This window comes from Vibrio sp. V09_P4A23P171, assembly GCF_963875615.1.
In the GTDB taxonomy this organism is placed as follows: Bacteria; Pseudomonadota; Gammaproteobacteria; order Enterobacterales; family Vibrionaceae; genus Vibrio; species Vibrio anguillarum.
Map to the genome: position 1 here is coordinate 230,687 of NZ_CAWNMR010000022.1, position 57,671 is coordinate 288,357.

Below are 57,671 nucleotides of genomic sequence, written 5' to 3' on the forward strand. Positions count from 1 at the left end.
CGATAGGATACAAACCGGCAAGGCAGGTCAAAATGAACATCCCATCGCTGATTTGAGCGAAATAAGGCTGCACAATAGCGGCGAGTACCATGGCGCCAGCAATGGAGAGGATCTGAGCGTTCTGTTTTATGACCGACTTCCAGTCACTATGAATGGGGGCAGAAACTGGATTAGTTGCATCAATGCGGTGAGCCGTAAAACCTGCGTTACGAACCGCTTGCTCTATTTCAAGAGCTGCCTCTTCGGTATTAAACTTGACCACCAATTTTTCAGTGGCAAACAGCACTTTGGCGTCGATCACATTACCCACTTTTTTAAGCGCCGTTTCAACCTTACGTGCGCAAGATGGGCAATCCATCCCTTCAATTTTCCAGCTTTGGTTAAACTGTGTTTCAACTGGCGTGAGCTGCGCGGGTTCATCATCAGGATCATTGCTGGCACACTCTCGTGACCCGCAACACCCCTCTTCATTTGAATCAACGCCCGCAGCCCTAATCGCGGTAATTTTCAGGCTAGAGCATGACACCGCCTGCGGGTTTGCCATGCTATTTTTTGTAGTACTGCAAGCTTCATGTTTTGTGCACATAGGATTCTCCTTCTCTGATGCACAAAGCTTAAACCTTAGAGTCAACTCCAAGGTCAAGCGCATTTTTATCAAACCTGCACTTAACGCACATTCACCTTGATTAGATGGAAAAGAGGTGCACTGCACCTCTAGAATTTTATTTATTACTGCTGATATACCCAAACAACTTGGAGTTGCAGGTAGGCGGCAAGTGAGTGAGTCCCCATGAGCATAGGCAAACTATGTGATTGGGGTGAACGAACGTAGCCAACACCGCTGCAGCTTCAAGTAGGAAGGGTATAGTTTGCTATGTTGGTTTTTTAAAACAATGCGTTAAGTTTTTCCCTAATGCTCTCAGTACATCTCTGCGCGTAATAATGCCAACCAATTTACCTTGATCGATCACGGGATAAACTTTCGGTTTTCCTACTTTCATCATGTCAGCAAGCTCAATAATAGAAGTGTCTGATGAAACGGACAGCACTTCAGGGTGCATGCAGTCACGGACTAAATGGGTGTCTTCACAGAAATAACTCACCTTCACCAATTTATCGAGCAAATCCTGCTCTGATAGAAAGCCAATCACTTGTTCTTGGTCGTTAATAACAGGACCACCAAGATGCTCCGAACGCATCACTTTTTCTAAAGCCGCAGTCATTGGCATGTCCGGTTTGAAGGTGATGGCTTGTAATGTCATATAGTCTTTAACTATTAGCGATTGCATATCTGTCTCCTTGGTTGCAACGGTATGCTGCCTTAAGTTAAGTGTTGACTAATTTCACCGTTTTGCTAAATGGAAAAAATCGATTTTGCTCATCGGCACAAACTATCGATATTACAAATAGTTAATTTTTATCAAGGGTAAATGGCAAAATCTTTTATCAAAACGTCTCATTTTTGAATCAAACAACACGTTAAGAACACGATGTCTCGCAAGATTTTACAGTTAATATCATTTATATCTTAAACATTGACCGTTGTATTAATAAGGACTGGGCATGGTGAATTCGCCACTGTTTTCCGAGATTATAGAAAACCCAGCACTGATGCGCAGCTTGTTGGAGTCATTACCCGAACCCACTTTTCTGATTAACCGCGATGGCGTATATGTGGAGGCCTTAGGAGGCACGGATCGCAGCCGACACCACGACCCAAGGGTTCTCATTGGTCTCAATCTATACCAGGTATTACCCGAAAAAAAAGCCGCTTGGTTTCATCAAATTATCCAAGAAGTCATTGATAACGGACAAATGCGAGAGTTTGAATACGATCTCGACCTAAGGGTAATTGCTCAATTTAAAGGCAGCTCTGGCCCTATCGATATTCAGTTTTTTAACGCATTGGTCATCCCGCTGAAAAATACTGAGTACGTGCTATGGATTGTGAGAAATATTACCGCTTATAAGCGCACGTTAGAGCGGCTTTCTATACACCAACTTGAGTTAGAAAAACTGACCAATGTGGATCATTTAACTCAGGTCTATAACCGTTATGCGATGGACTCATTGCTGCCCAAAGCGTTAGATAAGATCAAACGTGAGCAAAGTAGTGCTGCAATTTTCATGATCGACTTAGATTGCTTCAAAGAATATAACGACCACTATGGCCATGTGAATGGCGATACTGTGCTGCGCAAGATAGCGAGCACTCTGCAGCATTGGAAACGTAAAGATGACCTCTGCTTTCGCTATGGAGGAGATGAATTTCTACTATTTATTGCGGATATTGATATTAAACAGTGCGAGCAAAAAGCATTACAACTACTTAGTGAAGTGAGAGAGCTGCAAATCCCTCACCGCTATTCTCGTGTCTCATTGTATGTATCGATTACTATCGGCATCCAATATTGCGAACACATACCGACTGGCATGACGCCAGAACAGTTTGTATCAACGGCCGATAAAGCGCTGTTTCACGCGAAGAATCAACAGCGCGGAACTATTCATATACTACACAAGGCTTAGTCGATGGTGTGATGACTAGCCCAACGTTGCGCGGCTTGGGCATCTGAATCTCGAGACTCCACCCAGCGTGTTTGTTCGGTGGTGCGCTCTTTCTTCCAAAACGGTGCTTTGGCTTTAAGGTAATCCATAACGAATTCGCACGCCTCAAAAGCCGCACCACGATGTGAGCTCGAAACACCTACAAACACGATTTGATCGCCAATATCTAAATCACCGATTCGGTGGATCACACGGATTTTTTGCACCGGCCAACGTGCCTGCGCCTGATCACAAATATCACTCAAAGCTTTTTCTGTCATTCCCGGATAGTGCTCAAGCGTTAAGCCAATAACATTATCACCTAAATTCATATCACGAACTTTGCCAATAAAGGTAACCACAGCGCCAGCGGAAGTACCTTGCGACAAATCACGGTATTCTGCGTCTACCGAGAAATCTGATATTTGAACGGAAATACGGCTATCCATCACTAGCCTCCGGTTACTGGAGGAAAAAAAGCCACTTCATCACCATCACTTAACGGGTAATCAAAGGCAACGATGGTTTGATTGACTGCCACCAGCAGTTTTCCCGGTTGCAAGGCTAAATCCCATTTCCCAGGCTGCGAGGCTAAGTGGCTACGCAGAGCTTCAACCGTAGCAAACTGTGCCTTGAGTTGAATGCTGTCTTGGCCGATCAACTCACGAGTTTGAGCAAAAAAGAGGACATTAATCATGCGTGACCTTTTGTTGTGGCTGAGCGCTAAAGTAACCCGATTTCCCGCCGCTTTTTTCAAGTAAGCGCACTTGTTCAATCACGATATCTTTTTGTACTGCTTTACACATATCGTAAATGGTTAACGCCGCCACCGATGCCGCGGTTAAGGCTTCCATTTCAACCCCTGTTTTACCGGTTAATTTACACAATGATTCAATTCGAACTTTGCTTTGTGCTTCGATGGCTTCAAGCTGCACTTCTACTTTAGTAAGCAGCAATGGGTGGCACAGTGGGATTAAATCCCACGTTTTCTTCGCCGCTTGAATGCCCGCAATTCTTGCGGTGGCAAACACATCACCTTTGTGGTGTTGCCCAGAAAGGATCAGTTGCAGCGTTTGTGGTGACATCTTCACAAAGGCTTCCGCACGTGCTTCACGTACGGTTTCAGCCTTGGCAGAGACATCGACCATATTGGCTTCGCCTGAGGCATTAATATGAGTAAATTCGCTCATTGAAACCCCGTTAAACCGAAAGATGTGGCATAAAGTTGCATGGGCGATGGCTGGCATCTAACTGCTGTTTGATGATTTTCGTCCAACCGGTTTTGCACGCTCCTGTTGAACCTGGCATGGCAAAAATAACCGTATGGTTGGCAAAACCTGCAATGGCGCGAGACTGAATGGTTGAAGTGCCAATTTCATCGTAAGAGACCAATCGGAACAGCTCGCCAAAACCTTCAACTTCTTTATCAAACAAGGGCTTTAATGCCTCTGGTGTGCTGTCGCGTGAGGTAAAACCCGTTCCACCCGTGATCAGCACGGCTTGCACGTTTTCATCCGCGATCCACTGAGAAACAATCGCGCGAATTTTATACTGATCATCAATAACAATCTGCTTATCGGCCAGAATGTGTCCCGCTTGTTGAAGTTGCTCAGCTAAGTAACCGCCTGAAGTATCGTTTTCTTCAGTACGAGTATCGGAAACCGTCAGTACGGCAATATGTGCTGGTTGAAATGCGCTTTCTGCGTGACCCATGTGTTCACCTACTGTTCAAATGTGTACCAACATCACCCGCTAAACAATAGCCAGTGACAAAAAGAATTTAGCCGCCAATGGAGGCGAGATTAGGCGTCATACCCGTATTGCCATCTTGTAAAAAATGGCTGACCGACTTGGTCTGTAATTGCGCTTGAATGCGCTCAATTAAGGCTTGCTGTTGATTATCTTGGGCGAGCAGATCGCGTAATTCAACGCCTTGCTCACCGAAAAGGCACAGGTGTAACTTCCCCTTTGCCGAAACACGTAAGCGGTTGCAGCTATGGCAAAAGTTTTTCTCATACGGCATGATAAGACCGATTTCACCTTGGTAATCGGCATGAACAAATACTTGCGCTGGCCCATCATTGTGAGCTCGGGTTTTCAGCACCCAACCATTGGCAATCAGTTGATTACGAATGGCAACACCTGAAATATGGTGACGCTCAAACAGCGAGTCCATTTCACCAGTTTGCATTAGTTCAATAAAACGAAGTTGAATAGGGCGATGTTTAATCCAATCTAAAAAAGCAGGTAACTGCTGATGATTAAGGTCTTTTAGCAGCACAACGTTGACTTTAACTTGCTGGTAACCGACTTCAAAAGCGCGATCAATCCCCGCCATCACTTGCGTAAATTTGTTTTCACCCGTGATTTGGTGGAACATTCTTGGATCAAGACTATCGACACTGACATTGATATGCGTTAACCCGGCCGATTGCCAACCTTCTACTTGTTTGGCCATACGGTAACCGTTGGTGGTGGTCGCCACTTTCTCTATACCAGCGGTATTCGCCACACAAGCAATAATGTCGTTAAAGTCTTTACGCAAAGTCGGCTCCCCCCCTGTGATGCGTACTTTCGACGTACCACAGTCGGCAAAGGCTCGCACGACGCGTTGTATTTCAGGAAGGGTTAAAAAAGACGAGTTTTTCTGCCCCGAAGGTTGATAACCATCAGGCAGGCAATATGTGCATTTAAAGTTACAGACATCTGTAACAGATAAACGTAAATAATAAAATTTACGTTGGAATCTATCTTCGAACTGTTGCGCCACGGAACACCTTTCCAAATACGGGAGGCATAATCATTTCCAATTATGCCCTTGTGGTATTAGACCACTGGCTTAACCACCCTATCTCACAAAAATGAGACTTAGCCAGTTAAGCTCGGAGCTATGGCAGCCGTTGAGGTAGTATAATTAACTATCTCTACAGCAGCTGATAAGTAAAATACTTAATATTAGTAAGTGATTCTACCCTTATCGTAAAAAAAAAGAGTCCATTACCCAATTTACCTCCTAATGAGTATGGGTTGTGAACAAGCTGATTTAAATTGTAGTTAATTATTAAAAAATAAGAAGAACAGATGACTCTATACACTTCAAAGAAAGTCGTCGCCATTGGCGGAGGACATGGGCTTGGACGCATGCTAGCGGCGTTAAAAGATTTTGGCTCCAATGCGACAGGGATTGTAACCACCACAGATAACGGCGGTTCCACTGGGCGCATTCGCCACTGCCAAGGTGGCATTGCATGGGGCGATACACGTAACTGTATCAACCAGTTGATCACTGAGCCTTCCATCAGTTCGATGATGTTTGAATATCGCTTTAAAGGTGCGGGAGAACTCAATGGTCATAACCTCGGTAATTTGATGCTGACTGCATTAGATAACCTATCTGTGCGCCCTTTAGACGCGATCAACTTGATCCGCAACATGCTCAAAGTCGATGTTAATATTTTACCTATGTCAGAGCATCCTTCTGATCTTAGTGCACTTTCTATGGATGGTCACTGGGTCACGGGTGAAACGAACGTGGACGAGATGACGGAAGATTTAAGGCGCTTAGATTTATCACCTGAAGTGCCAGCAACCAAAGAAGCCATACTCGCCATCAGTGCAGCAGACTGCATCATCCTTGGCCCGGGAAGCTTTCTCACCAGTGTGATGCCACCACTACTGCTGCCCGAAATTGGCAATGCCATTGAGCAAAACGTAAAAGCAAAGCTGATTTTTGTTGAGAACTTGTCTCCCGAGCAAGGACCTGCTGGTCGCATGTCGCTACGGCAGAAATTGGAATGGTGTGAGCGCGCCTGCCACGCGCGAAAAATCGATGTGGTGATCGGCGATACACCACATCCGGAGCTGGCTGAACACTGGCATTGTGTCACTACAGAGCTAGCATCATCCAATCGTGACTGGCGGCACGACCGAATTAAACTTCAAAAAGCAATTGAGAATCAACTCACAAGCTAATCCATCAAGTGGCAGTTAATCCACCAAGTGGCAGTAGCAACGATGCGTCTCTTCGATAAGAGCGCGCATCGCCGCCACTTCTTCAGCCTCATCAAAAATGCAGTTTGCCTTTCCTTTGCTATCGATATCCACCGCTTTAGCGCACAGTTTATCCGCACCAAAGCTGGCGGCACTGCTTTTTAGAGCATGGCTGATGTCTTTTAAATATTCGATTTTATCCGGCAGATTTTGATCAGCTAGCTTCTGTGTATAGGCGCTCAGCTCGCTGAGAAAAATATCGAGCAATATTGGTACATTCTCTTCTCCAATTTCTTGGGCCAAATGCGCAATTTTGTTTTTATTGATCAGTTCCATATCTCTATGAGTTCTCTCTACTGTTCCACGCTTGAAGCTTGCGGTAGATCGTTGAAGGGCTAACGTCTAAATAACTGGCTGCTTTAGGAATATTACCATCACACGCTTCTATCGCTTGTTCGATGGCTTGTTTTTCCGTCATCCATAAAGGAAAAATATCGTGCACGGTTATATTTTCCTTGCGCGTATCCGTCGTTAGGTTTGCTAATCGGATCTTGTTATCCACGACTTGATTTAGCGGTGGGGGTAACATGCTCAGTTCGATCTCGTTGCCGTGGTTCAATACCACCACATTCCGCAACACGTTTTGCAGTTGACGCACATTACCCGGCCATTCATAGCGCGTAAAACGCTCCACAACCTCTGGCGCTAAGCGGACAAAACCTTTGCCTTCTTCTTTAGACATAAAGCCGAGCAAAGAGTAAGCAATTTCAATAACGTCATCGCCTCGCTCGCGTAGCGGTGGTAAATGCAATGGGATCACATAAAGACGATAGTACAAATCTTCACGAAAACGACCCTCTTGTACCTCTTTCCATGGATCGCGGTTGGTAGCGCAGACAAAACGAACATCAACACTTTTCATCTTCGATGAGCCCACTTTCTGGAATGTGCCCGTTTGGATAAAGCGCAACAGCTTGGTCTGCAAATCCAAATCCATTTCACACAGTTCATCCAAAAACAGTGTGCCGCCATCAGCCAACTCGGCTGCGCCTTGGCGATCGGTCGCTGCGCCAGTAAATGCGCCTTTCACGTGGCCAAAGAGTTCACTCTCGATTAAGTCTTTAGGAATGGCGGCGCAGTTAATCGCAATGAAGGGTTTATCGCCACGTTTACTGGCCGCATGAATCGCTTCTGCGCACACCTCTTTACCCGTACCACTTTCGCCAGTAATAAAAATACTGGCTTTACTGGAGGCCGCTGAGTCAATGGTTCGATAGACTGATTGCATGGTTTGACTGCTGCCGATAAAACCTTGGTAGTTCTGATTACCCGGGTTACCAGCCTCATTTTTTAGTTTACTAGCTTTACGTATGGCGTTGTTAACCGTGACGCGCAAGCGGTCTGCTTCACAAGGTTTGATCAAGAAATCTTGGGCACCGTGACGCATCGCTTCCACTGCGGTATCGATCGAACCATGAGCGGTCATGAATATCACTGGCACATTGGGGTAGTGACTTTTCACAGCATGTAAAACGTCCATGCCCGTCATATCGGGTAATCGAAGATCCAGCAATATGAGGTCCGGCTCTCGGTGAGCTAAACTCTCTATCGCATCACGACCTGTACCAACAATATTGATATCGATTTCAAGGGGGGTGAGGTATGAACGATACAGCGCCGCAACGGAAGCCGTATCTTCCACCATCAAAAGATATTTAGCCTTTTGTAGAGAAAAGTCAGGTTGCATATTCTAGCCATTATTATTTTGCACTTTGCCTTAACTATTGCATTAAGGTTCGCATTTTGCAAAATAAAATGACAAAAAGGCACTAATTCGTTAGTTAATAGCCCTTTTTGCATAAAATTAATTGGCACGATATGTGCTCTATTCAATATGACCCTTAGGGGTCACCTAGCCAACTGACGTTGTTAGTGAATAAAGTGTTCACAAATAACAGCCAATAGACCTTTTTCTATTGGCTATTTTTTTAACTGTTGGTAATGAACTGCTGACGCAGTTTTTCAATTTGGTCACGCTTTTCGGCAGCCAATTCAAATTCTAGGTTTTGTGCGTGTTTGTACATTAACCCTTCTAGTTTGGCGATCTCTTTTTCCAGTTGTAGCGGCGTGAATATTTCATAAGTTTGCGAGCTTTCTGCCACCTTCGACAAAGGTACTTGTTTGCTCATCCTCTGCTGCTTGGACTTAGTAATATCACCTAACTCCATAATGTCTTTGACATTACGTTTCAGCGCCTGAGGTGTTATCCCTTGTTCTTCATTGTGTGCTTGCTGCTTTTCACGGCGACGATCGGTCTCATCCATCGCTTTTTTCATTGAGTTAGTAATGCGGTCAGCATAGAGAATCGCTTTGCCTTCAATGTTACGTGCCGCACGGCCAATGGTCTGAATTAATGAACGTTCTGAACGTAGAAAGCCTTCTTTATCCGCATCAAGAATTGCGACGAGAGAGACTTCAGGCATATCCAAACCTTCACGCAGTAAGTTAATACCCACTAACACATCAAATTCGCCTAGGCGAAGGTCGCGAATAATCTCAACCCTCTCAACAGTATCAATATCTGAGTGCAGATATCTGACCTTAACCCCATGTTCATGAAGATACTCAGTTAAGTCTTCAGCCATGCGTTTAGTCAATGTCGTGATCAGCACACGTTCATCTTTCGCTGAGCGAATGCGGATCTCTGACAACACATCATCCACTTGTGTTGCGACTGGTCGTACTTCCAGCACGGGGTCCAGTAATCCGGTTGGGCGCACCACTTGATCCACAATTTGTCCGGCTGATTTTTCTAGCTCATAGTTGCCCGGGGTAGCAGAAACAAAGATCGTCTGCGGCGCAAGTGATTCGAACTCTTCAAACTTTAATGGACGGTTATCTAAAGCGGAAGGCAACCGAAAACCAAACTCCACTAACGTTTCTTTGCGTGAACGATCGCCTTTGAACATCGCGCCAATTTGCGGCACGGTTACGTGTGATTCGTCGATAATCAATAAACCGTCATGCGGTAGATAGTCAAACAGTGTCGGAGGCGGCTCTCCCTCTTTTCGTCCACTAAGATAACGTGAATAGTTTTCAATACCTGAACAAAAACCGAGCTCATTCATCATTTCAATATCAAATTGAGTACGCTGCGATATGCGCTGCTCTTCGAGTAGTTTATTGTTTTCCAACAGGTAGGCTTGCCGGGTTCGCAGCTCCTCTTTGATGTGCTCTATCGCATCGACAATGCGCTCTCTTGGCGTAACGTAGTGCGTTTTAGGATAGATGGTATAGCGAGGAAGATCTCGCTGAATCATTGCGCCCGTCAATGGGTCAAACAAACTGATACAATCTACCTCATCATCAAACATTTCAACACGCACGGCCGCATAATCCGATTCCGCGGGAAAGATATCGATCACCTCTCCACGAACTCTAAATTGACCACGTTCAAACGCCATATCGTTACGTGTGTATTGGAGTTCGGCTAAACGGCGGATAATGTCGCGCTGATCCATCACATCACCACGGCGAACATGCAACATCATTTTCAGATAAGAATCAGGATCACCCAAACCGTAGATCGCCGATACAGAAGCCACAATAATCGCATCTTTACGCTCAAGCAGCGCTTTAGTCGCGGAGAGTCGCATTTGTTCTATGTGTGAGTTAATCGAGGAATCTTTTTCTATAAATGTGTCCGTGGTCGGCACATACGCCTCTGGCTGATAGTAGTCGTAATAAGAGACGAAATACTCAACCGCATTATTGGGGAAAAATGACTTCATCTCACCATACAGCTGGGCTGCGAGCGTTTTATTCGGTGCCAACAAGATAACCGGACGCTGCGCCTTGGCGATCACATTAGCCAAGGTGAATGTTTTCCCTGAACCCGTCACACCCAATAAGGTTTGATGAGCAAGACCTGCATCTAGCCCATCAAACAATTGCTTGATCGCCGTAGGTTGATCGCCTGACGGTTGATAACCCGATACCAATTCAAACGTTTTGCTCATAATGCCGTTGTCCTCTATAACTGAATAGGCATTCTCGCTGTTAGCCATGTTTTGTTGCAAGTAATTGTTCAAAATAGTTGCGTCGTAAATCACCCCTGTTTTGAAAAAATGCTAGTTTCTTCTCCATACGTTTGCTACCATCTTCGGCCTGATTCGTAAAAAACTACTCCTAACTTTCAAAAATAATCCACTTGTTTTCCCCAAAATTTCAAAATGACTCCCTTTTTCTCATCGCCATTCATTTTCATTTCTTATTGATAATTTCAGTTGATAAATCAAAAAATAAAATAAAAAACATAGTGTTATATAAAAAATAAACTCAACAAATGAGTAGAGTAATAACTCAACATTCATTGATGAAACGAATTGCTCAGGATTCGTCAACACACTTATCCACAATTTTGGTGGATAACTAAACCTAGCCTAATGCCGATAAGGGGTACAGAAAAGTAAAGTATTTTCAGGGAAATATTTTTACTTTTTCTTCGGCTGGAAAGGTTGACACTGCCCCCCCCCACTCGCTACCATTCGCACCGCTCAAAGCAATTCCCCCTTAGTTCAGTCGGTAGAACGGCGGACTGTTAATCCGTATGTCGCAAGTTCAAGTCTTGCAGGGGGAGCCAAACTCCAGAAGAAAGACGTCCTAGGACGTCTTTTTTTGTATCTAAACCTAGCTATTTCAAGGGATTGCATTCTCTTAACGTCTTTTCCTGACTCGTACTAGCTTAGAAGTTTAGGTACACAAATAGGTACATTGTCCGTATGTTCCAATTTACGGTGTACCAATCATGGCAAGAACAACTAAATCTTTAACAGATAAACAAATCTCAAACGCTAAACCACAAGATAAAGAGTATACGCTCTTTGATGGTAACGGCCTTCGTCTACGTGTAAAACCAAACGGTACAAAGACATGGCTATTCAACTATACACGTCCACACAACGATAAACGCGCTAACATGACGTTTGGCAGTTACCCTAACCTTTCCCTAACAAATGCACGAAAGAAGGCTCTAGGCGCTATAGAAACGCTACAAGCTGGTATTGATCCTCAAGTCAAACTCAAGAACCAACAAACGATAGAGCAACAGCGCTTACTATCCACATTAGCTGAAGTCACAAACAGTTGGTTAACAGTAAAGAGCGCCACCATCAGTGAAAAGACTCTTATGAATCTTAAAAGAGCTTTAAATCTTCATCTGCTACCGAAGCTTGGCAACACTCCTATCACTGAGCTTACGGCACCTTTAGTGATAAATACCCTTCAGCCACTTCAGGCTAAAGGACACTTAGAAACACTGAAAAGGATCTGCCAACGTGTGAACGAAATTATGAGTTTTGCTCAGAATAAGGGACTTATTGAGTACAACCCTTTAGCCAAAATCAGTTCTGCGTTCTTGAAACCTACCGTCACCAATATGAAATCAATCAGTGCCGACGAACTTCCTGAGTTAATGAGAACCCTAGGACGGGCCAGTATCATGTATACCACTCGATGTATGATTGAATGGCAACTGCATACCATGACTCGACCTATTGAGACAGCGCAAGCTCGTTGGGATGAAATTGATTGGGATGAAAATCTATGGGTTATTCCAGCAGATAGAATGAAAAAAAGAAGGGATCACTTAGTGCCTCTAACTCCGCAGACTTTAAATCTGTTGAATGAGATGAAAAAAATAAATGGTGGAAGCGAATACATATTCGCTTCCTATAAAGACCCTATGAGGCCGAGTAACAGCCAAACGGCTAACATTGCCCTTAAACGTATGGGCTTTAAAGATCGTTTGGTGTCTCATGGTTTACGTGCTCTAGCTAGTACAACGCTAAATGAAACCAAACTCTTCCATAATGACGTTATTGAGCTTGCTCTCGCTCACGTAGATAGAAATCAAGTTCGAGGTATTTACAATCGGGCGTTGTATCTTAATCAACGTAGAGAAATGCTACGCTGGTGGAGTAACTATATCGAGGAGGCATCGAAAGGGAACTTTTCCATTTGTGCAACTAGCTAGTCAATAACATTCATCGTGCATTAGGCTGCCAACATCGCTGACAGCCTAATTTGTATAGGTATCAGAATTATAAAAATATTAACTATTTATGAATTAACTATTTGTGAATGTACTTCTCTTTCTCTGTCATACTCCAAACTCAAAAAAGTAGGCAGAGATACCTATTTCTTAGGTCAGATTGGCGTGTTTCGCTAGCTCCATCCGTCTCATATTTGATCACTAGCTTTCTAAGCTGCCTATACGGCAGTGAACGCTTTAAGTCGATTTAAAAACAAGCACCTTATTTTCTAAGCTGCCTATACGGCAGTGAACGAAAGAGTCAGGCCAATGGTGGTCAATCAAGTTTTCTAAGCTGCCTATACGGCAGTGAACTGCTGAGCATGGGTGTTGATTTCGTGATGAACGTTTCTAAGCTGCCTATACGGCAGTGAACAGAAATCGCATTCGCGTATGGCCGTAACGACATTTCTAAGCTGCCTATACGGCAGTGAACGTGGACACGCCACAACGTCAAGTGTTCATTGATTTCTAAGCTGCCTATACGGCAGTGAACCATCCTCGGTATTATCTTTAATATCTTCGCCTTTTCTAAGCTGCCTATACGGCAGTGAACAACCGCGTTCTCTATCCATGATGAGCATGTTTTTTCTAAGCTGCCTATACGGCAGTGAACGTTGTTCATCAATGTGCTCCACTCCCAGTGATTTTCTAAGCTGCCTATACGGCAGTGAACCAATTATTTGCGCTTGATGGACTAGAAATCGATTTCTAAGCTGCCTATACGGCAGTGAACAAGATTTTGATATTAAGAAGAACTCGCGTGAATTTCTAAGCTGCCTATACGGCAGTGAACAACTCGTACTACTGTCTCTGATGCTGCATCTATTTCTAAGCTGCCTATACGGCAGTGAACCGCTTGTGGCTTCGATGTCTAAAGCGGCTGGCTTTCTAAGCTGCCTATACGGCAGTGAACCGATGAAGCGTAAGACCAGGATTAATCAGACTTTTCTAAGCTGCCTATACGGCAGTGAACCGTACTAAACGAGCCGGTACTTACTACTTGTGTTTCTAAGCTGCCTATACGGCAGTGAACAGTCCGGTCGTTGCTGGAGCGGGTACGGTGTCTTTCTAAGCTGCCTATACGGCAGTGAACGTAGGGTTGTAGGGAGCAATGATCGTGTTTGCTTTCTAAGCTGCCTATACGGCAGTGAACTACTCGAAGTACTCCTGTTTGTTTTGTTCATGTTTCTAAGCTGCCTATACGGCAGTGAACGGTTTTTCAAAATCACAAGGTTTCACTCGATATTTCTAAGCTGCCTATACGGCAGTGAACGCGTCAGCAGACTAAAAGCGCAGTCGGGTACTTTTCTAAGCTGCCTATACGGCAGTGAACAAGCGGCTTGGTAGGATGAGGATGTTTTTTATTTTCTAAGCTGCCTATACGGCAGTGAACCCAAGCGCCGCAGCAACTCGCGGTGCGGGTATTTTCTAAGCTGCCTATACGGCAGTGAACGAAGAGGGGGGAGATACCGAAGACGACATGATTTTCTAAGCTGCCTATACGGCAGTGAACCCGTGGCGGACGGTAACTATGATTTTAATGTATTTCTAAGCTGCCTATACGGCAGTGAACTGTCCACGACTCAGTTAACATTGAACGTAACCTTTCTAAGCTGCCTATACGGCAGTGAACACATATCGATCGACCCCTCTGGTGCGGTAACCTTTCTAAGCTGCCTATACGGCAGTGAACTTCGACTGTCCCGCTATTGAATGCGTAATTATTTTCTAAGCTGCCTATACGGCAGTGAACAATTGCTGCCCCGTCACGTTCCTATTCGCCTCTTTCTAAGCTGCCTATACGGCAGTGAACGACGCGAACACCCGGCGTGAATACGTGATGCTTTTCTAAGCTGCCTATACGGCAGTGAACTATTTCGGTGGGGTAAACTCTTCCATGTTGTTTTTCTAAGCTGCCTATACGGCGGTGAACGATGCGCTCAACGGGGCCGCCATGGGCGTTAATTTCTAAGCTGCCTATACGGCAGTGAACATGACTTCATCCGCGCCCATTGCGGCATTCATTTTCTAAGCTGCCTATACGGCAGTGAACAGCGCGACACAATACCACCTCTCTTTTGTGGCTTTCTAAGCTGCCTATACGGCAGTGAACTGATTGAGAGTAGTCAGCTATTGACGAGTGAATTTCTAAGCTGCCTATACGGCAGTGAACATCAAATCGACTATAATCACGCTAATTCTGTATTTCTAAGCTGCCTATACGGCAGTGAACAAACCCTGCAAGAACGCCGCGCAAGTCGGATTTTTCTAAGCTGCCTATACGGCAGTGAACTGTTTATATCGCTGAACTAGAGGCGATGTAATTTTCTAAGCTGCCTATACGGCAGTGAACACCAAGGAGTAAGCCCCTCAATGGTCGCGCTGTTTCTAAGCTGCCTATACGGCAGTGAACACGTCAGCGTAAACCTTGGTGTATTTCGGTGGTTTCTAAGCTGCCTATACGGCAGTGAACGTGCTTCGCACTAATGCGGCTACGGCTATTCCTTTCTAAGCTGCCTATACGGCAGTGAACACGGCCAAGCCAAGCCCATTGAACGTGCATTTTTTCTAAGCTGCCTATACGGCAGTGAACGCGAACTTCATTGGTAGCTTTCCGGGTGCAGCTTTCTAAGCTGCCTATACGGCAGTGAACCATCATCCCAATGATGGGAATAAACCTGCACTTTTCTAAGCTGCCTATACGGCAGTGAACAATAGAATAAACCAATAAAAATAAGCTGCAACAGGCTGTTAGGATAAAAATCATCTTTTTACCTTGTTAAAACCCACCTATTGCAACTATTTGTATTTAAAGCACATTTTTAAAGAGCAAAAATAAAGGGTAAAAACTACCCTTTTTCGTTCATTTTAAAAATGCGGTACGGTAGCCAACATTGACTGCCCATTCGCTTTGCTACTCAAACCATAGCAATCAAAGCTCCCATCTTGTGATGTGCTTTGCTGCTGCATCTCAATAAACAGCGGGAACTTGCTGTTTTTATCTGGTGAGCGCTGCTTGGTTTGCTGGCTATGCAAGTAAATAAACGGTAAAGAGCACAATGCTGTCGGCTTGCTTTGTTGCAAATCCGCTAGACATTCCACCAGCGGTTTACCAGATTTTGCGGCCCATAGTTCGGCTTTTTGCTGCATATCCCGCTCTATTCGTTCGGGCGATTTCACCTGCTTGCGTGCAAAGCTGACGTAAGTTACATCACTTGGTACAGGTTTGATCCCTTTGATGTGCACATAGTCTTCTAGCCGAGTTAGCCAGCGGTGGATAGCCAACTTTTCCAATGTCGCCTGCTCTTTTGCAAAGAGACGCAACTTACTGCCAAGCGGAAACTTCGCTTGGCGATAATCAGGAAAACCGACCGCAACCAGAGATTGGTTGCTCGCCACTTTGTGCTCCACCAAAGCAATGTGCACTTGTTGAAAGACGTTTTGCCAAAGAAAACCCAAGGCAATGTCGGCATCTGGCAATAGAGTGATCTCTTGGTAGTAGTTCATCACTGCCACCTATTTGTCACTTTCGCCAAATACACCACCACGCACCAATACTGCCATAACGTAATGCTCATCTTCTTCACGGGGCAAGCTTTCACCACGCGCCCATTTATCAAAGAAAGTGTAAAAATCTTGCTTGTCTTTTGGAGTACGGAATGCTTTACCTAAGTTTGTGACTGCACCATAGGGTTCAATCGCAATGGCTCCTGCACTTTGCTCCTCAGATGCGTAATCTGGGTACCAAGTATCAATGGAACGCAGTGCGTTACCAATTTTTTGTGAGTGCATCGCAGCATGCTCATTAACTGCATACAGGATTTTACTTTTCTTGGTTTTGCTGTTGCCTTTATCGAGCACTAACTCTTCACTAGGGTAAACTTCTTGGGCTTTACCCACCTTAGCGTAGCAGTCAATTTGCAGCATCAAATGATCCGTTTCGCTGGCCAGTGCCTGAGCAATTCTGTCGGCCAAACTATTGATCTGTGAATCGCTATGATCAAAGTGTCGAGTACTGAATTGTTTAGCATTAAAAGACCACGCCTGCTCTGCCCCTTTGTTCAATGCCTTGACTTGCACTTCAATCTCTTCTGCGCCAACGCGGTTGCGCCATAGAAAACGGGCATTGGCAAGGTTGGTGGCATAGCGTTTCGCCAATTCTAAACAGCCATATTTGGCAATGTACTGTGAAACCGCAGCGCTGTAGCTCTGTTTGAACAGCGCATTGTTACACGCCGACGGTTGGGCAAGCCCCCCTAATACTTTGAGTGTGAAATGTAGCTTCAAAGTATCTTGATCCTGCCCCAAAGCGCAGGCATCCACTCGTTGTAAGTTCGCCTTTTCGACTTCAGCATTCAATTTAGCGGGATCATTTTTCACCGCCGCCTTTAAACGATTAGAAATCGTGCCGCGTACCGATTTTTCTTGCAGGGCTAATGGCGTTGCTTGCGCTTTGGTTTCCCACTGGCATCCAAAGAGGTAACCATCAGATGGGACAAGTTTTTTTTCAAATGCGAGTACTGAGGCAGTGTCGTTATTTTTAGCCATGAGAAATTTCCTTATTGATGTTCGTTGATAGCGTTAACTTGCTGACAAAGGTAAAGATCGTTTTCTAAATCCGGGTGGTATTGCCAAAGGATGTCATCGAGGTGTTTGATTTTGTGCGCCATGACAAATTCACCAAGCGTGACCACACTTTCGGCAAAGCGATGCGGTACTAATGGATCGCGCTGATTTTTTGCCTCACCTAATGGTGAAATACCTTGAAACCCTGTGGCAATTGGCACAATCCAGCCACTCGTCTTGCGCTGGCTATGCCAAACAACGCTTTGGTCTTCAAGCTGTTCACAATGGTGGTGTACGGTTAGATACCCAAGCAGCGCATCTATCGCGTCATCACCTTGCTGCATGGCTTCAATCATTAAATCGCGGCGTTCAATCAGCACATAACCTGGCATTAATTGGCGTAAGACTTGAGCTGTATTTTCTTCAGTAATCACAGATTTTATTGAGGGCTTCCCAAAGGAAAGAACGTCGCCCCCTGCCACCTTCATCGTCGCGATCACGGCTTGTAACTGCTGGGTAAAGCCTAACTGCTGAAGTTCTTCGTCATTGCCACTCCACTCAATGACGAGGGATACATCTAAATGGCAGCGTGCTTCCTCGATAAATGCCGAGCGTGAACCATCCTTATCAAGTGGATTACCAGTACCGATAATTGAATGAACATAGTCACCTTCGCCTTTGTGAGTCTGTACATCACAACGGTGGCTCACCACCGCAGCACTATGCAACATGAGATCGGATAACCCTGCTTGGCTAAGCTTGCGCTCTAAGGCGTGCACAAAGCCTAACCATGCCGTCATGGCCGGAAAGCCAATAGTAAAGGGGCTTGAAAGTGCATTAGCGTTGTGAATTTTAAGATGCGGTAAAATCAATACGTTCATCGCAAGTTCTCCTTATTGCTGGCAACCACCTTTTCTATCGCCACCAGCTCTTGGTCTGCCAATGTGACGGGATTAGTGATCACTTTGCTGCGGCTGTAATGGTTGATTAAACCGCGCGCAATGTGGCGAATGATTTTATCGAGCCACTCATCTTCCTGATGACGCTGCTCAGCAAACTCTGGATAGAGCCAGATTTTTTGCTCCAACGGCAACGCACTCGATAATTCACCGGAATACGCTTCAAGAAACAGGCGTACTTGCCACATTTTTTCAATCACCAAATCAACGTATTGCTGAATGCGGTAGTCGCGCCCATCACGGAGATTGATGTTGTTGTAGTCGGTTTGAAAGAGTCGATGCAGCGCTTCAAGCACTTCTTTGGCTTGCCAAGCGCTAAAACTCTCTTTGAAAAAATCCGTTCTCGGCAGACGAATATCGCGAGGTGTTAACTCCGGTGGCATAGAGGCTAGTAAATGTGCTTTACCTGCGTTTTGGTTATTGAGCACGCTGATATTTTGCGGTTTTGTGCCGCCAAACCCAATCGTGGTGAGACCAAAGATTTCTTGGTAACCCGCAGGGTGAAAGTGATCCGTTTTTTTGCACTCTCTTGCCTCTTTTACCACATCACCAAATCGAAGTGCATCAAGACGTTTACGTAATTCAAAAAGATGACCGGAATGGGTTAATAACGACAATAAATGATATTCCCCATCAGCTATCGGGAAATAGACTTGCTTAATCTTCGAGCTAGAAACAGACGCCTGATCGCTATCGACCATTTTTAAAAAGCCATCGCGTAGCGTCTGAAATTCACAGCTTGGTATATCAAGCAACTGGCGAGCTAACTCACTTTCTTGCTCAATATGCACTAACAAAGAACGTTGGTCGCTCATCTCTAAGCTGAGAAACTTGTATACATCTAATGCCGCTGCGTTACCGAGTGCATCTGGCTCAACGCTCACATTACCAGAGCGAAGAAAACCATCTATTCTTGGTTTGTTCTTGGCAATAATGGAGGATACGTAGCCATTTTTGTTTTTCCGCGCACTCGGATGACTAAAGGTACAAGGATGCGAAGCCACTGAAATTTGCCCCGCCCTTTTGGCCGCATCAGGCAACCAATTGTCTAATAGAAAGTTTTGTTCACACTCCTGTTGTTTTTCCAAGACTTCTGTATCAGACATCGCTGCACTAATATTCTTCTTTAGCCATGCTTCTTTACGTTCCGCAAAAAAGGCGGCTATTGCTGGATCTATCACTTGACATCTCCCTTTTTGATTAAATTGCGCTCAGTTTATATCTGTCACAAAACAATATCAACCATTATATAATTATTTAAAGTTAACTTTTAAAAATCCTTTGAAAGAGTTCAACTCCTGCTGTAGCCTCTTCCTCGACTGCAAAAATGCAGCTTAGAAAATTATCTAATTGTTTAAGACGTTCACTACCATGCAGGTAGCTAAAGGCTGGATTTTTCCAGCCTTTATTTTTAGCAAGTTCTGACCAACCCCAGTTGGTCGTTGTAGCTGTATTGCTGATTACCTTCACGGTAGATAAAACTGATTTCGCCATAGCGCACTGAAGTGTCGAACTCCTGCTCAGCACTAGGGCTGTATAAACTGACTAGCTCGCTGTAATCACGCTGTAGCCAGAGCTTCTGTTGCTGCATTGGTGGAAGCGGCAGGTGTTTAATATTTAACACTTCATCGATTGAAGGCATCCCCTCTTCACGCAAACAAAACTCAATGCTGCGCTCTTTTTTAACTAAGTAGATTTGCACTGTCGGTTCACTTTTACGAAAGCGCTTGAAGTATTGTGGCAGTGCGGTAAGCCACCAATAGCCGTGAATATGACCGTGCAGATGCTCATACCAACATGACTGCGGCGAGCTACTGCGACGATTACGGTTGTATCTATCCTGACGGCTAGTATTGACTTGCTGTGGTTTGCCAATTTGATCGGTGCCAAGGGTTTTCGCGGTGGCAAAGTGCTCTAAATCTGCCAAGTTGTTGCGCGGTTCTAGCACTACTCGCTTTTGAATACGGACAATGGCATTGACCGCTTGCAGCAGCGACTTTTCATCCACCAACTCACATAAATCATGAGTGGCGAGCTGGGTGGCGTTGTCTGTTTCATAGCCAGGATGATTAAATACTTGATCTGAGCCTCCTTTAAAGCCTTTAACGTTGTATTGCAACAAGCCAATATTGGGCTCTTTAATCTCGCCATCGCGATGCCTGCGCACCCGACCTGCCATTTGAATAATCGAACGAAAAGATGAGGGTTCAATCACCGCCCAGTCAAAGTCATGATCACGCCCCACTTCTTCAACTGGAGTGGCAACCAAAATAAAAATCAGGTTTTTAGCTTGGCAAGTCGTTAGGTGATCACGAATCACAGGATGAGCAAAAGCGGCAGGGTGTTCACCCGCTTTCTCTTTGCGTTTGAGAACTTCATCCAAATGCTTTTCTTGCGTATGGCGTAGCAACATCACTTGCTGGCTGTGATAAGCCATACAGCGCACTTCAGTATCGGAGGGCCAATCACAACTGAGTAGATATTGGGTTAATTCGACGCAAGGTTGAATATTGGCAACCCGAACCACACCGAACGACACCCTGATTTGGCTTTCTGGTTCTAACGTGCTGTGGTGCTGGTGCTTGGCTAAAACTGCTTGCTTCACTGTCTCGAAGTACTGTTCCTCCAACGGTTGCTCATTATGTTTAATGCATGGAATGATATCGGCCTTTCTCTTCGCGACCTGCTGTTTTAGCTTATCCACGCGTTTAGACACAAAGCGTTGCTGGAAAGCCTCATAAGCAGCTAAATCAGCATCATCGCAGCCCACCATCTGAACATCAGCGCTAAATTCATCAACATAAACACAATTAACAGTGCTGACTCGATCACGGCTGGCAGCAAAGACTTTCCATCCTTGACGATAGGCATTGTATAAACCAAGGGCTAAATCCGGCGGTATGGTGGCAGAGGAAATCATCACTTTGCGCCCCAGCATGGCTGCCAGATGCACTAATCGGCCAATCGCAATCAGATCATCACCGATAAAGTCGTCAATTTCATCAATCACCAAGTCGGATGACATTAAACGTAAACAGGGCAGAATATAGCGTCCACCACGCTTGGTTTCGGTCGCGGCCATGATGTGATCGATGGTGCATACCAGTACTGGGGCGTAAAGTAACGCCCTGTATTTCTGACATTTTCCTTTATCAGTTGAAAGAATTGTGGTCAGTTCTTCTTCAGGCAAAACACCTTGCCAACGAACTTCGTCTGATTCATCTTGCAAACTTTCCAAAGACTCAGAACCAGTGTTAGCTTGTTCGGGTTCAATGTCGTCTTTTTCAACCGCCTTGCCCGATTGATGTAACTCTGAAATCGCTTTAGAGCCTATAAGCACTGCCAAGTCGCTCTCTTGCAGTTTGAGACGTTCTTTATATTCGTCTCCGGTTTGCAAAGTGAGTGTGCGCAAACCAAGTGCCAAAATAAATCGTAGGCTTTCACCCTCTTCAGATAACGCCTGCATAATTTTGGCGTTGGCGATGGTTTTACCACAACCGGTACTGGCCATGTTCACCACAAAATAGCCTTGGCTTTTATCTTCCGTGTGTTCACGCCATTCATTGATTTTGCGTACCGCTTTGTCTTGCCAACGGAATGCTTTAGGCGTGTTGGCCTTAGGTACAAGCTCGCTAAGCTCGGTGGCTTTGAGCGGTTCGGTTTCAAAAAACGGCAGTAACTTTACTGTGTTCACCGCAACTTTAGCGACATTCACTAAGTGCTCATCCAGCTTTTGTTTACGCGCTTTAGTAGTGGGATCGGTGTTGGCGTACAGATCTATCGACGTTTTCCATTGATGATCATTAGGCTGTGAAGAGTAATAGTGGTCACCTAGCATCAGACACAACCTTGCATGGTGTAGAATCCCTCGCCAACTCCCATCATTCATTGCTTGTTCGAGTAAAGGCAGGTGATGTAATAAATCTTTCGCTCGACGCTTTAGTTCAGGGAGCCAAATCGAAGAATTAGAGAGCAGCCCCAAGGGAAACTCAAAACATTTCGGCAGCAGCGCGTTGTACTCATCAAAGCGGTTTTCATAACCCCATGCTGGGGTAATTCTGGCGAGTAAATCCGCTAAAGACGAGTTATCAACTTCTCGTTGTTTATCACACAGATCTTTCTCTTTGGGTAAAGGAAGGCGGTGATGAGAAACGATCAACCAAGCAATTAACCCTGCAGCTGTCGGTAATTCAGCAAGCGCTTTCTCTTTTTGTAACACGTTGGTGTTAAAGCAAGTTTCATCAATACCTTCATTGATAAGAGTAGCCAACCAAGCCTCATCTTGAGATTGGTGTATTGGATTAGCGACAAATTGATGGAACAGCAGGCAAGATATCCACTCATGACGTAGCGGGTCACCTTTATGCTTAGTTTTAATTTCTGGATTTAACTTTTCCTGAAAAAGTACAGAGGCTTTACCCCAATCGTGCAGCAAAGCGGCCATTCCAGTTATCGCTTTAATCAGGGGTAAATATTTCCAATCGTTTTCAAATTCACTGTTCAACAGGTCTTTCTCTGTACTGTTTACTGGCACATATCCCTCTGCATTAAATTTCTTCTTGTTACCCACTACCCATAACAACTGGCTGCGCGAACGGGAGCGGATCCAGTGGCAACTGACGGCGGTGCTGCGGCTAGCGGTTTGGCCTAGCATTTTTTTTACGGTGAGTAACCCATCTTCGGTGATCAGGGTTTGCCAGGTGTTATCACCAATGCGGTTGGCGAAGGCGTCCAGTACGCGGCGGGTCTTCTTGAGAGCGTTTTTCTCACACTGAGAAACAAAGGTGACCATCATAAAGCGTGTTCCTCGCGCTCTTCTTCCTCTTTGCCTTGCAGTGCGATGTGTTTCACCGTGTCGAACATATAATCGAGCGCTTTGTGTTCGATGAAAGCTTGCAGAATTTGTTGGCGAAACTCTTGTTCGCTGGCGTTCTCTTTGGCGCAAACAAAAGCCCACGGCAGCACAATGGCATCTTTGATTAAGTCCGCAACATCAAATACCAAGGCACCACGGCGGGTTTTACCATGCATGACGGCAAAGCCGTGCGGAATGCCAAGCACCCACAAGCAGCTTGCCGCAAGCCCGTAGGCTAAATAGTTGCCGTGATTTAGAAAATCGTTGGCTTTGTCGGTACATTTTTTATCCGGCTGATGCTGACGCGTAAAGCCTTCTTTGCCTGTGTTATTGGCGGCGTACTTGTATAAGGCTTTGGTCAACTGCGCTTCAGTAAGCAACAGATCGGATTGTTTACTCGCGGCTTCAGTACGTTGGTGGAAAGTTTCCAGCGATTGTTTTATTACTTTATCTTGCAGATTAAATTTCTCATGGGTCAACTCTCGGTCTGATCGCCAAACGCGCTGCAAGTAATCAATCCGTGCGTTTTGAAATTGTTTGGCAGCGGCCAAGCGTTTTTCATCATCAAACCAGAATGAGAGCCAGCCTTGTAAGTATTCTGTTGGGCGATATTCGCTCTGCGGCGTGAACCATTCCACCTCGCAAGCCATGTGCAGTGGCGTACCGCCGCCGCCACAAAATCCGACCAATACGCCAGCCTGTGAGAGCATGCGCATTGCGGCTTGAGTAATGGATGTACCGTTGCCGAGCATGAGTACGGTGGTGTTGGCAATCGGAATATTGAAGTAGAGGTTTTCTTTGTCGGCTTCGGTCAAGTAGAGCACGCGGCCATCTTTTTGCATCACGCGGCAATATTCCAAGTAATACATATTGGCGCGCTTTGAGTGCAGGATGACTTTAAGATCAGAGGGTGAGAGATCGTCCATTTTTTGCTCCATGCTTAGCATTCATGCATCTACTTTATGCATCTGTTTCCTAAGCTCAATCCTGCGCATTTATTCAGGTAAAGTAACTTTACCTAAGCGTGGCTTGGCTGAGTTTTAACGTTCAAATAACCAAGGTTTGACGTCGCGTGGGTTAACCAAAATCAGTTGTTGGGCTTCTGGCGTGCCTTCGAGATAGTGGGTTTTTACTTGCATCTCTTTGAGTAGGTAATCAACCAATGCGGCACGTGTGGTTATACGCAGTTGTCCGTTTTCCATTTGGTAATCGTGGGCGATGACTTCTTTTTGCTCATCATTTAAGCGTGGATCAGGGGAGAAAATTAAACCCACCTGCGTATTCCAAACCAGATCATCTTCTTTGGTGTGCTCAGAAGCATCGAGTAACTCAACAGCACCACGGCAGCGGCTTAAGACCAAATCGCGATAGCCCTGCGATTTTTCACAGTAACCACGAACATGCCAACGCAAACCAGTTTTAACCAATGTATGGGGGTGGAAAATTCGCCCTTCCCATTCGGGATTGGACAGTGACACATAGCCAAGCTCAAGGCGTTTTTGCTGACGAATCGCTGCCGTTAGCGCTGCAATCACCTGTGGTGCAACATAACGCTGTGGAACGGAGCTGTGCTCACCCAGTGCGGCATTGAATGATGACTGAGGCGCATCAAACTGACCCGTGCTGAACCACTGCAAATAATGCTCAAGCGAGTGTTTGGGGGCTTCAAAGAGATATTGCGCGCTAAATTGATAAGGACCAGATACCATCTTCTTTAACCGTTCAGGATGTTGCTCTTGGTAGGCTCGGATATCCTGATAGGCTTGTTGGCGGGTAATCGAAAACTGATCGACCAGATCTTTGTTACGAACATAGCCTTGCCACACGGCAAGCATTTCTAAAAATCGATGCCGTTCTTGAAGAGTGTGTATGGTCACGCTGAATATGCCTATCGTCTAACAATGAGCATAACGTAGCATAATCAATAAGATGTGTTCGTGATTATTTCGACATTACACATCTAAATTCACAATAATGGAATTCAAAGTATAACTTTGAAAACGACTGCAACTTTGCTCCAAAGCCATAATGGAAAATTTTATAGTGGCACAACTTTTACTGAAGCATTCGAAACTGGATGCACCATTCGTTGAGTTGGAATTGGTCTTAAAAGGAGGTAGAAGGTAAGCTTTGTTCCTTGCCGACTGGCTAAAGCGAATCTAGCCATTATCAGTTGACAACATTTTCCGGGTTGAATCTTATGGCCGGCTGATAGGTGAGTTTGTTACATCGTGATTTGGGAAATATTCCGCCATTAGTCTTGCGATAAAGCCCTGACGTAAAAAGATAGCTAGGAGTTAAGCCTTGGCGCGACAAGACTTAATCCAAAAATATTCAGGCATATGTCATCAATGTGAATACCTATCATTGATTCCGACAGGAGCCTGAAATGAATCCCAAAACTTCCGATTACCAAAAGCAGCAACGCTATCAGGAAAATGAAATCCTAGAGCATGCCGCTGAGATACTGGCTACGCGCTACGTGCGTGGCGATGCCCTCACTAGCCCTGATGCCACCAAAGAGTATGTGCGCTGTAAGCTAGGCAGCCATGAGCGTGAAGTGTTTGCCTTATTGTTGCTGGATAACCAAAACCGACTGATTGAGTTTAAAGAGCTGTTTCAAGGAACGGTGGATGCGGCCACTGTATATCCACGTGAAGTGGTGAAAGCGGTATTAGAAGTGAATGCCGCAGCGGTGATATTTGCGCATAACCATCCATCCGGTGACTCAACACCGTCTCAAGCCGATAGACGCATCACCGAAAGACTCAAAGACGCCTTAGCGCTGGTGGATGTACGTGTATTGGACCATATCGTAACAGGAGAAACCTGTACCTCATTTGCTGAGCGAGGCTGGTTATGATTGAACAACATTATGGTGAGCTTTCTATTGATGACGCTTTACATGCGTCATTAGAAGCACTTCTTAATCGGTACACTCTCCCAGAGAACGCTGAACGGCTCGTGTTGAACTGCCGTCAGATGAGTTACTACCGACATCGACAAGGTTTGCATCCGATAGAGGTACAGTTTAAACGAGAGTCAGCCTCAAGCCCTTGGCTGGTGGTGTTCTTTGCCAGCTTCTCTTATCCCGATGACAACAGTACAACCGTTGAGCCTGAGTTGTACTTTCACCTGGCTAATCGCTGGTGCTATCAACCCGATGTGGGGAGCACGGATTTATCCCACCCAGAGGTACAAGAGCTGCTCTCGGTATGGATGAAAGCTTTTGCTCGTCACCTTTCCAGAAGCGTCTTTGATGACGTTCAACTGACGATGGTCGGCACATTCCAATAATTCTCACTCTGTTATTTCTTACTTGAATCCTGAAACAAGGAGGACTCACTATGTCCAAATTAAACTTCACAGCATCACTACTACCTGTGTCAAAGAAACTGCATAAGCTGTTAAGTGAGCAACTCACCGCTCATTTACTAAGTAATGAAGCAGTGACCACCAGCCGTTATCTGGTGTTTAACTTTCGCGATAAAAGTTACAGCGCGGAAGAAGGCGGCTTCCATCCGGTTGAGATGGCGATTTGCCAAACCTCAGCAGGTACGTGGAGCATTGAGTACATCACCGACTTTGCTTACATGGGGAACTACTATCCAGAGCTAGAACGCAACTTGGATTTTGATTTTCGGGTTGGGCAGTTCTTTGTTGCTTATCGTGGCTGGCTACCAATGCAGGGTAGCCGTGATGCTAAAGAGCTGTATCGACTATGGGAGAATAACTTTCTTGCCTATGTCGATACGGACGCTTACAACGAGATAGCCGTCACCCCGCAATAACTCATGACTTACCTTCTTCTACAAACCATCAAACTTGTCACTGCCCTCATTACGCTGTTTTCACTTTCCCCGCTCTTCGGTGCTATTGGAGCCCTATCCAGTTTAGGGTTTCTGGTGGTGCTATTAATTGGGTTATTGGCAGCGATTGCCGAGCTCAGTGATAAGCATAAGCCTCGTTAATGTTAATCGGCTCACGCTTTGGTGATGCCGATTGATGCTGTTTTCACCGTTGGACATTATGTGTCTGACCCACCTCTATTCTCCCGACATTAAATGTCCGACTCCGGTGTGGAGCTTTGATGTATTGAGAGCGTAGTCATGAGCAATAAAACCAGCATTGAAGGGTTATCCGCTTTGCTGCACACGCTGATGCTTATTCCTCAACATCGATGGATCACCGTTAGGGAGTTGCAGCAGCAGTTAGCCCTACTCGATATCCACCGCACCACGCGCAGCATTAAACGCTACCTCGATGACATCATTGTCGAAGTGTTTAATGTGGAGTGTGATTCGATGAGCATGCCCCATGTTTATCGAAAAACCTCAGAGCAATTACTGAAGCTCAACAAACAGGAAATGCTCTATTGGCAACTGACCAACAAGTACTTACTGCCGCTGGTTCCTGATGCACTGAATTATGGGCAAGGGTCCTCCTCGGAGAGAGACAAACCCTTGCCACACAAGGGTTCAGCACATTCAAAAGAGCAAGCATGGTTAGCTAAAGTACATGTGGCATTGCCCACTATTCGCGAGTGGAGTGACGAGCAACGGCAAGTATTGAATGCGGTACATACGGCATTACTGCACAACCGTATGCTCAAGTTATCTAGCCAAGTATTGCAGCAAGAGAAGGCGCTCATTGAGCCACTGGGACTCTCGGTTCAGTGTGACGCGCTCTTGCTGCTCTTTCGTTTAACCGGTCAAAACAAGATACGCACCCTAGCCTTACCTTTGATTGATGAGGCCAGTGTATCGACGTTTTCTTTTACCTATCCCACTGATTTCAATCTTGAACGGTTCATGCGTGAACACGATGGAATCAGTGCATCCTGAATTTCACTCACCGATGAGGAGAGCACCGTTATGACATTAGCCAACACCGTACTCCGATACGCCGCTATGACCATCCTGTTTATCGGACTCACCGCTTGTGGCGACCAAGAAGAGACTCAAGCAGCAACAGCAGATATTGAAGTGTCGATATCCACCAACCCTCACTGGGGAACATTGGTCTTTGACCTACAAGCCATCAACGACACCACCGTAATAAGTGATGTAGTGATTAACCGAGGCAACTGCCGATTACCCGCAGGTACAACCTCAGAGCTAGCAAGAAACGTTTCATTAAACTTCGGCCAAACCTACACCGGATACAGCAACAACTGCACCATAGACAACGTGAAAGAAATCGAAGTCACCTCCAGTGCAGGAACCTTTGTCTACACCTTCTAACTTTCAATTCCCGAATAACACACTCAACCAACTCGTAAGGATCAACTATGAACAAGTCAACTCTACTCATCGCGACAGCGTTAGTTTTATCTATCTCTTCCGCATTTGCTAGTGGAACTCTGGGCGGCAACCCATCCGCGGATTCGGGTGCAGTCAACGTCAGTGTGGGTAAATGTACTCAATACAAAATAGATGTGAAAACGGCGCAACAGGAAGGTAAGGACGTAGCGAGCATCACCGTTCCTGACGGCTGTGAAGCCATCAAAGAAAAGTAATACCACCAGCGAAGGTGAACGACGACAATGGGGAGCAATAACGCTCCCCATTCTTTTTTTGTCTCAATGCACTGGTTTGAAGGTATATGTTATATGTTAAAAAGCGACTTAACTCTACCCAAAATGATTGCGATATTAATCCTTTATACAAAAATAAAGAGGTAAAGCACAGTCATAAAAAACAACCAGTTTAAAAACATAAAAACGTCAGAAGAACACTTTTTCTCTCTTCTTCGATGTCTTACAAGAGGGTAAACTAGGCAAAAGTATGAGAATAAACCACCAGCCCCCATACTATTCATAGCAATGTAGTTTTTACTCTTAAAGCTTTCGGGCTCTTTCGCTAAGTTGTCTACTAATTGATTGATATGTTTTTTATCTCCTAAGGAATAGACGACAAGGTGATAAAAATAGACTCCCCCCCACACGAAAAATAACAACCCTAATAGTGGTTTTATGCCTAACATTTATCCCCCTAGAAACTCGATCCAACACTGAAATCATTGAAAATCTGCTTATTTATATACTCTTCGATATCATCAGGTATATCTTTCTCAATATTGCTTTCAATTTCTTTCAAAAATAGGTCTAACTCGAAAAATTCATAAGCCTTTTCCGCTATATCCTTTCCAGAGCCTGCACCATAGATTCCTGCTCCCAAAGCTCCGACTCCAACTACAAGCATAACAACGGGCGCGGAAGTTATCCCAACAAAAGCAACAAAAGCCCCAGCGGCCGCAGCACCAGCAGTACCTCCAGCCCAGCCTCCAATTACTCCGCCAGTCTCTTTAACAGTGTTACGTGCACAAGCTTCAAGACTCACACAATTCTCAGACACGTTATACACACCGCTAGCTACACTGAGCCCTATAGCAACTTTTCCAGCTTTCTCCGCATAAGTTATCCACTTAGCAGTATTTGCCACCCGCCCTCCTAACTCAGGAACAGAACCTTCCCTTAATATCTCATCGGCATTGTGAATGAGTGACTTAGTAGAATTTATCCCTAGACTCGCCTTTAAGCCTTGGTCTACTGGTATTTTCAGTGTCCGTTGCGTAAGTTTATCCAGTTGCTTATCGAGAATTTTTTTCAAACCTTGTCTCTGCCGAACAAAACTTGCCCTATCAATTTTTTTAGATAAGAGATCAAGGTATAGACGATCCATCTTTTTAAGTGATAACGATACATTTTCTAGATTCTTCTGCATTGCCGGAGCTATGGTCCCAACGACAGCCCCCATGTATGCGAATGTGTCTGACGGCTTACCCGTGTTCCAATACTCCACCAACTTGTTTTCTATCACTTCAAAGTAAGCTTGATGCAGCGCAACTTGATCAGGACTCAACTTACTCAGCTCGGCACTCGCCATACCTGAATTATCTTTTAATGCTTTTAGCTTGGCTTTTTCCTCTTCTGAAGACGGCTCCTTAGTTAGGAAGATTACCATCTCTCCAGGAATCAGAGGATCATGCAAATGTTGGTTATGCTCTTGGAGCAAGCTTTTCGTTTTTGAAGACACATCACTGAGGTCTTGCTCCCAAAAATCACGAAGGGGCTTAGATTTCTCAACAATCGAAAAGCCCAACTGAAACTCTATTTGCTCTTCAAATTCCCTTAAATTAGCAATAACAAGATCATCATGAACAACATCTTCAGAATTCACCGACTTGACTGTGGAACCTTTGATGTAAGAACTGGAATACTCATAAATTGAGTTTGTGGGCTTATTGTATTTCTTCACTTCAACACTTGGCTTCCCAAACTTTAAATCGGTCTGTTGTTCAATCTCGGTCTTGTGACTTACTACTAATTGGTCACCAACCTTCAATTTCATCGGGTCAGCATTGTACTTTGGATTCAAATCAAGTAACTGTTTCGCCGACAAACCATATTGCTCTGCAATGGCTCCCCATGATTCCCGTTGGTTGGTTTTAAAATCCGTCCCAACAGTATGCGTTTCTGGTTTACTCTCTGCTTTCTCCGTTTCCGCTGGTTGAATGTTTTGCCTTTCAGCGACAGATTGTTTGGGTGCAGCAAGCAATTCGTTGATATCGAGCTTGATACCATGTTGAGCCAACCAGTCATCATTGAGGTTGTCTAGCTCTTCTCGGGTAATTGGCTGTTCAAGATAAATCAGATGTTGGTTTTCAACGTCTTTACCTTCGAGCTTCCAGTAAACCAGAATGGCACTTTGATAGACGTTGTAGCCTTGCTCATCATTGAGCTTCTCGTGGGTTGAACGTGTCGCGTAGAATGCCCACTTGCCATTTCCAAGCAGCTTGTACTCTTGAATTAAGCGTCCATTGTAGAAGTGGTAGTAGTAACCTTCTGTTGGTAGTCCCAAACGCTCACCAAGCTGCACCGAAGGGACGACTGGAATAAAGGCTTCTCGTACGACACCAGAGCCTATCGGCTTGACCTGTACGCTCTCTGGAACGCCAATGCCCATAGAGCTAGAAGCCACTTTCACGACCAGCTTTTTAGGCTCATCAAATGCGGTATAGGCGGTGTATTTCGTACCGTGATCGGTTCGCTCAGTTTCCCAGCGACCCACTACAGGCTCTTGTTTGGTTTTTGCCAACTCGAATGCACAACCAATATTTTGCTTAAACGTTTCATCTGAACACGCTATTTCAAAACAATACTCATATTTAATCTTGGGTGTCGTTTCTCTTTGGTCGGGTTTCACAGGCTCAGGAACATACGTTTCGTCAATACTAGGCTCACTTGCACCACCTCTACTTGGCGCACCACCACCAGCCGCACCGCCAGACATTCTTGTTCTAGAAAGGTAGGCATTCTTCGCTTCTGGCGAAAGTGCCTCTTGTCCTTCAGTCGATAATTCCCAAGATTTGCTCATTCCGTCTTGGAGCATCACAGGCTTAGAAGGGGAATCCGTCAATAGTGCTAACTCACCACGTTTCAGCTTGTCCATAAAACTAGAATAGCTCATTCCCTGAGGAAGTGCTGAACCCAACGTTCTCTCATCCAGTCTTTCTATATCACCTTCGACCTGCCCAAACTCATATGTCATCAGTTCGGTTAGCCGTACCACTCGATAACCCACAATCAAACCCATCCGCTACTTTCAATGGGCGTATTCTACCTAACCAGTGGGAATTGCAGGATTTATAACCATAAGTTCGGTCTACTAATTGCAGACATTGTGATTTTCACCCACTGGAATCAAACCCATTGATAATAACTTAATCATTAACCAGCTTATCCTAAACCAAAAATAGGGCATAGCTTGAGAGGTATAATCCTCCCAAACTATGAATTCTTGTATTAGTCGGCTTCCGCTGCTTCAACCGCTAACAAATCAGCTCTTTCATTCCCTTCAATACCCGAATGTGCTTTGACCTTAAATACCTCGACATACTTCCTAGAACTCAACGCATCCACTTGTTGCCAAAGTTGGCGGTTTTTAACCGGTTTCTTATCCGCTCGACGCCAACCTCGGTCTTTCCAATCGTCCATCCAGATGTTGAAACCTTTCACACAGTAATCGCTGTCCGAATAGATAACATCCCCATCTTCTGCGTATTCCAATGCTTCAATTAAGGCCAGTAGTTCCAACTCAGCATTGTAGGTTTTCCGATTGATGGTAAAGCTTTCTTCATGAACAATCTCATTGTCTTCATCCATGACCACCAGCCCAATGCCACCTCGTGTACATCCGTGTTGGTTGTTTGGTGCAGCGCCGTCTACATAAATTGAATAACTCATTTTTTATCTCTCTCTAATTGCAAAAAGGGCGCATGACTTTGCTTAGCCAGCGCCCCGTTGATGATGTGATTTGATGTTTGTGTTACTGAAAGGATTCTGCGTTGTCTCGCATGCTCAGACGTGATTCCATCCATTCCTCTATTTCACTTTCGACCCAAGCTACCGCACGTCCACCGAGTGGCACACTCTTAGGGAAGTCGGTTTCATCTGCCATGAACTTGTAGATAGTTGAACGGCCTAGTCCTGTTAGTGACATCACTTCTTTAAGTCGTAGAAATCTCATGGGAATTGTCTCCTCTTGTATATACCCATGGGATAAGCCACCACTGTAAAAAAATGCAGTCGGTCTACTCCAAGCTAGAGCCAAAGCAGTACACCGTCTCGCTCCACGCTTCAGCAAGACTGCTCATCCGTTTATAGACGCAGTTCTTTATGTCAGTGTCTTTGCTTTTACAGCGTGTACCCAAGCTATAATTGCCTCGGTCATTGAGAAACACCAATGAACGCGCTTCGCCGCTGTAGTGCTTTTCTATCGCTTCTTGCCAAGCCGTTTTGAGGTGCTCAACCAATTCGTTGCGTTTATCCCAGCAAATAGCGGGACCAAAGTGCTGGCTATAGTCAGTAAACAGCATCACGCGATAGTTGTGGGATGGCACCTTGTCTTCCCGCTTACGCCATACATAAAACAGAGAATCCGTCCCAAGCTTTTCTTTAAGTAGCTTAAAGTAATCGTTGAGGATGCTGAGGTCGGTATCTTGATGGTCTTCTGGCAAAAACAAGTCCAAACGTGTGGCGAGAGCGATGTCAAACTGACTGAGAGCCTGCTCAAAGACATCGACCATTGAGGTCAGTGCTGATTCGTATAACCCCTTGTCGCTGTAATACAGCGGGTAATCTTCAAAAGTTCGGTCAAGGGTAATGCTTGGGAGGTAGGTTCTATTCGCCATGAGTAATGCCTTTTGTGTGTGAATGACATAGGCATTACTCGCGCTGTATTTTTTTAAGGTGAGTCGTGACTGCAACCAAAGCTCTTGTTGAGGTGATCGTTCAAGTTGGTAATGGGCTTCGCAAGACGACTTATGCGATAGAAGAACTCGTTTAACTGTAGCGGGAACATTTCAGCGTCAGACAACAGCTCAAAACCTTCATTGCTAGGGGAATAAGCTAATCCTGAGCATGATTGATTGTAATAGGCTTCAACCACCCTATACCATGTCTTCCTCACTTTTTTGTAGAGAAAACGCCCCCAACCCTCTCGACCAGTGCCTAAGTTTTGAAAGAGAGCCCTATCAAAGAGCAAGATAAGATGATGGTGCTTGCTGGTGGATTCATTCGCCTTCGCCCAGATATAACGAATGACCGTTTGCTGGTATTGATAAGTTCTGTCGGTGTATTTGTCCTTACAGAGCTCATTAGTCTCCGACTCCAAAATACGAATGAAATGGGCAAACACCGCTAGGTAATCTCCCTCAAAGTCACTCGGTAGGTTTAGGTTGATGTGAACAGCATAGATTCTTGGATATTGGTTTAGAGCTTCAGTCAGCACTCGGTCTATCTCCTCTAGGTATTCGAGGACGAGACCATCCTCAAAGTAGTAGAGTGGTGTCCCATTGAAGGTTCTGTCATGAGTGATGGTATCGACTCTTTGATGAGCTACGTTGAGTTGATGAATCATGATTGGTTCCTGTGGTTTATTGTGATTCCCACAGGAACTGTGACTACCGTTACTTTTTAAGCTACTTATGACTATGGCCGAAATTTCGTCTACCACTACCAAAGTGCTTGGTGTTCTCTTTTGCTAGATAGCTAATGTGCTTGAAGAACTCATCAAACGCATCATCAAAGTCATCAGAGTTACAATTCAAGCGGTGGATGACCACACTGTCACTATTCTTTCTCTTTGAAAAATGGACTAATCCATTAGCTTCTTCGTAGTCGACACCGGCCACCCTCGCCCATGCCTCTACGATAAAAGAGCCTACGTTCTCCTGTTGCGTTTGAGTTTTCCCCAACCAGTTAAATCTATCTTTGTTGAACATGAGTACTAGGTGATAGTGGTCGTTTATCGAGCTAGAACGTTCTCTCACCCAAGCAATCCGCACTTTGCAGGGATGCACTCTAGCACTCCCTTCTCTTTTCTTTCGTTTTCCTGAGTGATCAATCTGCGACTGTAATGAGCGTAAAAAATCGGTCATCACATTACCGCTCTTTTCATTTTCCCTTAGCTTAGGAAACCTCAAATCCACGCGAATAGCCATAAGCCGAGGATACTCGTCCAATGCGAGATCAATCGTATTGTGCATTTTCTCTAAGTAGTCGATATAGAGTGGACCATGCTCGGTCTGGACAGGTCGACCCAGAAACGTTTTCTTGGTGGTTAGTCTGAGGTTTTTGTTTTTTCTAGAACGTACATTCATTCCTATCTACTCCTGTGTTTAGGTTCATAGATAGGTCTGTGTCGTCATTTTTAATTGCGTACTGTGAGTCACTAGGGATGACTCAGTAAAGGGTAATATGCCGATGTAATGGGTGAGTAGGTATGGTAGATATGACAGTAACAATACTAACCAGACAGACATTAACGACACTTAATTCCGTTAACATTTAGCCCTTTCCAGACACACAAAAATCGAATCACAATTAACAATTACGCAAAATTTAAGAAACATTCAGCCTTGCATGGCAAAAAGCAAATTTGACTTACTATCAAATTAAAGGACAAGAAATGAGAGAAAAAAGAAGGGAGGATACCGTTGTGTTTAGAAGCAGTTTGCATCGCGGATAGTAATTTTCTTCGCGACCCAAGTAACAATGTCGTTGTACTTCCATCGAGGAATGTCTTTCGAGACACACGGAGGAAAATCTCCAGCTTTAATCATTCGATACAAGGTATCTTTGTTAAAGCCAATCATGTTCAGCAACGTTTTCCGGTCGACCAACTTCATTGAATTTTTGAGATTCGGTGACGTTGTCATACCTTCATGCCAAACACCATCGACCCAGGCTTGTACTTCTTCCACTATCCATGCAGAAGCACGTTTACCAATGTGAATTTGCCTTGGGAACTTCCCCTCTCCAATCAATAAGTATAAATGAGCTCGGCTGATGCCTGTCAGCTCCGATAGCTCTTTACGTCTGATAAGTTGCATGATGTGAATCCTTTGGTTATTTCGTTCACATCAAAGGCAAGCGCCGTTAATTTTTGCAGTTTCACCACCCATGCATAAATCAGCACATTTCCGTTCATGTATTTATGATTCCCATCTTCGAAAAACGTGATATCCTCATTTATAAAAATCACAAACCATTAATCAAACTAAATTTCATTCCTTGTATGAAAATCTATGTCTGCAAGATTTTTTCTTGCAAATTCTTGCGCTATAAATGGTAAGAAATAAGCAAAAATCCACCTTAAACCCTCCCAAAAACCAGTTAATAACCACCAAGCCAACATGAGCATAATTATGCCAAACAGACGATTTAAAAGATTCTTAAAATCATCCGAAGAACACCTTCGTTTTTATGTCCTATATCTTTCACACTTGAACGATGACAAAGTAAATAACGACTTTCGAAACATCTCTCTTTACGATGTAAAAGAGTTACAACATAACTTTATTGAGTTAGTTGCGCTCCATATTGACTGCCATGTAGATCAGTTAGAATCAGGTGAATTACTACGGTATGAAGAGGACGACCTGAATGATTTGCTAAATGAGTTAATTGAAACAGACAAAAGTTACTTGATAACTCAAGAGCATACCGACTGGTTACAAAGTGATAGGGAGGTGTACTTTTTGATTTCTATGCTCAAGATAATGCGCGTCTCAAAAACCTGTTTACCCCAGCTTCGTAACGAAAGCCAAAGTATGGGGGAACTGTTTTGGCCACAGCTAAATGATAAAGACAACCAAGAGAAAGCACAGAAAAGGAAAAGAGAGGCTGAAGAGGAGGTTCTTAATAGATTAAGAAAGAAATATGGTGGGCTCCATAGTCATGAAGCATCCGAATCTAATGGTCTTTATTCAGAATTAGAATTAATTCCGCTAAGCAAGTCGTTTTTTGATGAGGATTTTTTTAACAAAAAAGTTGAAGAAATTTTACAAAAAGACAAACAGGATAAGGAAAAAAAATTTCTGGAACGACTCGAAAGCAAGCCTTTAACTAGGACTCTAGAAGCACTTAACTCGATATGTAACTTGTGCCCTACTTCTGAAGGAAAGACTGCAATAATGGTAATTAATCATCTGCATTTAAACTGTTTCACAAAGCAAATAAGTTTAGCGACAGCACAAAACCTTCTATATACAATTAGAAACTTATTCATTAAAGCCAATACCAAGGTACCATTACTAACTTGGGATATGTTAAGGACAAACAATAAAAACCTAATCAATCTGACTTACAATCGATTAGAAGCACAATACGCAATCTCTCGGCTATTTCTTCCTTCACAAGATACCGTCATTCAGAAAAAATGTATTGTATCAACTCTAGACTTACTATCTGTGACAACAAGTAATTTTGACCATCGTGTAAAGCTTTTGAAAGATAAGTTTTCAGCAGATAAAAGAGATAGTAAAGATTACTCGTTGGAATTAAATGACAAACAATGGGAGATGCTAGTTGATCTTGCTGGTGGTGATACAAAGTCGAAAGTAAATCGGACTTTGAATCAGATACTCAAAGATGCGTACAAAAACAGATTCCACGAAAAGTAATACCAAACGGTGCTTATAATTACAGCAATTGACTTTAGGTACACAGATAGGTACATTTGTCTTAAACCTAAGCTATCCCAATATAGGCTTAGGCCAAGCAGGACATAGTATCTATCTGTTTGGGTTTTGCCCCTGCAGGGGGAGCCAAATTCCAGAAAAAAGACGTCCTAGGACGTCTTTTTTTGTATCTAAACCTAGCTATTTCAAGGAATTGTATTCTCTTAACGTCTTTTCCTGACTCGTACTGGCTTAGAAGTTTAGGTACATAAATATTTTCCCCAAAAAAGTGACCCGTTAATCAATATAATTGCCCTTCATCCAAAGCAGAAGAAACCCAAACGAGAGGAGCATTCCAATTAATCGTGATCTCATTAAACGACCATGCATTAATGTTATCTCTATAACAGGTTTGGCCAACACACTGCCCCTTCAATGTCGCAGCGACTGGATCACTGTAACTCACTGAGTTGGGTCCACCTACTAGTGCGCCAGGTGCTGGAGCTGGTGACTTTTCATCCGCAGCATGTGCCCAAAAACGGTGATGTGGACTTTTAGCCGCATTGGTGCCGTAACCTGTAATATAAGACAGGTTCATTGGGTTCGCGCCTAGTAAGTAATCCATCGCATTTGCAGCCGCTTTTACATACTTAATATCGCCGGTGAAATCATTCGCATAGATTAAGAAGATAGCTCTATTTACAAAACTCGAGTTCGATCCCCACGGATAATCTTCTACCGTGTAAGGAATATGATAACCCTCGTTATTAATCTGGCCCACAAAGTTATCAGAGGTTGCGATTAAGTTTTTCCTTGCAACTTTAATTTGATCATCACCCAATCCATTAGGCACAACGGCCAAGCTTATTGTTGCTAAAGGCGCTGTGTACCCCCAGAACATTTCGCCATCTGCTTCAATGTTACCTTTTGGTGTCTCTAGATAGTGAGGAGAAGCTTTCAGTGCTTTAAGGTACTTGCTGTCACCAGTGGTGATATAAAGTTCACTTGCAGCCCAGTAGAACTCGTCTGAAAGCTCTTTATCATCATATGGGCCCGACCCTGTGAAGTTATCATAGGCAAGAATATGAGGATTTTTGCTCGCGGCTTCCCAAGCCTCTTGCGCCGCATTCAAACAGTTTTTTGAGAGTGCAGGATCAATCTCTTTCCAAATTCGCGCACATTGAGCACCAATTGCTGACAAGTTCAACGTAGCCGCAGTGGTTGGATAACCCACATATCGCTTCTGGGTGTCCATATGAGGTGGCAGTGGCATACCTGTCCAAGCTTCATCAGCAACTTTATGGAAAGCCATCCCTTTTGCGTCAATCTTAGTCAGTTTAAGTGTTTTGTCTTCAGACTGGTCACAAACAGGAACCGCTACAGGTTTGTCACTATGGATCTGCATTGCCAATATAAATTCGATATTCCAACGAGCCTCAGACAACAAAGGGTTAACGCCATTTCCAGCTTCTGGAATTTTCACTTTCCCTTCTGCAAAAGGAATTGGTGCGTTATCTAGCCATTTACCTCTTTCAAACAGGTTCAAAAGAGTCCAAGTCGAGATACCGCTGTTAACCGTATACTTACCATGGTCGCCAGCGTCATACCAACCGCCGGTTACATCGACAGAAAAATCACAACCTGGCCATTTATTACCCCAGCTGTCCGTCTTATTAAAACAGGTAACCACATCGCTCATATGACCGCCGGGACGCGCTAGATCGTCACGCTGTACCAGAGCCTTATCAATCTCAATACCACTACGGTTTTGGTAGAAGTAAGACAATGCATCGTACTTCAACTGATTGTAGATATCTTTGCTAATGCTAAATGGCAAGCTCTCGTCTTCACCGACTTTTACTTTCAAGCCACTCATATCTGATCTGTAGTTCGATAGGTCAATACGGTGAATAAACTCGCCTGATGCCTTATTAAGACCAAAAACTTCCGTTTTACCTAAATCGACATTGATATTGCTGTTGTTTGTTAGCACCCACTTTAATGGCTCTTTAGATTCATTCGCGACAAACACAAACTTATCTGCTTGAGGAAGGTAACCGACTTGGTTAGCACGAACAGAATTTATCTTCAGCTCTTCAATGTATTTCTCACCGACGACTGAAACATTGCTAACGCATACGGTTCCCTTTTTCTGGGCGCCCATTTGAAACTGGAACTCAGTTTTAGCATCGCTTTCAACATCATGGCTGAACTTAAACTTATAGCTCTTCTTCTTCAGTGAGACTTTTGTATCATCCACAAAATAGTTGGTATAAGGAGGACCTTCATGCTGAATAAGCGTTCTCATTTGAGTATCAACGGTTGCATAAGCATCAAATGAAACTTCATAATCTGCTTTGTTTGCCAACCCAATCCCGCCCTGTCCTAAAATCACATTCCAAGGGTTCTCTCCTAGACTTCTAATCTCAAGACATGCTTCGCCATTTTTGATTTTTACATCTGCACCAGCATTCCACCAACCATCCATGTTCCCGTTAAATTTGCCGTTCTTAATTTGCTCATTTGCATAAGCAGAACACGATGAAAGAATGAGTATTGTTGCCAATGATAGTTTGAACTTATGCATATTTACTCCTAGACATATAAATTACAACACCATTGAAATTAAGCGATTTTCATGGCTAATAAGTAGATGTCTGAGCACAAAAGAACCGTTCTAAAAACGCCTATTTCTCTCTTCGTGATACTGCTAGCACTTACCTCTAGGTTAATGAATCTGTTTCAAGGAAATCTCATCGATAAATTGACTTGTTTTCTAGCGAACAATTATATCAATCGGGGGTAAACTAACTTTATAGCCTTTACAACATGCTCTTGAGCCCGGCTAACTATCTAGACCTTTGATATGAGCATAAGGGCAGCTTGTACTCTTGAACTAAACGACCATGGTAAAAATCTTCTATTGGTAACCCCAAACGCTCACCAATCACCGTGGGCATTAATGTATTGATCTGCGGCAGGAGACCAAAAAGCACAATCATCACAAACATATTAGTGATTGATCATTACTAACAGCTCATTTTAAACGCGTTCCCCCATTTTGATTTAAATCTGTTTACATATTGACAATTGTACAAATGTTTCACACTATCGAAAATAATTAATGATAATAATTATCATTACGTCGTAATGTTTATGCGGATAGTGCCCATGAAATCTCTACATAATGTGATGAACGCTTCATCAATCACTCCTTTACCTAATCTATACCTTCTAGACCAATCATCAGAAACCGATAATCAACGATCAATGGCCGTTCACCAACACCGCCAAGACATTCAAAATATCTTGTCGGGTCGTGACTCAAGGATGTTGGTGATTATTGGGCCATGTTCAATCCACGACCCTGAGGCTGCAATTGACTATGCACAACGACTCGCAAAGGCACAAAAACAGTTCAGCAGCACTCTCAAGTTGGTGATGAGAACTTATTTTGAAAAACCGAGAACGCGGACTGGCTGGAAAGGATACATGGTTGACCCTGATCTCAACGGTCAATTTAACTTACTCAAAGGGCTCAGCTCTAGCCGTGAATTACTCAAGTCAGTCCTAGCGCTGGGTGTACCAACAGCAACTGAGTTTTTAGATACGCATATCGCACCGTATATCGCGGACCTTATTTGTTGGGGTGCGGTTGGCGCAAGAACCACTGAATCACAACCGCATCGCCAACTCGCTTCGGCATTGCACTGCCCTATTGGTTTTAAAAATGGTACTGACGGCAATACGACCATTGCAATCGATGCGATTCATGCCGCTAACGATTCACATCTGTTGATTATGGCGGGTGAGAATGGACAACCGGTTGCGGTGCAAACTCAAGGTAATCCATATTGCCATATCATTTTACGTGGTGGTGTCACGCCAAACTATGCAAGTCACAGTGTTAAAAGTGCGGCTTATCAATTACACCATAGCCAGCTCAGCAGCAGGCTGGTGATTGACTGCAGCCACGGTAATAGTGGGAAAATCGCTAAGAATCAATTGGATGTAATAAACAACATAGCCCAGCAACTGCTGTCTGGAGAGCGCCACATTGCGGGAGTAATGTGCGAAAGCTTTTTGCAAGGCGGTAGCCAAGCTTTGAATAAAGGTCCGCTCTGCTACGGCCAATCCATCACTGATGAGTGCTTAAGTTGGGAGGATACAATGTGCTTTTTAAATACGCTCGATGATGCGGTCGCAACACTTCAACAGCAGCAATATTGTCACGCTCCAGTGTAAACCACCACTAAGGTGAAGCTCCCGTTTGCTTCACCTTGCCTATCGTCAGTGGCCTTCACTTAATTATCGAGTGTAGCGCCGCCATCCACTCTCAAATCATGCATGGTGATTTGACTTGCTGCATTCGACATCAAAAACATAACAACCCCAGCAATGTCTTCGGGCTCCGCCATTTTGCCAAGGGGTATCCCCAAACGGTACTGTTCAAGATTACCTTTTATCACTTCTCTTTCACCATATTCGCTGTTCCATAACTGCGTTTGCATTTCGGTGCGTGTTGAGCCTGGGCTAACGATATTGCATCGAATTCCATCGTTTGCAAGCTCAAGAGCTGCGCACTTGACCAACATATGCAAAGCCGATTTAGATGCCGCATATGCTCCAATATTGAGCCGAGGCGTATTCGCTGAATTAGAGCCAATCACAATAACATTGCCACGCTGGCGCACTTTCATTCCTATCGCAACCCCTTGCAAAGCGGCTAAGGTGCCAAACGTATTGACATCAAACATCGCTTTGATCTCTGACATCGATAATTCGGTGATTGAACCAAGGTGCAATATGCCCGCGCAGCTGATGAAATGAGCAAACTGATAGCGCTCATTCAGTTCTTGTACCCTTTTTTTTACGTCGTCATGATGCTGTAAATCAAGCTCATAGCAATGAAGCTGCTCGGTATAGCGCTCGTTCAAACTCGCTAATTGCTGAGTTAATTGGTGGTGATTTTTATCCGTCGCTACAACTCGATAACCGCTCGCCAGTAAAGATTCCAATACGGCATAACCAATCCCCTGCCCGGCTCCAGTCAATAAAACCGTTTCGTCTAATTTCATCATTTTCCTAACTTTACTCCGTTAAATCCACACTAAACCATAGCCATAACTGAATCTCAGCCTTAGTTAATAACATTAATTATCATTTGTTATTGATAATTATTATCATATATAATCTGCGTACTTTAGTGGTTTGTAAAATAATAAGCAATTAGGCGTAACACGTTATTAATGGAGTTTTGGTGATGAAACGTGAAGTTATTGGGTTTTCAAAAATGGCTAATCAGCTATTGGATGAGCACTTAAAAGAATCTCCCTTCTTTTTTGCTTCGCCTCACAACACCATGCTTGGCGTGGGAATTGCTCATCAGTTCAATCAAGCGCTCCCATTCTGTGAGCTGGCGGATCAAGCAACCAAGATGCTAGAAGCAGCAAAAACAGATGAGTACGACAATCCTATTTTATTTGCGACAATTCCTTTTAATGAAGAGACGGCGACGCGTTTCTTCATTCCAGAAAAGCTCTATGTTTCTGGTAGCCCACGGGCCAGTGAAAAAGAAGGGCAGCAGAGCCATAAAGCGACCATTGTTTCACCGCCAACAGGCAACGACTACAAACAAGGAGTCACAACCTTACTTGAGCTGTTTAATACCACCGAACTATCAAAAGTGGTGCTATCACGTTTAGTGAAACTCTCGACTCCACAACACATCGATCAAACTCGTTTATTGCGTAATCTGTTGTCCATCAATCGCAATGGCTACACTTTTTCTACTGAAATTGGCCCTAACGCCAAGTTAATGGGAGCCAGTCCCGAGTTGTTGTTGGCGAAAAAAGGCGGGTTTATCGTTTCTAACCCCCTAGCGGGCTCGCGGCCTAAATCAAACAACGCGGTGCAAAACCAACAGCGCTCCGCTTCATTACTTGATACGCAAAAAGATCTGAATGAACATGCCTTCGTCGTCGAGGAAGTCGAGAAAGTACTCAGCCGCTACTGCCATAACTTATTTACCCCTATGGTTCCATCAGTGATTGAAACCGAAACGATGCTGCATTTATCAACAGTGCTTGAAGGACAAGCCGATGATCCGATGATTAACTCGCTACGCATTGCAGCAGAGTTACACCCAACACCCGCAGTGTGTGGTTATCCAAGATTATCGGCTTACCAAGCGATTAAGCAGATCGAAACTTTCGACCGCGGCTACTTCACTGGCATGATCGGTTGGTGCGACGCTCGGGGAAATGGCGAGTGGGTTGTCACGATACGCTGCGCGGAAGTGAGCCAAAATGAGATGAGTGTGTTCGCTGGAGCTGGCATTGTGAATGAATCCTCACCGCAGAGTGAACTCGATGAAACAGGGGCAAAAATGAGCACCATTTTGAAAGCCGCTGGTATTGAAATTGATGAATTACTTACCGCCTAAGGAGTGGTCATGAATAATCTTAACCCGACCGATTTTACCCCTTGGCCAGAGCAGTTCAGCCAGCGCTATCGTGAACAAGGCTACTGGCAACAAAGAACCTTATTTGATTATTTCAGTGATTCCGTAAAAAAAAGCCCTGACGCCATCGCACTGATTGATGATTTCGGCCAGTACAGCTATCAAAATTTATATCAGAAAATGATCAGCCTTGCGGCTGGCTTGAGCTCCCTAGGTTTGCAGCGGGGTGATAATGTCGTACTACAAATGGCCAATCGTGCTGAATTCTATCTCTGCTTTTTTGCCTTGACCATGCGGGGCATTAAACCGGTTCTAGCTCTGCCAGCGCACCGCTATCTAGAGCTGAGCTATTTTTGCCAACATACTCACGCCAAAGCCTATATTTTTTCAGACGATATCGTGGGCTTTGACGCGCAGCAAACCGCGCAGAAACTACGAAGTAGTTGCCCTTCTCTCTTGCATACCATTGTTTGCGGTCAATCCTCACACGAGCAAATTCAGGAATTAGATACGCTTTACCACTGCGTGGAAGAAGATCCTGTTACTGATTCGGTCTTTGCTGATCAAGTGGCTTTTTTCCAGCTTTCCGGCGGAACAACTGGCACTCCCAAATTGATCCCTCGTACGCACAATGACTACGCTTATAGCGTACTTGGTAGCATTCAAATTTGTCAGTTTGGTCCACAAACGAGGTATTTGTGTGTTCTTCCCGTTGCGCATAACTTTCCACTCAGCTCGCCCGGCGCATTGGGCGTCTTTTACGCTGGCGGTTGTGTCGTGCTCGCTTCCGATACCACACCGCACACCGCTTTCCGTTTAATTGAGAAGCACCACATTACTGTTGCAGCACTAGTGCCGCCGTTAGCGCTACTCTGGATGAAATACGCCGAGTCCGCTACAGAAAACATCGCGAGCCTCACTCTGGTACAAGTCGGCGGAGCGAAGTTTAGTGAGGCCGCAGCAATGCGCTTACCGACGACTCTTCACTGTCAATTACAGCAAGTGTTTGGAATGGCTGAAGGGTTGGTTAATTACACACGACTTGATGACCCACTCAGCGTGATTGTTACTACTCAAGGACGCCCAATTTCAACTGATGATGAAGTGATGATAATCAACGATGAGGGTGAGCCCGCTGCGGTGGGTGAGGAAGGCTTACTCATGACCAGAGGCCCTTATACGATTCGAGGTTATTACCGAGCTCCAGAACATAACCAACGCTCATTCACCGACCAAGGCTTCTATATCACAGGTGACAGAGTGCGTAGGACGGCTGAAGGCAATATTATCGTCACGGGACGAGAGAAAGATCAGATCAATCGTGGTGGTGAAAAAATCGCAGCCGAAGAGGTTGAAAACCTGCTACTTCAACATCAGGATGTTCATGATGTGGCTTTGGTTGCTATTGCTGATGAGTTTCTTGGTGAACGCAGTTGCGCCATTGTCGTTCCAGATAACGGTAAAACGCTCAAACCCATTACTCTCAAACGATTTTTACACGCTCAAGGATTAGCAGAATTTAAGATCCCTGATCACATCCATTTCGTCGATGAATTACCTAAAACCCCCGTGGGCAAAGTCAACAAGAAATGGTTAAGAACGCAATACTCTCACTAATCATGGCAACACAGGCGCTCAAATAACTTAAAGATGAAAAAGCCGATATCGTCGATATCGGCTTTTGCTGGGCGATGCGTTCTCTTTCGCTAGTCTAGTGGTCCAGTATACTCAAACCGGTTGCTCTTCAGTGGAACGCGTGTCCGTTACTTGATGTGACGACTGAGCAACAACACTAGGCTCCATCACATGCCACCACTCTCTTAAAGTTGAATATTTAATCATCTCTGAAAAGGCGCACTCTATGCCCATCTTGCGCCATGATTCAAATAAGGTAACCGCGCGGATAGAATCTAAGCCAAGAAAAGTGAGCTTCTCATCTACATCCACTTCATCTAAATCGAGATCCAATAGCTCAGCCACTTGCTGACGCATCTGTTCAAGGCTCAATAATCTGGTTTCTTGACTGTGGATCATTTGTGGTTTTAATGCCTCAAGCGAAGTCACGCAGCCAACACGCTCCGTGATGTATTTCAGCGTATGATGATGATCTTCCAAAGAGAAATCAGCCACAGCGTCACCGACCACAAAAGGCTGTATATCCAACATAAAAGCATCTAACGCCGTTGATAAGATACCTATATGTGCATAGACACCCACAATGATCAACTGGTCACGCTGTGTCTCTTTCATCCACTCCAGCAGCGGCGTTTTCTTAAACGCGCTATAACGCCATTTGGTGTATTGGATATCCCCGTCTTCAGGTGAAAGCTCAGACACAATCTCAGTATCTTTTGTCAGCCCTGTTCCCCAAAAATCAGTCAGTAGCGCTCTCTCTACTGGGTCTTGGTTAGGGGGTTGAGCTGTGTACACCACGGGGATATTGGCCTGACGAGCCAGTGATTTCAGCTCTGAAATATTCGCTAATAACTCAGGAACGGGTGCCTGAGAATGATCAAAAAAGTTGATAAAGTACTTTTGCATATCGTGAATGAGCAGTACCGCTCTATCGGCTTGGACATGCCAGTGAACTTTGTTTTTCGGAAATGTTTCAGCCAACGGAATGGAGTAGCTGGCTATTTTGGGAATCGCCATAAATATAATCCTTGTTAAAAGAGGCTTTTCTCGTTCGTGATGCCTTAAAGCCAATAACGACTTCAGAAATAAGAGGCTCGTATTCGTCGACAACCGCCACCCAAATGGTAACAATTATCATTTCATTAATACTAAAGCAGTCTACGCATAAAAATCAATTGTTAATGAGATTAATTCTCAACTATATGCATAACGTACCGCTCTCGACTCACGGCAACACAACGAGAGCCCACCACAAAACGAATAGCTAATTCATCGTTTGCGCCGCAGGTTGGGAAGTGACCTCATCTGAGGAGACGTTAGGTTCTGAGCTTGTGTTAACGATAAGCGCTGGATCAAACAGAGTCGCTTGGCGTAATGAGCGAAATGCCATCACCATCAACGCACCAATTCCCGTTGCACCCAAACCAAAAGTGAGGATCGACATCGTTGGTGCTAGCACTTTACCCAACGCCCCTAAACCGAGTGCTCCAATCGAGTCTCCCGATACATCTTGCGCCGTCCATAAGCTACTTACGCGGCCTAACAAGTGATCTGGAGTGTGTCCTTGTACGATCGAATATTGAATCAAAGAAGCGACCGAACCCAAATAACCATAGCCAACTAAGATGAGAGCAAACCACCAAAAATTATTCACAAGCCCCATAGCCACAATCGCTAAAAATGAACCTAACGTCGCGTAGATTAAGACCATTCCTGGCTTTTGCGACTGTTTTACCCAACCTGAAGTCAATGCGCCACACATCGCCCCTAACGGAATGGCCGAATACATCACACCTGCGTTAGCGGCGGTACCCTGAAATGAGACTAAAGCTAACGCAGGGAACATCACTCTAATCGCGGTTGCTAATGTTTCGAGTGTGCCAAACAGCACCACACAACCAACCACTTTGTTTGAAAATAGAAATTGAACACCTTCATACAGTGATTGAAATGGATTCTCCGGCGTATGATGTTGCGGCTTCATCGAAGGTAATCTAAACAGTGGGATCAGCGTACAGAGCGTTCCAACAGAAGCCGCAATATAGTTCCAACTGACATCACCGACAGTGATCAATAAGCCGCCAATCGCTGGTGAGAGAACCATACCCAATCGAACCGTTAGCATGCTCAATGCGGCAGCTTCAGGTAATTTTTGTCGCCCAACAATGGTCGGTAAAGCAGCCATCAAGGCCGTCATACCCATAGCGCCAAAAAAACCATCCCACACCGAGAGTATATAGAGAGCCACTAAGGAGGATTGCGCGACTATGCTATTCAATGCTAATGCAGCAAACCCAATACCACAGGTCGCGCGTGCGAACAAAATCAATCGACGGCGATCGTACTTATCGGCCAATACGCCTCCTAGCAGCAGGCCAACAAACATCCCGATACCATCCAATGCCATGATAAGACCTACCTGCAAGGTCGAACCGGTCATTTGATGTATCTGTATCGGCACCGCGACCGTCATCATGCCAAGAGCAAGCACTGACATCATGCGGGCCATAAAGACCATTCGGAAATGTGGGTTGTTTTTCAGTAGGCTAAAATCTAAAAATATATTCTTTATATTCATACTATTATCTATTCAAACCAGAATGTAATGCTTTCAAAACATCGCGAAAATTAAGACGAAACCAGCCTTGATAAGCACTGGTTTCGTCGATGGTGGTTTTTGTTATTTTTTCAGTGCAGCCTTCGACTCCAGCAGCGTATTTAAACATTCGCCAATCTGGCGTACATTTTCTGGGGCCAAGATATCTTCATGTGAACAATCAAACTGATGCTTAATCAACTGGCCGACAAAAGATTGCCAATGAGCATCAATATCATAACCATCTGGCACCGTACGTTGCGCCACAAAAAGGTGGGCCGGACCTTGATAATCAGACGTTTGTGCCTGTGCAAGTAGACGTACCGCATCTTCATAGTTAGCGGTAATCTCATTGAACATCGCCAAACGTTGCTCATCTAATTCAATGTCGGTTAGCTCATTGATGGCCAGAAACTGCTCTTTTTCACGCTCAATTTCGTACTGCTCTTCTTCATCCATCGGGCCATCCCAGTTCTGACCCTCCGGTGGATAGGTATCCAATAACCCTAAAAAGTGCACCTCTTCACCCTGCTGTTGAAGCTTCGCGGCCAATTTTTGTGCCACAATCCCGCCAAATGAATAGCCTAATAGATGGTAAGGTCCAAATGGCTGTATCTCTCTTAAGACGGGTAATAAACGATCACACACTTCTTCCATCGTTTCACTGGCCGCCATCGCTCCGCCGGGCCGAGGTGATTGCAAACCATAAATGGGATAATGTCCTGTCAGATATTTAGGTAGCCCTGTGTATTGCCAAGCAAAGCCAGAAGCAGAGTTGACACAAAAAAGTGCTGGGCCACTTCCGGCACGGATAGGCAGCACTTCGCCAAAACCAGCTAAGGTAGGGTCGTTAAAAGCATCGTCATCCAGCAACAAACTCGCCAGTTTCTCCACCGTAGGATTGACCATGATTTGACCAACTGTGACAGGTAGGTTTAGCGCTCTTCGAATATCTGCCGCTAATTTCATCGCCAGCAGTGAATGCCCGCCGAGCGTAAAGAAATCATCATCAGCAAACAGTGTTTCGACAGCCAATACTTGAGAAAATAGCGTCACCAATTGTGTTTCAAGGCCCGGATGAGCCTTGCGCCCTACCCGTACTGCGAGGTCATTTGGCCGCGGTAATGCTTTTTTATCTAGCTTACCGTTGGCGCTAAGCGGATAGTGATCCAGTAACACGATAGCCGCCGGAACCATATGGGCTGGTAAATGTTTGGAAAGTTCAGCGCGTAGCTTCTCGCCATTCGTTACGCTCATATCATGCGCGATAACGTAACCGATAATTTGCCGTTCATCAGCGCCTAACATACCTGAATGAGTAGAGAGCGTCTGAGCACAGACCACCGCTTGTTTTACCGCAGGAAGTGCCTGTAATGCGCTTTCAATTTCACCCAGTTCCACACGCTGCCCGCGAATTTTTATCTGATCATCACTGCGTCCTAAATACTCAATCGAGCCACACGCTAACCAACGTACGACATCACCAGTGCGGTACATTCGCTCGCCACAAGTAAACGGATTGGCGATAAACCGATCCGCCGTTAACGCACTGCGATTAAAGTAACCGATGGCTAATTGCTCGCCAGCAAGATAGAGCTCGCCCGGCACACCGATTGGTACAGCTCTTAAAAAGCTATCGAGCACATAAACTTGGGTGTTCCATACCGGTAAACCAATCGGTGCACTACGGCCAACGCTTGCGTTTAATGCCTCGCCGTAAGCTGGATAATAAGTCACGTCAACCGCCGCTTCCGTCGGGCCGTACAAGTTATGCAGCGGTGCATTAATTCTACGTGCGTACTGATGGCAGAGCTCTTTCGCAAGCGCTTCTCCTGAGCAAAATACTTGCTTGAGGCTTGGTGCTACGGTGAAACCCGTTGGCTGATTCGCTTCAATTGAGGCCATGAAAGCTGCCAGCATTGAAGGTACAAAATGCATCGTGGTCACGTGATAATCGTCAATTATTTGCAATAACCATTCAGGGTCTTTATGCGCTTCAGCCGGAGCCATCACTAAGCTCGCCCCTTCCAGTAAGGGCCAGAAAAACTCCCACACGGAGACATCAAAACTGCACGGCGTTTTTTGCAATACCACATCCTCAGAGCTCAAGGGATATTGGTGCTGCATCCACTTCAATCGGTTGACAATCGCTTGATGAGAAACCAACACCCCTTTGGGGTTACCTGTTGAACCTGAAGTGTAAAGCAAGTAGGCCGCATTTGAGGGGGTAAGCCCATCTGCGCGGTTCTGCCGCTCTGCGCGCACGGGAGCTGGTAACTTATCCAACAACAATAGTGTCGCTAAACCTTCAAAACGTGAGGTGAATGAAGAGCAAGTGATGATCAGCGCAGGCTTAGCATCATTGATCATGTAGGCCAAGCGCTCATCCGGATAACCAACATCCAACGGTAAATAAGCCGCACCACATTCGATAATACTGTAGATCGCCAAGCTCAAGGTTGCGCTGCGTGGCAAGGCAACAGCAACAATATCCCCGGCCTTAACACCTTGCTGAAGCAGCAAATCGGCAATAGCGGCCACCTGCTCAGCCAGTGCTTGATAGGTAAAACGGTGCTCACTATCAATTAAAGCCAACTGATGTGGAGAACGTTGTTGCTGCGTGATCATCAAATCACGCAGTGTCGTGCGTTCAACGGCGGTTTTGGTCTGGTTGACGCGTTGCTGCAATTCAATTTCGCCACTTAACCGCAGATCCCATTCAGCGAAAGGCTTATCACTCGACACCATAAACTCATCCAGCATTTGCTCAAATCGTTGTACGATCTGTTTTGCTACGCCGACTCGGTCTCGATATTCAAACAGGATATGCAGTTGCTCTCCCGGTAAGACGAGAATGGTTAATGGATAATGGGTATAGCCACGATTGTGGATAGCCATTAATTTCGCGCCGCTAAAATCTTGCTGGTACCAACGGCTATGATCTGGATAGTTTTCGACCACCAGCAAAGTATCAAAGAGTGTTTTTCCACCCACCAGTTGCTGGATCTCACCCAAGCCAAGTTCATCGTGCTCCAGTAATTGGATTTGGATCGCTTGGTGCGATTTTAATTGCTCACTCAAACTAAGGTGAGGTTGCAGTGTCACACGGACAGGCACGGTATTACTGAATAACCCTATCTGTTCATCAATACCGGCAATACGGCTGAACCGACCAGAGATTGGCGTACCAAAAACCACCTCTTCACGGCCCGTCATGCTGGCGAGAATACTCGCCCAAAGGCCTTGCATTAAGGTGCTCATGGTTAAACCATGATGTCGTAAACACTGATTTAACTGATCCGTTTTATGCTTTGATAGCCATAACTGATGCTCGTTAACTTCCTCGCTAAGTGGAATATCATCAAAAGCCATACACGGCTGAACATCAGCTAATACTTTGCCCCAAAGCTCGGTCGCAACGGTTTTATCGCGCTGCGTTAGCTGGCTCACAACGTGAGCATAACCGACGGTTACCGGAGGTAAGTTCGAGACTCCTTGGGCGTATGCACTGAGAAAGTCATTCAATAAAATCGGCGTTGACCAGCCATCGACCACCAGATGATGTGCTGAAAGGAGCAGTGTGCTTTGCTGATCACCATGAAAAATCAACTGGGCCTGCAACAGGCTGTGGGTAGGATCGTTAAGGTCAAACTGGCGGCTTAGCTCTTGCTTCTCTAACTGATCAATCAACGCGCTTTGCTCATCACCACTCATGTTTGTTATGTCATAACGTGTCAGTGGCCAACTTGGATTAACCTGCGTCATCACCTGTACAGTGCGCCCTAATATCGAACTATCAAATCGAGCGAGCAACTGCGGATGACGCCTAATCACCGCATTAAGCGCTTCGCTCACGCGATGTTCAGACAGTTGACCTTGGAAAGTAAGACGCGTGGTGGAGTTATAACTGCTATTTTTATCCCCTAATTGAGATTGGAACAGTAATCCTTCTTGTAAAGGCAATGCTGGCAGTACATCCGCTAACTTGCCATAGTGGTGTTGCAATAGGCTCGCTTGTCGCAGTGTGATTCCCGGCTCGGTATAGTCAGCAGGTACAGAGAGGTCCAACTCAGCACTATCGCCAACTTGTAGCGCTTGCTGTATTTTCAGCAGCTCACTTTCAATCTGTTGGCTCAGCGACACCATTTCCTGTTGGCTGAACAGATGAGCATTCCAAGACCAGTTGAGCACCAATCGCGGCGTTGCCGATTCTTCGACGAAAATATTTAGCTCTAAGGGATGCTGCAAAGCCCGTTCACTGTTTAAGGTGACGGCAAATGTATCGGCAAACTGCCCACTATATTGCTGTGGTGACCACTGACCATCGCTGCTTTGGAAACGGCCAAGGTAATTAAACAGCAATGACGGTTGGCGTGTATTCGCTAATGTGCGTAATTCATCTCGATACGGATTATCAAGATAGCGCAGCACCATATAACCTAGCCCTTTATCTTTCACACTGCGCTTACTTTGCTTCACTTCACGTAACCGCTCGCGGTAATCACCCTGCTTTGGCACGTTAATGATCAACGGATATTCGGTGGTAAACCACCCTAGAGTTTGGTTGAGATCGATCTCCTCTTTACACTCTTCACGGCCATGAGATTCGACGTTCACTTTAATCTCTTCACACCCATAAAGTCCTGCGATCGCCCCCGTGACCGCGGCTAATAGCATCTCTTCAATATCGAGATTCGTCTGGTGTGTGGGTAATTCCAATAACGGCTGCGTAACGGCATGAGAGAGTGGCGTACGCCAATGCGTCATGCGTATTTTATCGACAGTATCCTTGATGGGAGCAACAGCACGCTGTGCCTGCGCTCGCCAAAATGGCATTTGCGCAGCAGCGACCGCTAAATGTTGATACAGCGCTTTTGACCAACAATGGATACCGGTAACCTCCTCAGAAATCACCACCACTTCACCTGTGACTTGTGCTTGAGTTAATGCCTGCAACTGCGGAAGCAATATTCGCCAAGAGACACCATCGATAAGGAAATGGTGAGCAAGGATCATGAGACTTTTACGCCCACTGCGCTCCGTTATCATCATCAAGCGTAATAGCTGACCCGATGATATTGACATCGACTGACTGCGCTGGCTAAACAGACTGTCCAACACGGGGCCATCTAGCCTCTCAACCGAAACCGATTCAACCCAGTTTTTTACATCAAGATTTTGCAGCGCCTCAATATGGTATTGCTGCTCTTTTTGGACCAAGCGACACACGGAATGGTTGGCGACCAGTTGCACTAAACTGGCTTGCAAGTGCGCTAATTGGGTTTCGCTTTCCACCTCAACAAGCACACTTTGCACATAACTGGTTGTATTAGAAAATGTCTCCTCAAACCATTGCCACATAGGCAGAGGCCGAATAATGCCTTCTTGTTTCTCGCGCTGTTGCTGCTGTAGTGGCACCATTTGGCTCGCCATCATACCCAGTTGACGGGCTGCAAAAATAGCTTTGGGTCGTAGATCATAGCCCGCCGTTCGCAATCGCGTCCCAAGGCTCATTGCCGAAATACTGTCCCCGCCTAGATTAAAGAAGTCATCTGACATTCCTATGTCACTGACACCGAGTAGCTCGGTGATCGCATCACATAACAGCTGCTCTGGTTGGGTTATTGGGGCCACGCGTTCGCTACGCGTGCCTGCCGAGTACTTAGGGAGCGCTTTTCTATCGATTTTCCCATTCACATTCAAAGAGAAAGCATCCAAGATCATCACATTGGTTGGCTGCATATAGTCAGGCAGCGCCTGTGCGATAAGACTTTGCAGTCTTTGCTCTGTGAACGCGGGTTGAACTGACTCACCCTGAGTCCCTTTCTCTAAAGTACAGTAAGCCAATAAACGATGAGTATCGCCAACAGGCTCTGCTACGACTACCGTCGTATTAACACCATCAATCGCATTAATAGCACTTTCTACATCGCCCAATTCAATACGAAAACCGCGAATTTTGATTTGGTGATCACACCGGCCAACAAAATCCAGTAACCCATTGTCTCGCCACTTCACCAAATCACCAGTGCGGTACATTATCTTGCCATACGCAAAGGGGTTCGCCACAAAACGTTCTGCTGTCATACTTGGCTGGTTGAGGTAGCCCTTTGCTAACCCCGCACCCGATAAATAAAGCTCACCCACCTCACCAATAGCGACAGGCTCTAAATTTTCATCAAGCACGTAAACACAAGCACCGGCAATCGGTCGACCAATGACAGGCGATGCATCTGCATCAAGCGAAGCGCTGATCGCATCAACCGTAAATTCTGTTGGTCCATAAAAGTTTTCCACCAGCAGTTCGGGAAACTCACTCACGCGTGACCAAAGCTTTTGTGGTATGGCTTCACTACCAATCAAAACTAACGTCGGCACGTGATCGTTCGTCATTAATCCACTATCGAGCATTTGATCAAACAGTAAAGGCGGTAAATCAAGAGCATCGATATTATCTTCAGCAACACACTGAACCAGTTCGTAGGCATCTTTCCGTTGTTCATCGTCATACAAATACATAGTATGGCCAGACAACATCCAGAGTACTTGCTCCCAAGAAGCATCGAAGGAGAATGACGTCGTATGCGCTGCACGAACAGTAATAGCTTGTTCTGGTAACTGACGACGTGTCGCCAGTTTTCTGATAGCCGCAGAAAAAATCGAACCTTGATGAGAGCGCAGTAAATTCAACAGCGCTCCATGTGTGTTCATGACCCCTTTCGGGTGACCAGTCGAACCTGAAGTAAAGATGATATAAGCCACGTCGCTGTGACTGATCGTCGGTTTGGGTTGTGGCGCAGTGTGAATGCGAGCCAATTCAGGAAGAGCAATAAACCTAGGGACGTAGCTTATCGATGAATAAGCCATGTTTTGCTCATCCTCCTCCACAACTAAGCACCAAGGACGTGCTTGTTCAACAATCGATTCAATACGTTCAACGGGATAATCAAGATCGATAGGCAGGTAAATCGCACCCGCTCGCAAAATCGCTAGCATAGTCACGACGCTTTCAGGCCCACGTCGTAACGCGACACCTGCAATATCGCCTTGGCGCAAACCTGCGGTAATCAGTTGATCCGCTCGAGTTTCAATGAGGTGATTGAAGGCATCAAATGTCCAACGCTGCTGTTTAAACACCAAGGCATCTTCGTTTGGCTTGCTCTCAACTGTCTGCTGCCACACATCCAGCACAGTTTGCTCTGCTTCATGTTCATGTTGTGGCCCCACCGACCACAAAGCAATCTGCTGCTTCTCGCTCGGCGGGATTAACTCTACCAAATCAAGTGGCTGTGTTGGATGGTTGGCAATCTGCTCTACCATCGCAACGAAACGAGCGGCATGAAGTTCTAATGACTCTTGGATATATTTGGTGCTGTTGGCCGTGATATTAACACTCAGTGTCTGACCATCGAGCACTGGCGAAAATTCAATCTCATCAATCGGACCTGCCGAGAGGATATGTGTCTCAGTATCTACGCCAGATAAACTCAGTGCAGCTTCAAAGGGTTTAAAGTTGAGTATCGGGCCATAGAGCGGCTGGCCTACTAATCCCAAATCACGTTGGATCTGCTCAGCGTCATACATCTGGTGGCGACGAACTTGGCGGATGGTTTTATTCATCTCTCGCGCCACATCAATAATGCTCATTTGTGGATGAAGTGACAGCGCCACCGGCAGTACATTCACTACCGCACCAGCGGCACAAGTGGCGGCATTGCCCATTCGGCGCATAAAGGGGACACCAACACACACTTGCTCTTGCCCAGAATGTAAATGGAGATAAGCAAATACCATCGCCATCGCAAGCTCGGCGGGTAACAACTGTGGACTATAGCGAGTTAACCACTCTCCACCGATTAATGGCACGGTGTGAGTGATCGTGCTCGAGGATGTATTGGCTGCGCTACCTGTGGTGAGCGAAATAACATTGGGTAAATGAGCCGCTTGCGTTTGCCAAAAGTCGTACGCCTGCTGGCGCGCTGCTGAGTCTAAAAATTGCTGATATTCTTGAATTACATCACTAAAAGCGCTGAACTCTTGAGGTTTCGCAGCGCCAATCCGCCAATGGTTATAAAGTTGGCAGATGTATTGACTGATGGCATTCACGCTGAACCCATCCACGTCAATATGATGGTAACGTTGATACCAAAACCATTGCGGTGCATTGCTTGAACCAACATCAATTAAACAGTGTCGGAAACGCCTTTTTCTTGATGAAATGTCCAACCGCTGCGTAAGATCGTGCTTCATCCACTCCCGAGCCGACTCTTCTGGCAAGGCGGCTTGTGAAAAGTCGAGAATTTCAAGCCACTGCCCTTCTTCATCCGCTGGATAAAACTGCTGCCTCACGCTGCCATCGCTCTCTAAATAATGGCAGTGAAGGGAATCAACGCCTTGCAAGCCGATGGCTACCGCGTTTGAAAATAACTCAATATCGATTTGACCTTGAATCACCACGTAGTGGGCAACATTAAATTGCTCTGGATTGGGCATCATCTGCTCGGCAAACCAAATACCTTGCTGTGTGCCGATAAGAGGCCACTGATCCTCTTGCACTGATGAGTTGTGCATCTCTTTATTCCTAACAAAAGTCATTGCCTATGTCCCTTTTTGTTACCCCGCTTAACAAGCATGAATGAACAGCGCCGCTATTGCAGGAGTCAAAACTCGTTTGGTTTAAGCTCGAATATCTAACCACTGAGCTTCGATGTAGTTGCAACACTCTTGTTTTGACCTCGGTCCAAGGATGGCTTGCCAACCAGCGGGAATGGCTTTGAATTCTGGCCATAAACTGTATTGATTATGCGAATTGATCAGCACTAAAAATTGATGCTTAGATTCATCAAAAGGGTTGGTGTATTTTTCTGACATATTTCTCTCTACCGCTGAAAATTAAAGATAAGGTTCTAAAACATATGACAAGCCATCAATGATCCCGCCGCGCCAACAGAGTCGATCGTGACCGCCGTCAAACAGACGAAATTGAATTCGATGCTGTTGTGAAGCCAATTGTTGGTATAGATCTCGACTTAAATCGATCATGATGTCTTCGCCGCTACCTACTTCGAGGAAAAGCGCAAGACGTGAATTGGCACCTAAACCTTGATGTACCTCTTGGCTCATTTTGCTTAATCGCGAGTCGCTTTTCGGTGGACAATATTCACTGGGGGGTTTAACGATCGAGAAATCGGGCCACCAAAATGAACCCGATTGACAAACCACAGAACCGAATCGCTGCGGCCAGTGTAATGCCGCGTACATTGCCGCTAAGCCTCCTAAACTCTGGCCTACGATCACCGTTTGGTCTGCATCGCGGGTTACTCTGACGCGCTCGTTAATCGAGGGGAGTAACTCCTCCATCACGGATTGCCAAAACAGCGGATTACAACTGAGATCATCACTGCGTTGTTGAGCGCTAATTTCATCAATCAACACATAGAGCGCCGCTGGAAGCTTTCCACTGTGGGTCGCCTGTGAAAGAGCCTCATAAACCGGCATCGATTGAGACCAAAAACGGCCATCCAGTATCAATACCAAGGGTAACGGCTCAGTGGTGGGTCTTTGCGCGGTCGAATAAAGCCAAATCTCTCGCGATGTACCGAGCAAAGTGCTGCGCCAAGTAAAGGTCGAATCGGCACTTTTGAAGCACTGACCTTGCGCTGAATCGAAACCGAGCCACTCTGTTTGCGTAAGCGCTTTAGGCATATGACAAGGTGTTTTCGCGCGCCCCCACTCGCATTTTGACAAATCATTTTGAGCCAGTGGATCAGCGCAACTCAGTGGAAAAATGGAGCGTAGCCATTGCCGATGTTGGTGGCGCATTGCATCGTATGAACCTTGGTAACTCGGCTGCACTAACGCTTCTGGGACAGGAATAAAAGAGTACCCTCCTCGCCAACTCTGTTTGACGCTATCGATATAAAACCACACATCGGTATTGTCGATATGAGTAAACTTCGCCATCGAAAAACTGTGATGATCGGTGACACCATTAATATCAA

45 protein-coding genes, 1 tRNA gene, 1 CRISPR repeat array and 1 riboswitch (2 of these 48 running past the window's edge) are annotated in these 57,671 nt (G+C 45.2%); of the genes, 15 read left to right on the forward strand and 31 right to left on the reverse strand.

The genetic code is table 11. The features are described 5' to 3' along the window. Positions 1-586, reverse strand: partial view of a zinc/cadmium/mercury/lead-transporting ATPase gene (locus AACT23_RS08895; RefSeq protein ID WP_141195563.1) — the start only. 1,709 nt of this gene lie to the left of the window's left edge; the window shows 586 of its 2,295 coding nt (coding positions 1-586); its start codon is at positions 584-586; its stop codon lies beyond the left edge, outside the window. Between the two features lie 286 nt (positions 587-872). Further along, entirely contained in the window at positions 873-1,289 is a 417-nt protein-coding gene (locus AACT23_RS08900) for a CBS domain-containing protein (RefSeq protein ID WP_013857256.1), read from the reverse strand. A gap of 274 nt (positions 1,290-1,563) precedes the next feature. Between AACT23_RS08900 and AACT23_RS08905 the strand changes: the two genes are divergently transcribed. After that, complete coding sequence (locus AACT23_RS08905) at positions 1,564-2,529, forward strand: sensor domain-containing diguanylate cyclase (RefSeq protein ID WP_013857257.1); 966 nt, start codon at positions 1,564-1,566, stop codon at positions 2,527-2,529. Here the strand turns inward: AACT23_RS08905 and moaE are convergent. The 5 genes from moaE to moaA all read right to left on the reverse strand — a co-directional run bounded on the left by moaE (position 2,526) and on the right by moaA (position 5,317). Further along, positions 2,526-2,996: a molybdopterin synthase catalytic subunit MoaE gene (moaE, locus tag AACT23_RS08910; protein ID WP_176428682.1), complete on the reverse strand. Its 471-nt coding sequence runs from the start codon at positions 2,994-2,996 to the stop codon at positions 2,526-2,528. The two genes, AACT23_RS08905 and moaE, sit on opposite strands and share 4 nt — an antisense overlap. Before the next feature lie 2 nt (positions 2,997-2,998). Then, positions 2,999-3,244 carry a molybdopterin synthase sulfur carrier subunit gene (gene moaD, locus AACT23_RS08915; protein WP_010320680.1) on the reverse strand — a complete coding sequence of 82 codons (246 nt, stop codon included), beginning with the start codon at positions 3,242-3,244 and terminating at the stop codon, positions 2,999-3,001. Next, positions 3,237-3,737, reverse strand: a complete 501-nt coding sequence (moaC, locus tag AACT23_RS08920; protein ID WP_010320681.1) for a cyclic pyranopterin monophosphate synthase MoaC — start codon at positions 3,735-3,737, stop codon at positions 3,237-3,239. The genes moaD and moaC overlap by 8 nt, the downstream gene beginning before the upstream one ends. Before the next feature lie 10 nt (positions 3,738-3,747). Further along, a complete protein-coding gene (gene moaB / locus AACT23_RS08925; RefSeq protein ID WP_010320682.1) occupies positions 3,748-4,260 on the reverse strand; it encodes a molybdenum cofactor biosynthesis protein B in 513 nt (170 codons plus the stop codon). Between the two features lie 67 nt (positions 4,261-4,327). Further along, positions 4,328-5,317 carry a GTP 3',8-cyclase MoaA gene (gene moaA / locus AACT23_RS08930; RefSeq protein WP_026028246.1) on the reverse strand — a complete coding sequence of 330 codons (990 nt, stop codon included), beginning with the start codon at positions 5,315-5,317 and terminating at the stop codon, positions 4,328-4,330. Then, a riboswitch (molybdenum cofactor riboswitch) is annotated at positions 5,306-5,449 on the reverse strand. (Overlaps the previous gene by 12 nt.) A 179-nt stretch (positions 5,450-5,628) precedes the next feature. Between moaA and AACT23_RS08935 the strand changes: the two genes are divergently transcribed. Continuing rightward, positions 5,629-6,519, forward strand: coding sequence for a YvcK family protein (locus AACT23_RS08935; protein ID WP_088721081.1), 891 nt, complete (start codon positions 5,629-5,631; stop codon positions 6,517-6,519). Between the two features lie 15 nt (positions 6,520-6,534). Here AACT23_RS08935 and luxU read toward each other — a convergent pair whose 3' ends face one another. The 3 genes from luxU to uvrB form a co-directional block, all read right to left on the reverse strand. Continuing rightward, positions 6,535-6,873 (reverse strand): quorum-sensing phosphorelay protein LuxU, encoded by a 339-nt coding sequence (gene luxU, locus AACT23_RS08940; RefSeq protein ID WP_088721080.1) that lies wholly within the window; start codon positions 6,871-6,873, stop codon positions 6,535-6,537. 4 nt (positions 6,874-6,877) lie between these two features. Beyond that, complete coding sequence (gene luxO / locus AACT23_RS08945; RefSeq protein WP_026028245.1) at positions 6,878-8,284, reverse strand: quorum-sensing sigma-54 dependent transcriptional regulator LuxO; 1,407 nt, start codon at positions 8,282-8,284, stop codon at positions 6,878-6,880. Positions 8,285-8,525: 241 nt separating this feature from the next. Further along, positions 8,526-10,556, reverse strand: coding sequence for an excinuclease ABC subunit UvrB (gene uvrB, locus AACT23_RS08950; protein WP_029189720.1), 2,031 nt, complete (start codon positions 10,554-10,556; stop codon positions 8,526-8,528). 547 nt (positions 10,557-11,103) lie between these two features. Between uvrB and AACT23_RS08955 the strand changes: the two genes are divergently transcribed. Together AACT23_RS08955 and AACT23_RS08960 are read left to right on the forward strand one after the other, a co-directional pair. Beyond that, positions 11,104-11,179: transfer RNA gene (locus AACT23_RS08955), tRNA-Asn, on the forward strand. Between the two features lie 165 nt (positions 11,180-11,344). Then, positions 11,345-12,571, forward strand: a complete 1,227-nt coding sequence (locus AACT23_RS08960; RefSeq protein ID WP_094129560.1) for an integrase domain-containing protein — start codon at positions 11,345-11,347, stop codon at positions 12,569-12,571. Positions 12,572-12,795: 224 nt separating this feature from the next. Further along, a CRISPR array of direct repeats spans positions 12,796-15,344; the repeat unit is 28 nt; unit sequence TTTCTAAGCTGCCTATACGGCAGTGAAC. A gap of 155 nt (positions 15,345-15,499) precedes the next feature. On the opposite strand, the gene cas6f is transcribed toward AACT23_RS08960, so the two are convergent. From cas6f to AACT23_RS08995, 7 genes are all read right to left on the reverse strand, one after another. Further along, positions 15,500-16,138 (reverse strand): type I-F CRISPR-associated endoribonuclease Cas6/Csy4, encoded by a 639-nt coding sequence (gene cas6f, locus AACT23_RS08965; RefSeq protein ID WP_094129563.1) that lies wholly within the window; start codon positions 16,136-16,138, stop codon positions 15,500-15,502. Between the two features lie 9 nt (positions 16,139-16,147). Beyond that, positions 16,148-17,179 (reverse strand): type I-F CRISPR-associated protein Csy3, encoded by a 1,032-nt coding sequence (csy3, locus tag AACT23_RS08970; RefSeq protein WP_094129566.1) that lies wholly within the window; start codon positions 17,177-17,179, stop codon positions 16,148-16,150. 11 nt (positions 17,180-17,190) lie between these two features. Beyond that, positions 17,191-18,078, reverse strand: a complete 888-nt coding sequence (csy2, locus tag AACT23_RS08975) for a type I-F CRISPR-associated protein Csy2 (RefSeq protein WP_094129569.1) — start codon at positions 18,076-18,078, stop codon at positions 17,191-17,193. Then, a complete protein-coding gene (gene csy1, locus AACT23_RS08980; RefSeq protein ID WP_094129572.1) occupies positions 18,075-19,337 on the reverse strand; it encodes a type I-F CRISPR-associated protein Csy1 in 1,263 nt (420 codons plus the stop codon). The genes csy2 and csy1 overlap by 4 nt, the downstream gene beginning before the upstream one ends. A gap of 230 nt (positions 19,338-19,567) precedes the next feature. Beyond that, positions 19,568-22,951 (reverse strand): type I-F CRISPR-associated helicase Cas3f, encoded by a 3,384-nt coding sequence (gene cas3f / locus AACT23_RS08985; RefSeq protein ID WP_094129575.1) that lies wholly within the window; start codon positions 22,949-22,951, stop codon positions 19,568-19,570. Then, entirely contained in the window at positions 22,948-23,937 is a 990-nt protein-coding gene (cas1f, locus tag AACT23_RS08990; RefSeq protein WP_094129579.1) for a type I-F CRISPR-associated endonuclease Cas1f, read from the reverse strand. Before cas1f ends, cas3f begins: the two co-directional genes overlap by 4 nt. A gap of 114 nt (positions 23,938-24,051) precedes the next feature. Then, positions 24,052-24,888 (reverse strand): WYL domain-containing protein, encoded by an 837-nt coding sequence (locus tag AACT23_RS08995; protein WP_255211891.1) that lies wholly within the window; start codon positions 24,886-24,888, stop codon positions 24,052-24,054. 512 nt (positions 24,889-25,400) lie between these two features. On the opposite strand from AACT23_RS08995, the gene radC reads away from it, so the two are divergent. The 7 genes from radC (at position 25,401) to AACT23_RS09030 (ending at position 28,529) form a co-directional block, all read left to right on the forward strand. Further along, positions 25,401-25,874, forward strand: coding sequence for a RadC family protein (gene radC, locus AACT23_RS09000; RefSeq protein WP_094129585.1), 474 nt, complete (start codon positions 25,401-25,403; stop codon positions 25,872-25,874). Continuing rightward, positions 25,871-26,308: a DUF2787 domain-containing protein gene (locus AACT23_RS09005; RefSeq protein ID WP_176428683.1), complete on the forward strand. Its 438-nt coding sequence runs from the start codon at positions 25,871-25,873 to the stop codon at positions 26,306-26,308. Before radC ends, AACT23_RS09005 begins: the two co-directional genes overlap by 4 nt. A 50-nt stretch (positions 26,309-26,358) precedes the next feature. After that, positions 26,359-26,802: a DUF2787 domain-containing protein gene (locus tag AACT23_RS09010; RefSeq protein WP_094129591.1), complete on the forward strand. Its 444-nt coding sequence runs from the start codon at positions 26,359-26,361 to the stop codon at positions 26,800-26,802. 3 nt (positions 26,803-26,805) lie between these two features. Next, on the forward strand, positions 26,806-26,982 hold the full coding sequence (locus AACT23_RS09015) for a hypothetical protein (protein ID WP_094129594.1): 177 nt from the start codon (positions 26,806-26,808) through the stop codon (positions 26,980-26,982). Between the two features lie 138 nt (positions 26,983-27,120). Continuing rightward, positions 27,121-27,855 (forward strand): WYL domain-containing protein, encoded by a 735-nt coding sequence (locus tag AACT23_RS09020; protein WP_094129597.1) that lies wholly within the window; start codon positions 27,121-27,123, stop codon positions 27,853-27,855. Between the two features lie 30 nt (positions 27,856-27,885). Then, on the forward strand, positions 27,886-28,254 hold the full coding sequence (locus AACT23_RS09025) for a hypothetical protein (RefSeq protein WP_094129600.1): 369 nt from the start codon (positions 27,886-27,888) through the stop codon (positions 28,252-28,254). A 47-nt stretch (positions 28,255-28,301) separates the two neighbouring features. Then, positions 28,302-28,529, forward strand: coding sequence for a hypothetical protein (locus tag AACT23_RS09030; RefSeq protein WP_094129603.1), 228 nt, complete (start codon positions 28,302-28,304; stop codon positions 28,527-28,529). 475 nt (positions 28,530-29,004) lie between these two features. Here the strand turns inward: AACT23_RS09030 and AACT23_RS09040 are convergent, their stop codons facing one another. The 7 genes from AACT23_RS09040 to AACT23_RS09070 form a co-directional block, all read right to left on the reverse strand. Further along, positions 29,005-31,608: a LysM peptidoglycan-binding domain-containing protein gene (locus tag AACT23_RS09040; protein WP_094129608.1), complete on the reverse strand. Its 2,604-nt coding sequence runs from the start codon at positions 31,606-31,608 to the stop codon at positions 29,005-29,007. Positions 31,609-31,817: 209 nt separating this feature from the next. Continuing rightward, a complete protein-coding gene (locus AACT23_RS09045; protein ID WP_094129611.1) occupies positions 31,818-32,258 on the reverse strand; it encodes a ribonuclease HI in 441 nt (146 codons plus the stop codon). Between the two features lie 82 nt (positions 32,259-32,340). Further along, the gene (locus AACT23_RS09050; protein WP_001211743.1) at positions 32,341-32,541 is read right to left on the reverse strand and encodes an AlpA family transcriptional regulator; all 201 of its coding nucleotides are present in this window, start codon (positions 32,539-32,541) and stop codon (positions 32,341-32,343) included. Positions 32,542-32,605: 64 nt separating this feature from the next. Further along, the gene (locus AACT23_RS09055; RefSeq protein ID WP_094129614.1) at positions 32,606-33,205 is read right to left on the reverse strand and encodes an inovirus Gp2 family protein; all 600 of its coding nucleotides are present in this window, start codon (positions 33,203-33,205) and stop codon (positions 32,606-32,608) included. A 53-nt stretch (positions 33,206-33,258) separates the two neighbouring features. Next, positions 33,259-33,933 (reverse strand): inovirus Gp2 family protein, encoded by a 675-nt coding sequence (locus AACT23_RS09060; RefSeq protein ID WP_094129617.1) that lies wholly within the window; start codon positions 33,931-33,933, stop codon positions 33,259-33,261. Between the two features lie 61 nt (positions 33,934-33,994). Then, positions 33,995-34,675, reverse strand: a complete 681-nt coding sequence (locus tag AACT23_RS09065; protein WP_094129620.1) for an inovirus Gp2 family protein — start codon at positions 34,673-34,675, stop codon at positions 33,995-33,997. A 342-nt stretch (positions 34,676-35,017) separates the two neighbouring features. Beyond that, positions 35,018-35,407, reverse strand: a complete 390-nt coding sequence (locus AACT23_RS09070) for a helix-turn-helix transcriptional regulator (protein WP_094129623.1) — start codon at positions 35,405-35,407, stop codon at positions 35,018-35,020. A gap of 315 nt (positions 35,408-35,722) precedes the next feature. On the opposite strand from AACT23_RS09070, the gene AACT23_RS09075 reads away from it, so the two are divergent. Next, positions 35,723-36,979, forward strand: a complete 1,257-nt coding sequence (locus tag AACT23_RS09075) for a hypothetical protein (protein ID WP_094129626.1) — start codon at positions 35,723-35,725, stop codon at positions 36,977-36,979. Between the two features lie 298 nt (positions 36,980-37,277). Here AACT23_RS09075 and AACT23_RS09080 read toward each other — a convergent pair whose 3' ends face one another. Further along, positions 37,278-39,563, reverse strand: coding sequence for a glycoside hydrolase family 9 protein (locus AACT23_RS09080; RefSeq protein ID WP_094129630.1), 2,286 nt, complete (start codon positions 39,561-39,563; stop codon positions 37,278-37,280). Positions 39,564-40,147: 584 nt separating this feature from the next. Here AACT23_RS09080 and AACT23_RS09085 point away from each other — a divergent pair. Beyond that, positions 40,148-41,221 carry a 3-deoxy-7-phosphoheptulonate synthase gene (locus AACT23_RS09085; protein ID WP_094129633.1) on the forward strand — a complete coding sequence of 358 codons (1,074 nt, stop codon included), beginning with the start codon at positions 40,148-40,150 and terminating at the stop codon, positions 41,219-41,221. 59 nt (positions 41,222-41,280) lie between these two features. Here AACT23_RS09085 and AACT23_RS09090 read toward each other — a convergent pair whose 3' ends face one another. After that, positions 41,281-42,057: a 2,3-dihydro-2,3-dihydroxybenzoate dehydrogenase gene (locus tag AACT23_RS09090; RefSeq protein WP_094129636.1), complete on the reverse strand. Its 777-nt coding sequence runs from the start codon at positions 42,055-42,057 to the stop codon at positions 41,281-41,283. Between the two features lie 176 nt (positions 42,058-42,233). On the opposite strand from AACT23_RS09090, the gene AACT23_RS09095 reads away from it, so the two are divergent. Both AACT23_RS09095 and vabE read left to right on the forward strand, forming a co-directional pair. Next, on the forward strand, positions 42,234-43,421 hold the full coding sequence (locus AACT23_RS09095) for an isochorismate synthase (protein ID WP_094129639.1): 1,188 nt from the start codon (positions 42,234-42,236) through the stop codon (positions 43,419-43,421). Positions 43,422-43,424: 3 nt separating this feature from the next. Then, positions 43,425-45,056: a 2,3-dihydroxybenzoate-AMP ligase VabE gene (gene vabE, locus AACT23_RS09100; protein WP_094129642.1), complete on the forward strand. Its 1,632-nt coding sequence runs from the start codon at positions 43,425-43,427 to the stop codon at positions 45,054-45,056. A 111-nt stretch (positions 45,057-45,167) separates the two neighbouring features. Here the strand turns inward: vabE and AACT23_RS09105 are convergent, their stop codons facing one another. From AACT23_RS09105 to vabH, 5 genes are all read right to left on the reverse strand, one after another. Further along, a complete protein-coding gene (locus AACT23_RS09105) occupies positions 45,168-46,091 on the reverse strand; it encodes an isochorismatase family protein (RefSeq protein WP_094124597.1) in 924 nt (307 codons plus the stop codon). 247 nt (positions 46,092-46,338) lie between these two features. Continuing rightward, positions 46,339-47,652, reverse strand: a complete 1,314-nt coding sequence (gene vabS / locus AACT23_RS09110) for a vanchrobactin export MFS transporter VabS (protein ID WP_094129647.1) — start codon at positions 47,650-47,652, stop codon at positions 46,339-46,341. Positions 47,653-47,754: 102 nt separating this feature from the next. Continuing rightward, positions 47,755-56,241: a vanchrobactin non-ribosomal peptide synthetase VabF gene (gene vabF / locus AACT23_RS09115; protein ID WP_094129650.1), complete on the reverse strand. Its 8,487-nt coding sequence runs from the start codon at positions 56,239-56,241 to the stop codon at positions 47,755-47,757. Between the two features lie 105 nt (positions 56,242-56,346). Continuing rightward, on the reverse strand, positions 56,347-56,541 hold the full coding sequence (locus AACT23_RS09120; protein WP_013857274.1) for an MbtH family protein: 195 nt from the start codon (positions 56,539-56,541) through the stop codon (positions 56,347-56,349). Between the two features lie 21 nt (positions 56,542-56,562). Continuing rightward, positions 56,563-57,671: the 3' portion of a vanchrobactin esterase VabH gene (gene vabH, locus AACT23_RS09125; protein ID WP_094129653.1), read on the reverse strand. 232 nt of this gene lie beyond the right edge of the window; only the last 1,109 of its 1,341 coding nucleotides appear in the window; its start codon lies beyond the right edge, outside the window — the gene reads right to left on this strand; the stop codon is at positions 56,563-56,565.

Excerpts from the sequence above, each read along its gene's own strand:
- AACT23_RS09005 (WP_176428683.1), top strand. The coding sequence starts at position 25,871 with ATGATTGAACAACATTATGGTGAGCTTTCTATTGATGACGCTTTACAT.
- vabS (WP_094129647.1), bottom strand. The coding sequence starts at position 47,652 with ATGAATATAAAGAATATATTTTTAGATTTTAGCCTACTGAAAAACAAC.
- AACT23_RS09065 (WP_094129620.1), bottom strand. The coding sequence starts at position 34,675 with ATGAATGTACGTTCTAGAAAAAACAAAAACCTCAGACTAACCACCAAG.
- vabF (WP_094129650.1), bottom strand. The coding sequence starts at position 56,241 with ATGCACAACTCATCAGTGCAAGAGGATCAGTGGCCTCTTATCGGCACA.
- AACT23_RS09120 (WP_013857274.1), bottom strand. The coding sequence starts at position 56,541 with ATGTCAGAAAAATACACCAACCCTTTTGATGAATCTAAGCATCAATTT.
- AACT23_RS09055 (WP_094129614.1), bottom strand. The coding sequence starts at position 33,205 with ATGGCGAATAGAACCTACCTCCCAAGCATTACCCTTGACCGAACTTTT.
- AACT23_RS08905 (WP_013857257.1), top strand. The coding sequence starts at position 1,564 with ATGGTGAATTCGCCACTGTTTTCCGAGATTATAGAAAACCCAGCACTG.
- AACT23_RS08960 (WP_094129560.1), top strand. The coding sequence starts at position 11,345 with ATGGCAAGAACAACTAAATCTTTAACAGATAAACAAATCTCAAACGCT.
- AACT23_RS09085 (WP_094129633.1), top strand. The coding sequence starts at position 40,148 with ATGAAATCTCTACATAATGTGATGAACGCTTCATCAATCACTCCTTTA.
- AACT23_RS09025 (WP_094129600.1), top strand. The coding sequence starts at position 27,886 with ATGACATTAGCCAACACCGTACTCCGATACGCCGCTATGACCATCCTG.
- csy2 (WP_094129569.1), bottom strand. The coding sequence starts at position 18,078 with ATGAACGTATTGATTTTACCGCATCTTAAAATTCACAACGCTAATGCA.
- AACT23_RS09050 (WP_001211743.1), bottom strand. The coding sequence starts at position 32,541 with ATGAGATTTCTACGACTTAAAGAAGTGATGTCACTAACAGGACTAGGC.
- AACT23_RS09020 (WP_094129597.1), top strand. The coding sequence starts at position 27,121 with ATGAGCAATAAAACCAGCATTGAAGGGTTATCCGCTTTGCTGCACACG.
- luxU (WP_088721080.1), bottom strand. The coding sequence starts at position 6,873 with ATGGAACTGATCAATAAAAACAAAATTGCGCATTTGGCCCAAGAAATT.
- luxO (WP_026028245.1), bottom strand. The coding sequence starts at position 8,284 with ATGCAACCTGACTTTTCTCTACAAAAGGCTAAATATCTTTTGATGGTG.
- AACT23_RS09030 (WP_094129603.1), top strand. The coding sequence starts at position 28,302 with ATGAACAAGTCAACTCTACTCATCGCGACAGCGTTAGTTTTATCTATC.
- cas3f (WP_094129575.1), bottom strand. The coding sequence starts at position 22,951 with ATGATGGTCACCTTTGTTTCTCAGTGTGAGAAAAACGCTCTCAAGAAG.
- moaE (WP_176428682.1), bottom strand. The coding sequence starts at position 2,996 with ATGGATAGCCGTATTTCCGTTCAAATATCAGATTTCTCGGTAGACGCA.
- AACT23_RS08935 (WP_088721081.1), top strand. The coding sequence starts at position 5,629 with ATGACTCTATACACTTCAAAGAAAGTCGTCGCCATTGGCGGAGGACAT.
- cas1f (WP_094129579.1), bottom strand. The coding sequence starts at position 23,937 with ATGGACGATCTCTCACCCTCTGATCTTAAAGTCATCCTGCACTCAAAG.
- AACT23_RS09015 (WP_094129594.1), top strand. The coding sequence starts at position 26,806 with ATGACTTACCTTCTTCTACAAACCATCAAACTTGTCACTGCCCTCATT.
- moaD (WP_010320680.1), bottom strand. The coding sequence starts at position 3,244 with ATGATTAATGTCCTCTTTTTTGCTCAAACTCGTGAGTTGATCGGCCAA.
- AACT23_RS09090 (WP_094129636.1), bottom strand. The coding sequence starts at position 42,057 with ATGATGAAATTAGACGAAACGGTTTTATTGACTGGAGCCGGGCAGGGG.
- AACT23_RS09045 (WP_094129611.1), bottom strand. The coding sequence starts at position 32,258 with ATGAGTTATTCAATTTATGTAGACGGCGCTGCACCAAACAACCAACAC.
- AACT23_RS09010 (WP_094129591.1), top strand. The coding sequence starts at position 26,359 with ATGTCCAAATTAAACTTCACAGCATCACTACTACCTGTGTCAAAGAAA.
- csy3 (WP_094129566.1), bottom strand. The coding sequence starts at position 17,179 with ATGGCTAAAAATAACGACACTGCCTCAGTACTCGCATTTGAAAAAAAA.
- moaB (WP_010320682.1), bottom strand. The coding sequence starts at position 4,260 with ATGGGTCACGCAGAAAGCGCATTTCAACCAGCACATATTGCCGTACTG.
- uvrB (WP_029189720.1), bottom strand. The coding sequence starts at position 10,556 with ATGAGCAAAACGTTTGAATTGGTATCGGGTTATCAACCGTCAGGCGAT.
- AACT23_RS09075 (WP_094129626.1), top strand. The coding sequence starts at position 35,723 with ATGCCAAACAGACGATTTAAAAGATTCTTAAAATCATCCGAAGAACAC.
- moaC (WP_010320681.1), bottom strand. The coding sequence starts at position 3,737 with ATGAGCGAATTTACTCATATTAATGCCTCAGGCGAAGCCAATATGGTC.
- AACT23_RS08900 (WP_013857256.1), bottom strand. The coding sequence starts at position 1,289 with ATGCAATCGCTAATAGTTAAAGACTATATGACATTACAAGCCATCACC.
- radC (WP_094129585.1), top strand. The coding sequence starts at position 25,401 with ATGAATCCCAAAACTTCCGATTACCAAAAGCAGCAACGCTATCAGGAA.
- AACT23_RS09080 (WP_094129630.1), bottom strand. The coding sequence starts at position 39,563 with ATGCATAAGTTCAAACTATCATTGGCAACAATACTCATTCTTTCATCG.
- cas6f (WP_094129563.1), bottom strand. The coding sequence starts at position 16,138 with ATGAACTACTACCAAGAGATCACTCTATTGCCAGATGCCGACATTGCC.
- AACT23_RS09105 (WP_094124597.1), bottom strand. The coding sequence starts at position 46,091 with ATGGCGATTCCCAAAATAGCCAGCTACTCCATTCCGTTGGCTGAAACA.
- AACT23_RS09040 (WP_094129608.1), bottom strand. The coding sequence starts at position 31,608 with ATGGGTTTGATTGTGGGTTATCGAGTGGTACGGCTAACCGAACTGATG.
- AACT23_RS09070 (WP_094129623.1), bottom strand. The coding sequence starts at position 35,407 with ATGCAACTTATCAGACGTAAAGAGCTATCGGAGCTGACAGGCATCAGC.
- AACT23_RS09060 (WP_094129617.1), bottom strand. The coding sequence starts at position 33,933 with ATGATTCATCAACTCAACGTAGCTCATCAAAGAGTCGATACCATCACT.